A 56,158-nucleotide genomic window follows, 5' to 3' on the forward strand; every position below is an offset into this window, starting at 1 on the left:
ACCGCATGGCTGATGCCGATGGCGAATATCAGGAAAGGGATCAGGATCGAGTAGGGGTCCAGACCATAGCCGAGCAGATCAAGTATGCCCAGTTGGCCCACGACGGTCAGCAGGCAGGTCGCTACGGTCACCGCCGTACTGCGCCAGCAACGACAATAGGCGAAGAGCAGCACGCTGATCAGCACTACGGTGATAACGAAGAACAGCGCGATGTTTGCCGTCGCCGCGAGCAGATCGCCAATGATCTGGGCAAAGCCGATCACTCGTATGGTCACGCCACGATCCGCAAAGTGAGCGCGTATCTGCGTGTCCAGCGCTTGGCTGAACGCGCCGTAGTCCAGAGGCTGGCCCGTTTGTGGGTCGGTATCGAGCAATGGCACGCGGATAATGGTGGAGCGCAAGTCATTGGCCACCAGGCTGCCAAGCATGTTGGCCCGCAGAATGTTCTGCCGCACCTGGGCCAGGGACTGCGCGCTGCCATCGTAACCATCGGGGATCACCCGGCCGCTGCGCACGCCGTCGGTGGTGACTTCTGACCATACCGCGTTCGGCGTCCACAGTGATTTGAGTTTGCCCCGGTCGACCCCGGCGATGTAGAAGATCCGGTCGTTGACTTCACGCAGGGTATCGAGAAACCCTGGTGTCAGGATGTCGCCCTGTGGATTCTCTACAATGATGCGCAGCACGTTGCTTTGCGGGCGAAGCACTTCCTCGAATCGCAAGTAGTTCTTGATGTAGGGGTGGCTGGTGGGAATCATCCGGGTGAAGCTGGCATCCGCTTTCAGCGCCAGGGCTTTGTAGCCCAGCAGCAACGAGACCAGTACGAACAGGGTCAGCACGGCCACCCGATGTTGGAACAGCAGATGTTCCAGTGCGGTCATCCATCGCGACTCAGGGCTGGCCGAGCGTGCTTGTGTCGGCAGTCGTCGGCTGGCGGGGGCATTCATTGCAAGTACTCCTTGATCTCATTCGGTTCGAGCAGGCGCAACCCACGGTTACTTACCAGCGCCAGCGTCCCGTCAGGCAGCGCGGCCGCTCCCAGCCAGACGGATTTGTCGCGTACCTGCAAGACGCGCAATTGCTGCATGTCATGGCTGTAGATCAGACCGGCCTGGCCGGTGATCAACACACTGTCGTCCGGCAGTTGTTCGGCGCCGTACAGGTGGGACCCGTTCGACAGGCGACTGGCTTGCCACTGCTGGCCATCGTCCTTGCTGATAAACAGCGCGCCGCCGAAACCCATGGCCAGTACATGGCCGTCGCGCAGCTGCGTCAATTTGTAAAGCGATGCCGGCGTCAGCACCTGCGCTGGTTGCCACCGACCGGCAGACTGCCGATAAAGGCGTCCGCCTTCCCCGGCGATCATCAGGTCGCCATTGGCCAGCCCCAGCACCGTGTTCAAGTGCAGGCGATCAGGGTTGTCCAGCTCGGGTACATAGGCCCAGCTAATGCCGCCATCGGTAGTATGCAAGACGATCCCGTAGGCACCGACGACCCAGCCTTCGCGGGCGTCGCGAAACCAGACGTCCAGTAAGGGACGAGACGGCCCGGCGTCCATACCGGCGCTGATGTCGTCCAGGGCAAAACGAGCGTTCTCCTGCGCCGGCTCGGTTGCCGTCGTGTCGGCTTCCAGGCGTTCGACCTCACGTTGCGCCCACTCAAGCATCAACGCATTGATGGCCTTGCCATCGAGCTGTCGGGTCCAGTTGACGCCAGCATCGGCGCTATGAAGTACCACACCGTCGTGGCCTACCGCCCAACCCTGGCGGTCATCGACGAAGTGCACGGCTGTCAGTAGGAGGTCTACGGGTACATGAGCCTGTTCAATTCGGCCATCATTCGAGCGCAGCAAGATGTGGCCATCGGCACCGACCATAACCAGGTGATCGCCCACACGTTGCAGGTCGGTCAGGAGCGCGTTCTGTGCCCTGGCACTGAGAGGTGAGGAACGTTCGAGCCGATCGGTCAGTGGCGCTGCGCACGCTGTCGTGGACAGCATGCCGAGGCTCAGGCTCAAGAGAACAGCCCGGCAGGCAAGGTTAGGCTTATTCATCGCGTGACTCTCAAAATCGCGGGAGGATGGCCGCAAGGCCATCCCGGGGCAGGGGTCAGCGACCCGAGCGGCGCAGGGCCGAAGGGCTGAAGTCTGTCAACTTGGCGGTAATGCCGAATTGCGCACTGCGTTCTTCGTTCTCCAGGCCGTAAACCGCATAACGCCGTGCCTGCAGGTCGTAGACCACTTCGCTGATGTGCATGGCCGAGAGCACGTCGTAGCGTTGCAGCGAGTGGGCTTCCTGGACGCGCCACAACTCGCCGCGACCGTCATAGAGATCAGCAGCCAGGATGCTCCAGCTATCTTCATCAACGTAGAACACCCGTTTGGCGTAGATGTGCCGCTCGCCCGGCTTCAGGGTCGCTTCGACCACCCAGACGCGGTGCATCTCGTAACGCAGCAAATCCTGATTCAAGTGGTTGGGCTGGATGATGTCCTTGTACTTAAGCGAGCGGTTGGCCAGCTTGTAGGTGTTGTAGGGCACCAGCATTTCTTTCTTGCCGAGCAACTTCCACTGGTACTTGTCGGTGGCACCGTTGTACACGTCGATAGTGTCGTAGGTGCGCAGACCATCGGAGGTGCCCAGTGGTGAGTCATAGGCGGCTTCCGGTGCACGCAATACGCGACGCTGGCCGGGGTTGTAGGTCCAGGCCAGACGGGCTTCCCGGGTTTGGTCGATGGGCTCGTGAATCAGGGTCTGGCCGCCGGCCACGCTTTCCGGCGAGGTCACCTTGCCGAAGTAGTAATAGAGACGATTCGGTTCAGGGTTGCCCATGGACGAGGCCATGATGGCTTTGACTTCACGACGGATCGGCGTGAAGTTGCCATTGCTCTGCACCACCATTTCAGTGGGGTAGAACAGGTAACCACCGGTGCGATAGCGCACGAAATGGTTGAACAGTACCTCCACGCCCGTCTTGGGAATCGGGAAGGGCACGCTGCTTTTCTCATAGCCAACCAGGCCATTGCCGCCATCGGCAAGGCTGACGCTGGTCGCTTCCTTACGGATCTGCGCGTAGGCCTCCTGCGGCAGGGCTGCGGTCCGATGGCTGGGATAAACCGCCATCGAGAAGTCCGGGTATTTGGCCAGCATGGCCTGGTAACCCGGCGTCAGGTGCGCGGCGTATTGCTTCAGGTTGGCGGCATTGACGGTATACAGCGGCTGTTCGTTGGCGAACGGATCGACATAGCCCTGGCCCGGCGTAAAACCGCCCGGAGGCTGGGTCAGGCCGCCGGTCCAGGCCGGAATGCCGCCATCGGCGTTACCGGCTTTTTCGGCGCCGGTGGGGGTCAGGTCCTGGCCCAGTCGATTGACTTGGCTGGCCTCCAGCCCGGCCATCGCCAATGTGCTGATCAGGCTGAGCATGCTGCCCAGAGCGGCAGTGCGGAGCATTGTTGTTTTCATGGTAAACCTCAGGTTCAGAAGCCCACGCGCAGGCTGAGGGAAACAAAATCCTTGTCGGTGGCGGCGAAGGGGCTATTGCCGCTACCGGACCAGGACAGCTCTGCAGAATATTTCTGCAGGTAATCGAACTTGGTACCTACCGAACCGAGCAAACGGTCTTCGGAGAAAACGCCGTCATACGACCAGCCTTTGATGTCCTGGCCGAACGCGATGTAGGGCGAAACGTTGATCCCGGCCAGCAGGCCGGGGTAGTTCAGTTGCGCACGCATGCGGTAGCCCCAGGCGAACTTGCTGGTGTAGCCATCGCTGGAGCAGCCGAGCTTGCGGTAGCCGACCTCGGGCACACCGAGCAGGCAGCCTCTTGCATTGCCATTGGCAAGGTCCGACCCGAAGGTGTCGGCCTTGGCATAACGTCGGTCGTCGAGGCTCGGCAAGTCGTGCATGTACTTCATGCCCACCTCGCCGACGAGGTTGAGGCTGTCGGCACCCATGACCTGGGGAAAGGACTTGAGTGCGCCTAGGGACAGCTGCGAGATTTTGCGGCGGTCGTAACCGTTGTACGTCGAGCCTGGTGTGGCGTTGAGTGCATCCTGGCCCAAGGTAATGTCCTGCCCGATCAGCTGCCCGAGCTGGGTGGGGTTGCCGGCGAAGGCAGGGATCAGGTCACCGGTAGCCAGTTGCACAGGCTGGTTGGGGCGAAAGCTGTATTCGCCGAACACCGAAGTGCCCCACAGATTGGTCGAGAAGCTCAGGCCATAAATGCGGATGTCCTCGGGGAAGTCGGCAAAGTAGCGGCCATTGGTGGCTTGTTGATTGGGCAGCCAGCCAGCGCCAGTGTCCGGGCGCAGGTCGGTGATCAGGCTAGAGTAGGGCGTGCGTGCGTGAATGTTCATGGCATAGGCACCGAACTCGGTGTCGATGCTGTCGGCGAAATAGCGCAGGGCCGCGCCGAACTGGCCGGCGTCGGAGGGGTCGTTGTCGTCGGCACGCCGGATGATCTGGTCGTTGGCAAAACTGGCCGGGTCATTGGCGCCTCCTCGCGGTACCCCGTAGCAGCCTTCGGGAATGAAGTCGTTGGTGGAGAAATAGGTTCCGCAACCTTCCAGCACGGTTTTGCGCCATTGCAATTGATAAAAAGCTTCGAGGTTGAGGTTGTCGGTCACACCGAAATTGCCGTAGAGCATGGGCACCGGCAATAACGCTTCCTTGACCTGTGATCCCGGACGGCGCAAGGCAGCGACGTCGATCGGATTGATGGCGTTGATCCCGTTCTGAAAGTACAGGCCTTCGCCCCAGTTGATCACCTGATTACCGACCCGTGCGTTGAGCGGGTGATCAGCGATAGTGAAGTCACCGAATACATAGGCGTCCAGCAAGGCCAGGCCTTGAAACCTGGCCAGTTCGTCGAAGTGGCTGTCGTCCAGCTTGCTGTCGGACTTGTAGCCGTTGGATGAGTGACCAAAGTCCACTTCACGATTGTTCAGGGTGTAGTCGTACCAGGCCTTGCCCCGAACGAAGGCGCCGTAATTGCGCCAGTTCAGTTCCATTTCTGCCAGCAGGGTGATCGGTGACGACACAAGGTTGCGCTTGCGAAAGTTCAGGCGCCCGTCATCGCCGGTACGACCCCCACTGGCGTTGAAGTCACCCGGCTTGCCATAACCGATGGCGTTGGCATTGCCTCGGAAGATATTGTCGGCACTGGGTTTCTCCGCGCTCCACACGCCACCGACGCTGAGGCTGCCGTTGTAGCGGCCGCTGACTTCACCCCAATTGAATTCGGCGGCACTGGCGTAGTTGCAAAGCGCGCAGGCCAGGGGCGTGAGCAAAAAGCTCACCAGTGTTCGTTGTTGTGCTGCTGATTTACGACGGGCTCGTTGGGAGCTCATGGTGGCTGCCTCTTAATTATTTTTATAGGAAGACGCGCAGCACTCGGCGCAGCATCAGCCAGGTGCTGTTGAATCAACTGGGGTTGCAACCACCGGCCCGGAGGACCGGTCAAGGGATTCGCTAGCGCAAGGCCGGAATCAGAGCGCTGACCATGCTGTTGAACGCGGCGGTGCTGTCCGCCGCCTGACGCGGCACTGCCGGCGCCGTGCCAGCGCTGGTTGGCCGGGGGGCGAGATCCGGCGCCGAGGACATCTTGACGATGACCAGTTCACGTTTGGGGTTGATGTAGATGCGCTGGCCGAAGCGCCCGGCGGCTTCGATCGACCCGTCGCCATCGTTCTTCTGGTACCAGTAGTCATGGTAGGAGTAGCCGGTACGATCCCGAGCCTTGGCGCTCTGGGCGATCAGGGCCTGATTGTCCTTGGGGCTGAGAGCCAGTTGCACACCCTGGACGAAGGGCGATTTGCCGTCGGTTCTGGCCTGGGCAAGGCGAATGGCTTCGGCAAATCGCGCAGCATCGCGCAGGGTGCTGCTCATGCCGCCGCTGGCCATCTCGGTGCCCAATGCGTCGATCTGGGTGTAGGCATCCTCCTCGGCGAACTGCGACCAGATGCGCTCAGACACCAGTTGCGCCCAAGTCTTGCCGGTGATCTTACGAATGGCCCACGCCACGGCCTCCGGCGAGCCATTCTGGTAGTACCAGATCGGTGTGGCGCTGGCCGTCGCAGGCAAGGTGGCGGCTTGAAGGAAACTGTAGATGCTGTCGGGCATGCCTGGCTTGCGCGGCACGATCCCGGCTGCGGCAAACAGGCCGATGTCCGGTGGCACCTTGTCGGGGTAGACGGCCTCTACCTGCATATCGAGGTTTTGTTGCACGGTAGCCTCGCCAAAGGGTGTACCGACCAGTTCCGGCACATAGCTGGCCAGTTTTGCCTCGGGCGACATCTTGCCTTCGGCAATCAGGCTGGCGGCGAGTACGCCGGTGACCGATTTGGTCATCGACGCCCAGATATGCAACTGACCGGGACCGAAGGAATCGAGATAACGCTCGTACACCACCTTGCCGCCTTGCAGAACGATAAAACCATCGGTGCAGGTGTCGTGCAGATATTGCGCCAAGGTCAGCGACTGCTCACCGACACTGAACTGCAACGGGTCGAGCGCTGAATCGTCGCCAGCCTTGAGCATCAACGGGCTGGGTGCGCGCCGAATGCCCGTGGTCGCGGACAACGCCCTGGCGTTGCGCAAGGCCCAGCGCAGGTTGGGCATTTCGAAGGCATTCTGTCTGGTCACGCGCTTGTCCATAGCGGGAGGAAAACCTTGCATCACCCCCAAGCGGATGGGGTCGGTGCTGTCACTGGCGGCCTGGCTGTGGGCGCTGATGAGCGCCAGCAGCAGCGCTGGCAGCACGCGCTTGCAACCGGTGAGCGAGGTTGGGATTACGGGCGTTATACAACTCATTCTTGTTATCTCCTGACATTACAGCGTGAGGGGAGCGCCGATCCCCTGCGTTGCAGCTCGGTGGTGAGCCGACATTGATTCCAGTCTGAGAGCGGGATATATCTATGCGCAATGCATCAGCAGCTATAGATACATAGCCAAAAGGAATGCCATGGACGTTCGTGACCTTGAATACATCATTGCCGTTCAGCAGTACGGGACGGTCGGCAAGGCCGCGGATCAACTGGGTATTACCCAGCCGTCCTTGACCAAGGCCGTGCGTCGGGTCGAGACGCAGTTGGGCGTCATGCTGTTCGAGCGTACCTCGACCGGCATGCGCATGACCCAGGCCGGGGAGCTGTTCCTGGAGCGTGCCCGGCGCCTGAGCCGTGACTATGACGATGCCCTCGCAGAGATGCGCAGCATCCGCAACGGCGAACAGGGCGGTGTGCGAATTGGCTATACGCCGTCGCTGCCCGATGCGCTGGTGGTCGCCGTTTGCCGTCGGCTGTTGCGCGAGCGCCCGGCGGCGCGCTTGCGCATGCGCCGGCGCCTGGCCCGGGAGCTGCTTGACCTGCTGCGCGACGGCGAGATCGATTTGGCGGTCATGCCGATTTCGGCAGCCACCGATGAATTCGACACCAACGTTTTGTACGAAGATTGCCTGGCAGTGGTTGCCGATGCCGGGCACCCGCTGGTTGCCAGGGGGAGGGTGCGACTCAGTGACTTGCAGGACCAGCAGTGGTTGCTGCCCGAGGGGCATATCACCGTGCGCCAGGCGCTGGACAACGCCTTTATCAAGCAGGGTTTGCCGCCGCCAACGTTGCGTATCGAAGCCGATTTCAGCAGCGAAGCGCTGTTCGCTCTGATCGTCGGCACCCCCACCCTGACGCTGTCACGTTGTGGGCGAATGACCCACGCCGCAGGACTTGCGCCATTGGATCTGGACCTTGGAGGACTCGATCTGCGCCGGCGCATCGGCCTGATCACCCGCCCGGGCGGGCACCTGTCGCCGGTCAGTAACCGGCTCATCGAGCTGTTCCAGGACGAGTCCTGCGAGCGCAACATTCAGGAGTGGTTGTAGGCAGGCCATCCCATTTTGTTATGGGGGGGCGTGCAAGAGTTGTATTGGCGAGCTTTTTTTCTCCGCTTGTAAGATCGCCCACCACGTCCTGCTTCGGAGAATAAGAAGTGAACCTCGGAAAGTTACTGAGCCGAAGTGCGCGTTACTGGCCCGTCCATGAGGCTGTCGTCGACAGCCGCCAGCGCATTACCTACGCACAACTTGAAGCGCGCACCAATCGCCTGGCTTCGGGCTTGTTGAACCTTGGGCTCGAGCCCGGCGCCCATGTGGCGATCCTGGCGATGAACCGCGTCGAACTGGTCGAGGCGGAAGTGGCCTTCTACAAGGCGGCCATGGTCAAGGTGCCGATCAATGCCCGGTTGTCGCCGGAAGAAATCGTCAGCGTCCTCAACGACTCGCGCAGCGTCGCGGTAATCACCGGCAGTGCGGCGGCCAAAGCCCTGGGCGCCAATCGCGGGGCATTGCCGCACCTGAAGTGGATCATCGTCCTGGCTGAAGAGGGCGGTGACATTCCCTACCGTGAAGTCCTCGACATGGGGGAGGAGCGCGAGCTGAACAGTGATCCTCACGATGATCAACTGGCCGTGCTGCACTACACCTCGGGCAGTTCCGGTGTACTGAAAGCGGCGATGCTGACCTTCGGCAACCGCAAGGCGCTGGTACGCAAGAGCCTGGTCAGCCCGGTTCGCGGCGCCGGACCTGATGATGTCATGGCCCATGTCGGTCCCATTACCCACGCCAGTGGCATGCAGATCATGCCGCTGCTGGCGGTGGGCGCTTGCAACCTTTTGATTGAACGCTACGACGACGAACTGCTGTTGCGCACCATCGAACAGGAACGAGTCACGCGCTTGTTCCTGGTGCCGGCGATGGTCAATCGCCTGGTCAATGTTCAGGGGGTGGAGCGTTTCGACCTCAGCAGCCTGCGCCTGGTGATGTATGGCGCGGCGCCCATGGCTCCGACGCTGGTTACCCGCGCCATCGAAGTGTTCGGGCCGATCCTGGCTCAAGGCTACGGTGCCGGTGAAACCTGTTCGCTGGTGACGGTGCTGACCGAACTGGACCATCTGGAAAAAGACGGCCGCTTGCTGGCCTCCTGTGGCCGCTGCTATTTCGAAACCGATCTGCGCGTGGTCAACGAGCAGTTCGAGGATATTCAGCCTGGCGAGATCGGCGAGATCGTGGTCAAGGGTGACGACATCATGACCGGTTACTGGCAGGCACCGGAGCTGACCGCCGAAGTCATGAAGGACGGTTACTACCTCACCGGCGACCTGGCCACGGTGGATGAGCGCGGTTACGTGTTCATCGTCGACCGCAAGAAGGAAATGATCATTTCCGGCGGCTTCAACATTTACCCCACTGAAGTCGAGCAGGTGTTGTACAGCCTGCCGCAGGTGTTCGAAGCCGCGGTGGTCGGCGTACCGGATGAGCAGTGGGGGGAGGCGATCAAAGCGGTGGTGGTGCTCAAGCCGGGTGCCAGCCTCGACGAGGCACAAGTCATCGAGTACTGCGGCCAGCACCTGGCGGGCTTCAAGAAACCACGCAGTGTCGATTTCATCGATGAGCTGCCGAAAAACCCCAACGGTAAAATCGTGCGCCGCCTGGTTCGTGATGGTTACTGGAAAAACAGTCAGCGCAAGATCTGAAGCTGCAGGAGCAAAATCGAAATGATCGAACCAAGCGAAAAAGCCAAACGCATCATCAGCGACATGCAAGCGTTCATCCGTGATGAAATCATCCCGCTAGAAAAGAAAGAGCAGCTGCAATGGGGCGAAGCCCATCCCAAGGCGATTCTTGCCGACGTCTGGAAGCGCTCTTGCGAACTGGGCTTTTACAACGTCATGCTGCCAGAGGCCCTGGGTGGCGCGGGGCTGAGTGTCGTCGATCTGTGTTCGGTGAAGGAAGCAGCGATCCTTACCGGCTCGATGCTGGCGCCCCATGTGTTGGGTGAGCTTAGCGGTCCACCTCGTATCGGCCATCTGTTCAAGGTGGCCAGCGAAGTGCAGGTCGAGAAGTTCCTGCAGCCGGTGTGCCGTGCAGAGAAGGCGGTCTGTTTCGCTCTGACGGAAGCCGAGGCGGGGTCCGATGCCAGTGCGATCAAGACCAGCGCCCTGCGCGAGGGTGACCACTACGTACTCAATGGCGCCAAGCGCTACATCTCTGGCGCCCCCTATGCGGACTTCGCCGTATTGCTGGCGGTGACCGGGCCGGGGCAGGGCGCGGGTGGTATCTCGGCGTTCTTCGTTGACCTCAAGGGCCCAGACGTGCAAATCGACGCGGATTACCAGGTAATGTCCGGCGGCGGCAGCCACGGCAATATCCAGCTCGACAATGTCCGCGTACCGGCAGAAAATCGCATCGGCGAAGAGGGCGCGGGTTTCAAACTGGCGATGGGACGCATCACCCTGAACCGCTTGCTGCATTGCCCGACCATGCTGGGCATGGCTGGTCTGTCCTTGAACCTGTCGCTCGACTACGCCCGCACTCGCACCCAGTTCGGCAAGCCGATTGCCATGTTCCAGGCGGTCAATCACATGCTTGCCGACATGGCCACGGAGCTGCTGGCCGCGCGTAGCATGATGTACGCCACGGCGGCGTTGAACGATGCCGGTGGTGATATCCGGACCCAGGCACCGATGTGCAAGTTGTATGCGTCCGAGGCGGCGTTCCGCATCGTCGACCGCGCCGTGCAGGTCCATGGCGGCGCCGGGTTGATTCGCGGCAATCCGGTGGAGTGGATGTTCCGCGCCACGCGCATGATGCGAATCCTCACCGGTACCAGCGAGATTCAACGAAACACCATTGCCAAGGGTATCCTGATGCCTGCCTGAGCCCTCGCGTTTGCGCCCGCCTGATTGGCGGGCGTTTTCTTTCCATAACAATAATCAGAGGTATCCCATGCTCGGCAGCGAATCCACTTACCGCCCGAAAGCCGCCTGGACCATTGCGGCGTTGCTGGCGGTGATGATGTTGGTGAACTTCCTCGACAAGGTTGTCATTGGCCTGGTCGCCGTGCCCATGATGCAGGAGCTGGCATTGACTCCCGCCGAATTCGGCCTGATTGGCGGTGCCTTGCACTGGCTGTTTTCCATTTCGGCTGTGGTTGGCGGCTTTATGGCCAATCGCAAACCGACCCGCTTCCTGTTGCTCGGCATGGGCTTGTTCTGGGCCCTGATACAGTTGCCCATGCTGTTTGCCACATCGCTATGGACCATCGTTGCCTGTCGCGTGTTGCTGGGCATCGGCGAAGGTCCGGCGTCACCCGTGGCCACCCACGCCTTGTACAAATGGTTTCCGGACAATAAGCGCAGCCTGCCGGTGGCGATGTTGCATTCCGGCAGTGCGATGGGGTTGTTGGTCGCCGGCATGCTGATTCCCTGGATGAGCCTGCATTACGGCTGGCGCAGCAATTTCGCGGTGCTCGCGGTGATTGGCTTGATCTGGTGTGCGGCATGGTATCGCTTTGGCGAGGAAGGGAAACTGGACGGTATCCCAGCGGTCGATGCCCGTATACGCGTGGACCAGTCCCGGATCCCTTACCGTCGACTGTTGTGCGACCCTACAGTGATCGGTAACTACCTCGGTCATTTTGCCGCGAACTGGTCGTTGGCATTGACGTTGACGTGGGTGCCGGCCTACCTGGAAAAAGGCCTGGGCATGGCTTCGATGAGTGCCGGGCGCATGTTTGTGGTGTTCGTGCTCGTGACCACGCCACTCAGCCTGATCATGGCCTGGTGGTCGCAACGCCTGTTGCGCCGGGGGCTGCCTTCGCATGTGGCGCGCGGGGTATTTGTCTCGCTCTGTCTTATTCTCAGCGGCGTGCTCTCAGCAGCGTTGATGCTGCCGGAACTGCCCTTTGTCGAGCGTATGGCCTGCCTGACACTCAGTGGTGGCCTGGCGCTCGTGATGTATTCGATTGGCCCGGCGATGTTGGCGGAAGTGGTGCCCAGCAGCCAACGCGGCAGCATGCTGGCGATCGGCAACGCCTGCGGTTCCCTGGCCGGCCTGGCAGCGCCGGTGGTCACTGGTTTCCTGGTACAAAATGCCGAGGGTCTCAGTGGTCAAGGCTATGCCCATGGTTTTGCGGTGTGCGGTGCGATCCTGATTGTTGTCGGTCTGATCGGCCTGCTGACCATGAACCCGCAGCGGTCACGCAACCAGCTACGGGAACAGGCGGCGGATCTCGCGATGCGCTGACGGGTTCAGTCGTTCATGGGTCCAGAACGGGCTTGATCAACTCGCCTTTCCAGCGTCCTGTCTGCACCACGTCGATCAATAGCGCGCGCACCAGGTCGCGCATGCACGAGGCCGCAAAGGTCAGGGGTCTATGGGTCGAGTGGGCTATGGATAATGTCCTTCGCACACTCGGTTCGACGATGCGCCGGGCGACATGCTGCGGGTTTTCCTCCACCGCCGGCCAGTTGCAGATGGTCGCGGCCAGACCGCTGCGTACCAGGCTGGCCAAGCCTTGGGCGGTCTGTTGTTCGTACCGGACTTTGAGCTCCAGCCCGGCCTCGATCGCGGCCTGCTCCACTCGCCGACGCAAATGTGAACTGGCCCGTGGCGCCATCACCAGCGTGCTGGCTACCGCTTTGGCCAGGGTGATGCTGTCATCAGGGCATGGCGCTGCCTGCACGCTCAACCAATAAAGCTCTTCGGTGAAAATTGGCTCGGCATGAACATGCTCAAGCTCTTCGGCGTTGGGCACGATGCCAAAGTCGACCTTGCCCAACTCGATTGCTTCGCCGCCTTCTTGGCTCAGGCCGTCGCGCACGACCAATTCAATCCCCGGAAATTTTTCGTTGGCGCGAATGATGATCATCGGCAGGAGCAGCGCTGAAGCGGTCACCGGTATGGCGATGGCCACCCGACCCTTGGGGTTGCCCTTGGTCGACTCAAGTTCATCCTTGACGGTGTCGATGGTCTGCACCACCGAGCGGGCGATTTCGTACAGGCGCCGCCCGGCATCGGTGAGGCTCACGCCATCGTGCAGACGCTCCAGCAATTGCATTTGCAGCTCGCTTTCCAGCAAGTTGATCTGACGGCTGAGCGCCGGCTGGGCAATGTAGGCTCGGCGGGCCGCCGAGGAAAAACTTCCGGCTTCGGCAATCGCAATCAGATAACGCAGTTGTTTGAGTGTCATGGGATTCCGCGGCCATGCCGGCGTGTTATGGGCTGTATCGAAAGACGATATTGGTGGATGTAGCAGCGGCTTACTAGGATGGCGCCATCGCTTTTATATGACCTGTTTATTGTCCTGCTTGCAACGCCAGTCTGGTTATTTTTCAACATGTTGTGCGCATGTCCAAGGAGTTCTCCGCATGAAGCCCGATATAACTTCATCTGCCCTGAATCGGTTTTTACTGGGGAATGGGCAGGATCCTGACCCGCGTTTTACCTTAGCCAACGAGCGTACTTTCCTCGCCTGGATCCGCACGGCCCTCGCTTTGTTGGCCAGCGGTGTCGCGGTTGAAGCCTTTTCTCAAGGTGTGTTCGTAGCAGGTGCGAAACGCCCGCTGGTAGTCGGTTTACTGAGTATGAGTCTGCTTGTGAGCCTCGGCGCGTTCTGGCGCTGGTTGAGCGTGGAGCGCGCCCTGCGGCGTGAGTCGGCGCTGTTGATTTCACCGCTCACACCCTTGCTGTCGTTGGGCTGCGCCGTACTCGTCGGTGGAGTGATGATCGCCCTGTGGGGGCAGGGATGAGCGACACAGGATTGCAGCCGGAACGCACACTTCTGGCTTGGCGGCGAACGCAGATGTTGTTGGTGCTGGTGGCTTGCCTGGCGCTTCGCTGCCTGCAACATCACCGATGGCTGATGACTGGCGTCGTTGCCATAGCGACGTTAGAAGCGTCGCTGATAATGCTCGAACAGGGTCGCAGCTATGGTCGGGCAAGAAATGGCATCACCGGCCATGGGTTGGCCTGTAATACGTTGCCGCTGTTGGTCCTTAGCCTCTGTTCAGCGCTGTTGGCCACCTTGGTTCTGTATGCGGTAGTGGCGCAAAACTAAGTGTAGTTGGCGTTTTTCATGGGAGCCACAATATGAAGTCGGACTGGTCCTGCCTCAACGATGTAAAGATCATCGATGTCAGCCAATTGTTGCCTGGGCCACATGCTACTTCGCTGCTGTTGCAGCTGGGCGCTGACGTCATCAAGGTCGAGCAACCCGGAACAGGAGACAGTTCGCGAATGCTGGGCCACGCCGTGTTTGCCCAGTTCAATCGAGGAAAGCGTTCGATTGCACTCAACCTCAAAGACCCTGCTGACAAAGCCACCTTTCTTGAGCTGGTGCGAGAATGCGATGCGGTAGTGGAGGGCTTCCGGCCCGGTGTCATGCAGCGCCTTGGTCTGGGCTATGAGGACTTGGCCAGAATCAATCCCGCCATCGTTCTGTGCTCGATTTCGGGATTTGGCCAAAGCGGCCCATATGCCGACCATGCCGGTCATGACCTCAACTATCTGGCCATGGCCGGCTATTGGTCGATTCCGGTGCAAGTCGAAGACAAGATTGCCCGTCCGAAAGTACGCCTGTCGGACTACGCCGCCTCCGCCTATGCAGCGTTGTCACTGTCGGTGGCGATCATGAGCGCGCGAAAAGACGGCACTGGCCAGCATCTGGATGTGTCGGTGCATGATGCGATCCTATCTTGGACCGCTCACATGGCGTGGATGTCCCGAGACTACGAAGCCAATCCACTGGACTCGCCAACGGTAATGCCCGAAAACGATATCTTCGAGACTCGGGACGGCCGTCATTTGGCGATGGGCATTTTGGAGAACAAGTTCTGGATTACGCTGTGCCAGGTGTTAGGCGATGAATTTCCGCAACTGCGCAGCGAGTGTTTTGCCGAACGGCTGGGTCGGTTTGGCCGCAAGCAAGAGGTCAACAGCTTGCTCAAAGATATGTTCTCGACCCATTCACTAGCGCATTGGAGCGCAGTGTTTCGTGAACATGATCTACCGTTTTCACCGCTGATCACCGCCAACGAACTGTTCGACGACCCGCATGTCCAGGCACGCGCGACAGTGCAAACGCTGCCACAGGAACAGGCGATCGCTGTGCGTTTTCCAGTAAAGTTCTCCCGTGGCCTACCTGACAGCGATGTCGCGGTTCCAGTCCTCGGCAAGTACGGGTTCAAGGCGAGTAATTGAACCTATGCGTCAACTGACCGAAGTGTTTAGCCGCCTTGTCGATCATATTGTCGCTGTTTTTGTTGGTCGGTGGCTGCCCGCAGAAAGTTATCACCCGAATTGGACCTCATTCAGCATCCGCTTCTGGCCGATTGCCGCCTGTCACGAAGGGTAACCATCGGGCAATACGAGCACTATTTCCGCATCTTCAATCCTTTTACTGATCTGGCTCGTTATCCGTCCAAACTGTTGTAGTAGGTGTTTTGCGTTGTACTAAGGTTGTTTTGACGCAGATCGGCTTGGAGATCTTTCATGTCGCGAAGCGGCGCGTCGAACGTCGCAGCTGTATGGCGTAACCAATGTAGCGAGGCAGAGCGGAGTTGGTCGATTTCATCCTCACTCCAACCTTCACTTTGCATACGTTGCAAGGCGCGATCAAACACAACTTGAAGAAGCAACCGTACATGTCGGTCAGATAGACCACCGCGGCCTTTCAGTGTGGTAATAAGTGGCGTTTGTTCCTGTGGTGAGGGCAGGGGAGAGGGCTTTAGGAAATGGCGATATCTCACGAGATAACGCTCGATGTACTCGTCTCTCACACTGATCTTGGCCGCTTTATTACCTTACGTGGAACCACCAATTGCCCGTCGTATCCCTTCGCAAATCTCCCTTTGTTGGCCGCCAGTTGTCACGACCGATCAAGTCAGATAAGCGGAGGTACATGGCAAAAAGCGTCGCTACGACAAACAGTGTGCGCTCATGGGCTGGGTCTTCGTCTGCCATCTGTTCCGCGGTATCAATCACGAAGCTCCATTGCAGTTCCGTCAAGGATCGAGACGATACGTCCAGTGTGTTTCGCTGCTTATAGATCGACATCTGTTTGATGGCACGGAACGGATTTGCTTCCGTAAGCCCTTCATCCATCGCGTGTTGAAAAAAGCTGCCGCAGACAGCGAAGACCTGAGCCACAGATCCCTGGGCCATATGGTAAGCACGCGAGGAGAGATCACTCATCGTTTCAGCTGCCAGCTTGCGCTCACGTTTAGAAACGGTGGAGCTGAATGGGCGCCAATCAGGATTCACGATGTACTCATCTGATTCAAGCCGCTTGCGACCACCGATGCGTTTGAACCGAGATTTGATTACAGGGCCGACACAGTCCGCGGACGGGTTAAGACAGAACTCCATGAATCGCTCCGCATCGGAGCGACGCGGCTCCAGAAGAGGTTTACGAACCACAATCAGTGCCCAGAGCAGCAATCGTTCGACGTGCGTTCTGAAAGATTTGAAGGTTGACTGGTTGCTGGCGTAGGACTTCGAGAAACTCCGCACAACTAGATAGCTGTCAATGGCCCGGCAACTCTCATCGAAACCTTTGAGATATTGTTTGACAGTACAACGCTCGTTGCTGAGCTGGAGAAAATTGAGTTCCTGGAAGCACTCAAAGGTGTCGAACAGCGGCTGTAGGAGTTGGGTCATGCAATGGGCCAATGCGGTACAGGAATGACGCTAGCTTGCGTGTACCAGGCATGTTATGCAATATCCGGGTCTGACAGTTATCGGATGTTACACTTGGCTCATCCAATGAGAAGGGCTATGAAATACCTTAACTTATAACTCAACTAAATAGATGTTTAGTTGAGTTGGCTGTGTTCTCCATGCGGCAGGTGGTACATAGACTATGCTCAAAAGGCACAAATCACTCGTCAGACATGACGTGTCATGACGTGTCATGACGTTCTGATGAGCTCCAACCTAATCTACCGGGGTGTAAAAATTGGAGAAGTCCGCTGTATTTTCTACGTTTGAGCTCGACGTTTTATTGGTAGATAAGAAAAGGAAACACCTACCGAATTCGATGATTACGGTCGCTGCTGACAGTGCAACGCGAGCAATAACAAGTGTAAACATTTCGCCTGGCAAACCCCGGAGCTCGAACAGAGTTACGGAGCTTTGAATCCCGGGCGCGCCAGGCGAATCAAAGGCTAACTCGCAAGTTCAGTACTACTCTGTAAATTTATTTTTTGACTTGTTAATCACCGCAGTTAACAGGTCAAAATTGAAGATAACAAAGATGCCGGACTAGCGTTTTACTGAGCTTCTCATGTAGCTAGGTTGTGGTGAGCTTCCAGGGTATTTGGTGGGAGGAAAGTTTCACAACCTTCAAGCCTAAGCTATGCACCGCTAAACCGTCAGATTTTCCACGTAGGTCGAGGGCGAAATCTGGTGATGTCCAGTAAAATTTGCTAGACATCACTAGATTTCGCTAGATCTTCCTATATTTTGTTACTAGATATCGAGTCTGTCGCATGCAGCCATTAACACCGCACTAGGCCAAGAAGCCAATAGATTTCGGTTTTCGAGTCCATCTGGTCTCTAACTACGTGCCCCCTAATTCAGTTTCGCGTCGTATCCGTTCAAAGAGCAAGTTCAGATCAGCATCTGGATCCAAAAGTAGAAAGCACTCAACCAGGAGAGTCAACGGATGAATGTCCATCCTTCGTGCGAGCTCTGAAGCCTTCTCTAGCGTCACATTTTTGAGGCCGCGCTCGAGTGTGCTGAGATAGGTCCGGCTGCTCACGATCTCGAAGTCCTCTTGGGTCAAACCGTGTCGAACCCGGGTATTGCGTAACGCAATTGCGAACGCTTCCTTCAGCTCCATTTTGCTTTATCCACAAAAGGAACGATGAAGCCTTTTTGAACTCTATAGAGCTACAATCTATAGTGTTCATTTTTTGGAAAGCTATATGCCCGTACATCAGAATCGCGGCCACTCGTCATCGTCAGAGGGCAACGCGCCATCAACGATAGTGTTCGTAGCCGTAGCCTTCCGCGCTCAACCACATGAGCGTGTCGGTATAGTTAGGCGTCACTCAGGCCAGGATCTGATCGACCTTTTTCACGAAATGGATCGACCTGATTCAGACGAAGCTATCATAGGCGTCCAGCTAGCAATCTCTCCTGAGCTAAACGGCACTTCACGATGGACCGCAGAAGCCATAGTGGATTTTGCGCGAGTCAAACTTCTTGGTGCTGATGCATGTGGCGTAGATACGTATGCGTACCGACTAGCGTCTGACGGATTGTTTATGGACGGCGCTAGAATTGAGCCCTCTAATGTTATTGAGTGGCGATCACTCTATCAGGTAGCTCGCGCAGAGGGTCCAGAGGACACTGAACTGGTAGCTCATCAGATATGGCTGTCGACCGTCATCAGTCGTATCGTGAATGAGATGAATCCGACGGAGGCTGCGGATGATCTCGGTTAACATCTGCCCTTGCTGCGTTTGATTTGGAGGAGAAGGCCCGTCGCAATAATTCCAGCGCAGGTGAAAACTGCATTGATGCAGCGCATGTGTACTAAAATTAGCGAGTTTATGTCCGAAGGATAATTTCCCTAATTTCGATACACATGAAAATTGTTAGATAAACAGGTAGTAGGCTTCCCGACGGTGGAAAAGTCATCCCACAGCGCACCTGGCATCCTCTCATGCCTTCCCCACAACCATCAGAAGCGCTCTGATAACGGAGGGAAGATACTTCGAAACCGCGAATGTCGAACTCATATTTCGTAAGACGAAGGACATCATTCACGTGACGTTGCCAGCCGCCTTAGGCTTGGAGTGTAGGCGGTCACTCTAGTCGCCGTACCAGGTTGCGAAAGGGCTCACCTGGAGTAATAGTCATGGAGAAACCGCGGTTATGAATCCTCTTTTTCACGGATTTCTATTCCGGAGGAAGCCTAATGATAAGGGCTGAAATTGGAAATGGTGATCTTTTCTCCCCATCTCGACTAGCAAATGGGGCAGGGCTAGCATGGAAGTAGAGTTTTGGACATAAAAAAGACCCACTATCAAGGTGAGCCTGTCATATGTCTCTAGGGGGAGGCTTTTGGCCCGCGAGTCCCAGAGCAAGTTAGCATAACTTATTGCTAGAAATTCGCTGCGTCAACCGAGATGCTTGAAGGGGATTGCGATGAAAATAACTGAAAGCGTCGAAGTCGAGCCCGTGACAGATGTCCTATGCGATGTTTGTCGTTGCTCCACTTGCTTGGTTGGCGGGCCTCAGTTCGGCACACTGCATGCTCACTGGGGCTATGGCACTAGCCATGCTGGGGAGCGCTATGAACTGCGCCTGTGTGAGGAATGTTTCTTCCAGACTCTGGCCCACCTCAAACAGGAGCGGAGAACTCAAAATCTGTTCAATGAGGATGGTCACGATCTCACAGGTAATCTCGGTTTGGTTACGAAGGACTAGCCGATAGATGTTTACACTGACAGAAGGGATTCAATTTCTAACCGCGTGAGGTTCGTTGTTCTCAATTCAGATGAAATCGCTCTCATTTTTATTGAACAGTGAGGAAGTGTTGATGCAGGAGGCGCGTAGCGTAATACACGATTTAACATAATATACATTACACGTAACAAGATATTTCGCGATCAGCCCGGTTGCACGCCAGATTTCAATCCAGAGCCTTGCTCGTGAGCCTCGCTTTTCCCAAGCCTCAATCATCATCCCGCGTCAGTTTTTCAATCAGCGTTCGATGCTGCGAAAATTGCGCTGTGAGTTTCTTGCGGTCACCCATTTGCATGTCCGCAAAATCAAATCCTGGCGATACCGCTTCGCTGATCAATCCAAATCCATGTTCACCGTCGAGTAGCCGCGAAGCTTTCCAGATTCCACCAGGCACGTGCATTTGCAAATGCTGACCTGCCAGAACGTCGTTGCCCATTATCAGCGTCTGCAGCGAGCCGTCAGCGTGGATCATGTTGTACTCGATGGGATCTCCCAGATGAAAAAAATGCAGGATGTCCGACTGATTGAAATGAAACTGGCCCACCGGCGAATCCTCGGTCAGCAAGTAATAAATCGCAGTCATCAGGTAACGGGGTCCATTGGTGGTTTGCAGCATGGCGCGCTCATCAGCTTGAAACGTCCTGCGAAAATAGCCACCCTCGACGTGAGGCTGCACATCCAGCGCCGCAATCATCTCCTTAACGCCTGATTTCCCTGGATTCATGGTCTGCTCCGTTGATTTGAAGGTGGATCTCCGATAGCTCAACTAAACGGCTATTTAGTGTAGTTAACCGACGATAGCAGCACGTTTGCCGATTTTATGCGCACACACCATAAGGGGCGATCGATCAACAACGCTTGAGCGTCTCACTTGGCAACTCATTGAACAGCGCCCGATAGCTGCTGGAAAACCGCCCCAGATGCCAAAACGACCAGTTCATCGCCACTTCGGCCACTGTAGTTTCCGTCGGCGCGCGCATGAGCAGCTCACGATGCGCGCTGTTCAATCGCCGCAGGCGCAACCAGTGGCTTGGCGTCATGCCGGTGAAGTCCTTGAACGCATGCTGCAACTGCCGTAGCGAGACGCCCGCCACCTGTGCCAGTTCCAGCAGATTGACCGTCTCTTCCGGCGAATCGGCAGCCCATTCCCCTACTCGCTTCATGATCGTCCGTTCCTCGCTACGGCGCTGCAGGCCGTCGCGATCAAGACGCGCACGGGCGTTGTCGAGGATGAACAGACAGTCTTCCAGCAACTGTTGAGTCAGGGCTTCTTTGCTTGGTTGATCAAGGGTTTGCGACAACTTCGTGAGTGTCGAGCTTAACCAGCGACTGAACAAGGCGTTCTGCCCGCAATTCAGCGGCGCCATGAACAGGCCTTCAAGTCGGGACACGTCCAGACCGTGTTGCCGGACGAATTCCGGGCCAAAGACCACGGCAATTTCCTGGTAGTTCTCCGGAGTGATCCAGATGTTGCGGCTCTCTTCGTTGAGCAGATACAGCGCGTTGTCGCTGCGATCGAAACAAAACGCCAAGGCACCCGCTGGCGCGCTGAAATTCTGTTCGACGCGGGTGTTCATCTGTTCTTCGTAAACCTGCACGCCCTGCAAATCCAGATAGCGAATCTGCCCGGCGAAATGTCCGGGAGACATCTGCTGGTAATGCTGGACCCAACCCGGCGTGGCGCGGATTTGCTCGGTGACATCAGCGGTATTGAAAGCCTGAACCTGTAGCGGATTGCACGTTGTCATGGGAGACCTTGCGCACTCTTTTGGTGCGCTTTGGTGCTGCTTAAAGTGGATAGATGGAACTGCAAGGCACGCCCAAGATAGTCGCCAACGCGCCACAGGGGAAGGGGGCGGAAGATGAAACCCGCCCTCCCCGGCGTCTATAAAACCAATAACGAGGTCTTTATGAATGCCCCTTTCGATCAGCTGTTCACTTGGCTGAAAGATCACAAGATTACCGAAGTTGAATGTGTGGTCAGTGACCTGACCGGCATCGCCCGCGGCAAGATCGCACCGACCAACAAGTTCCTGCATGAACGAGGCATGCGCCTGCCGGAAAGTGTGCTGCTGCAAACGGTAACCGGGGATTTTGTCGACGACGATATCTACTACGACCTGCTCGACCCTGCCGACATCGACATGGTCTGCAAGCCAGTAGCCGACGCCGTGTATGTGATTCCGTGGGCGATCGAGCCGACCGCCATCGTCATCCACGACACCTTTGACAAGTTCGGCAACCCGATCGAACTGTCGCCGCGCAACGTGCTGAAGAAAGTCCTGCAGCTGTACACCGACAAAGGCTGGAAGCCAATTGTGGCGCCGGAAATGGAGTTCTACCTGACCCAGCGCTGTGAAGATCCGGACTTGCCGCTCAAGGCGCCGCTCGGTCGTTCGGGCCGCGCGGAAAGTGGTCGTCAGTCGTTCTCGATCGACGCCGCCAACGAATTCGATCCGTTGTTCGAAGACGTCTACGACTGGTGCGAGCTGCAAGGTCTGGACCTGGACACGCTGATTCACGAAGACGGTCCGGCGCAGATGGAAATCAACTTCCGTCACGGCGACGCACTGGATCTGGCTGACCAGATCACCGTATTCAAACGCACCCTGCGCGAGGCGGCGCTCAAGCACAACGTCACCGCGACGTTCATGGCCAAACCGATTGGCGACGAACCCGGCAGCGCCATGCACCTGCACCAGAGCGTGGTGGAAATTGCCACCGGCAAGCCGATCTTCGCCAATGCCGACGGCACGATGAGCGAGCTGTTCCGTCATCACATCGGCGGGCTGCAGAAATACATCCCGAAAGTGCTGCCGATGTTCGCGCCCAACGTCAACTCGTTCCGCCGCTTCCTGCCGGACACTTCGGCACCGGTGAACGTCGAATGGGGCGAAGAAAACCGTACCGTCGGTCTGCGTGTGCCGACCTCCGGCCCGGAATCCATGCGCGTGGAAAACCGCTTGCCGGGCGCTGACGCCAACCCGTATCTGGCCATTGCCGCGAGCCTTTTGTGTGGCTACATCGGCATGGTCGAAGGCATCGAGCCGAGCGCCGCCGTTGAAGGTCGGGCCTACGAGCGCCGCAATTTACGCTTGCCGATCACTATCGAAGAAGCGCTGACGCAAATGGAAGAGTGCGACACCGTTGCCGAGTACCTGGGCAGCAAGTTCGTACGCGGCTACGTCGCCGTCAAACGCGCCGAGCACGAAAACTTCAAGCGCGTGATCAGTTCGTGGGAACGCGAGTTCCTGCTGCTCAGCGTCTAAGCCAATCCGCAAAGCCCCTTCGCCCCCTGTGGGAGGGGCTTTTGTGGGAGGGGTTTGTTCCCGAAAGCGGTGTATCAGTCAAGTAATGCTGAACGTGCCAGCCTCTTCGCGAGCAAGCCCCGCCCACAGAGGAACAATGAGCGACCTGAAAATCCAGAACCACCTGAAAAAATCCAATAACTTCAAGAGGTGTCGATATGCGTCTACTGAAATCCATGGTCCCTGCCGCTCTGGCGCTGGTGTGCAGCACTGCAGCGCTGGCTCAGCCACAGGTCAGCGTTTACAACTGGACCGACTACATCGGTGAAACCACCCTCGCCGACTTCCAGACCAAGACCGGGATCAAGGTGATCTACGACGTTTTCGATTCCAACGAAACCCTGGAGGGCAAGCTCCTCGCCGGTCGTACCGGTTACGACGTGGTGGTGCCGTCCAACCACTTTCTTGCCCGTCAGGTAAAGGCCGGTGCCTTCCTCAAACTGGATCGCGAGCAGTTGCCGAACTGGAAAAATCTCGACCCGAAACTGCTCGCGCTGCTGGAGAAAAACGACCCGCAAAACGCGCACTCGGTGCCGTACCTCTGGGGCACCAACGGCATCGGTTACAACGTCGATAAGGTCAAGCAAGTGCTGGGCATTGATCACATCGATTCCTGGGCCGTGCTGTTCGAACCGGAAAACATCAAGAAGCTCTCGCAGTGCGGCGTGTCGATGATGGACTCGGCCGACGAAGTGTTCCCGGCGATCCTCAACTACATGGGCATGGACCCACGCAGCGAGAACCCGGAAGACTTCAAAAAAGCTGAAGCCAAACTGCTGAGCATCCGCCCGTACATCACCTACTTCCACTCCTCCAAATACGTCTCGGACCTGGCCAACGGTGATATCTGCGTGGCCTTCGGTTATTCCGGCGACGTGTTCCAGGCCGCCAACCGCGCCAAGGAAGCCAAGAACGGCGTGAACATCGCGTACGCCATTCCCAAGGAAGGCGCCAACCTGTGGTTCGACCTGCTGGCAGTTCCGGCCGACGCCGCCAATCCTAAAGAAGCCCACGCCTTCATTAATTACCTGCTCGACCCGCAGGTGATCGCCAAGGTCAGTGCCTCGGTCGGTTATGCCAACCCGAATCCGCCCGCCAAACAGTACATGGACGTCGCGCTGGTGAATAACCCAGAGGTTTATCCGCCGCAGGAAGTCCTCGACAAACTGTACATTTCCACCACCCCGCCCCAGTCGATCATGCGTCTGATGACCCGTTCCTGGAGCAAAGTGAAGTCGAACAAATGAATCAGTACACCCAGGAACACGCCCGCTCCTATTACGCAGCCTCGGCGCGGGCAAGCACGCCATACCCCAAGCTGGACGGCGATCTGAACGTTGATGTCTGCGTCATCGGCGGTGGTTTCACCGGGGTCAACACCGCCATCGAACTCGCTCAGCGCGGCCTGTCGGTGGTGTTGCTCGAAGCCCGGCGCATCGGCTGGGGTGCCAGCGGGCGCAACGGCGGCCAGTTGATCCGCGGCATTGGCCATGAAGTCGAAGGCTTTGCCCGCTATGTCGGCAATGACGGCGTGCGTTACTTGCAACGCGCCGGGATCGATTCGGTGGAGCTGGTACGCCAGCGCATCACTGACAACCACATCGAGTGCGACTTGCATTGGGGCTTCTGTGAGTTGGCCAACACCCCCGCACAATTCGCGGCATTCAAGGACGAGCAAGTCAGCCTTGCCGAGCTTGGCTACAGCCATGAAACCCGGCTGGTAGGCCCCGAGCAGATCCGTCAGCAAGTGGTCAACGCCGAGGTCTACGCCGGTGGTCTGGTGGACATGGGCTCCGGCCACCTGCATCCGCTGGATCTGGTGCAAGGCGAGGCACGTCTGGCGGCGTCCCTCGGCGTGCGGATCTTCGAGCAGAGCCCGGTGCAGCAGATCATTCATGGCGAAACCGTCCAGGTGCGTTGCGCCCACGGCACGGTGCGTGCCGGCAGTCTGGTGCTCGGTTGCAACGCGCACCTGGACGAACTCGAACAGCAGCTCAGCGGCAAAGTGCTGCCGGCCGGCAGCTACATCATCGCCACCGAGCCGTTGTCCGAGGAGCGCGCCGCGCAATTGATCCCGCACAATCTTGCACTGTGCGACCAGAAAGTCGGCCTTGATTACTACCGGCTCTCGGCGGATCGACGCCTGTTGTTCGGCGGCGCCTGCCACTATTCCGGACGCGATCCTGCCGACATCGCGGCCTACATGCGACCGAAGATGCTCAAGGTCTTCCCGCAACTGGCAGACGTGCGCATCGATTATCAGTGGGGCGGCAAGATCGGCATCACCGCCAACCGCTTCCCCCAGGTTGGCCGACTCAAGCAGCAACCGAACGTGTACTACGCTCAGGGGTATTCCGGCCATGGCCTGAACGTCACGCACTGGTGCGCCAAACTGCTGGGCGAGGCGATTCATGCCGGGCACAGTCAGGGCATGGACGTGTTCAGCGCAGTGCCGCACATGACCTTTCCCGGCGGCCCGGCACTGCGTTCGCCACTGCTGGCCCTGGGCATGTTCTGGTATCGGCTGCGTGAGCTGGTGGGCTGACGGCGTTCGGGCAATTAATCCTTTCGGTTTGCTCTATCGCAAGGCACTTCTATATTGATGAAGTGCTTTTGCGTTCCTGACGCTCAGTGCCCAACAAACCGAGGAGGACATGGATGAAGTCGTCAGCCGCCGATGAGCCGCGAGCACCGGGGCAAGCCCCGATCAAGACCCGACGCTTCAGTATTTCACTGGTGTGGATCGTCCCGATCGTCGCGGTGCTGGTCGGCATTTCGCTGGTGGTGCACAACCTGATGCAGGAAGGCCCGACGATCATCGTCAACTTCAAGACCGGCAGCGGTCTGACCGCCAACAAGACCGAGGTCAAATACCGCAACGTGGTGATCGGTCAGGTGACTGACGTCGAGCTGAGCGGCGACCAGAAGAGCGTCGACGCCACCATCAAACTGTCCAAACAGGCCGAAACGTTCACTCGCGAAGACTCGCAATTCTGGGTCGTGCGCCCGCGCATCGGCGCCGGCGGTGTTTCGGGCATCGACACCCTGCTCTCCGGCGACTACATCGGCGCCGACATCGGCCAGGCCGATGGCCGTGCGAAACACTTCAAAGGCCTGGAAAACCCGCCGCCGATTACCTACGGCGAACCGGGCAAGCGTTTCATGCTGCACGCCTCCGATCTCGGCTCGCTGGACATCGGCTCACCGGTGTATTTCCGCAAGATACCGGTCGGCCAGGTCGTCACCTACACCCTCGACCCCGATGGCAAAGGGGTCGACATCGAAGTATTCATTCACTCGCCGAACGATGCGTTTGTCACCGAGAACACCCGGTTCTGGAATGCCAGCGGCATCGACGTCAACTTTGGCGCCAACGGGTTTGCGGTGAAGACCGAATCGCTTTCGACTTTGCTGGTGGGCGGCATCGCCTTCCGCGCTCCGGACTACAGCCCCAACGACGTGGCCGCAGGCGAAGACAAGGACTTCGAGCTGTTCGCCGACCAACAGACCGCTCTCGCCCCCCCCAACGGCAAGGCGCAATACATGGTGCTGCGTTTCGACCAGTCGCTGCGCGGACTCAAGGTCGATGCGCCGGTCGAGTTCCTCGGCATGGAGATCGGTCGGGTGGTGGGCATCAACCTGGATTTCGATGCGAAAAAGCGCACCTTCCCGCTTAATGTCGGGATCGTCATTTACCCGCAGCGTCTGGGTCAGGCCTACAAAAAGATGCTGACCGAATTCAAGCATGATCCCAACGACGAAGCCGCCGGCATTCGTCTGCTCGGCACCTTTGTCGATAATGGCCTGCGCGCCCAGGCCCGCAGCGGCAACCTGCTGACCGGGCAACTGTACATCGCGCTGGATTTCTTCCCGAAAGCCGAGAAGGTTGCGTTCGATCCGACCGTTCGGCCTGTGATCCTGCCGACCGTTCCCGGCAGCCTCGAACAGCTGCAGGAAAAGCTCGAAGCGATGGTCGACAAGCTCAACAAACTGCCGGTCGAACGGATTGCCGGCAACCTCGACAGCAATCTCGTCGAGCTGCGCAAAGGCCTGACCCAGTTCAACGCGAAAACCCTGCCGGGTGTGCAGGCCACCCTCGCCGACGTCAGCAAAACCTTGCAGTCCGCCAGCTCGACATTGGCCGAAGACTCGCCGCAGCGTGAAAAACTGACCCAGACCCTCGACGAGCTCGGGCGCATGTCGCGTTCGCTGCGTGAGCTGTCGGATTATCTGGGACGGCATCCGGAGTCGCTGATACGTGGCCGCCCGGACAACGCCGCGCCATTGGATCTGAAAGGACCGCCGCGTAATTGAGCACAGGAGCTACCTCATGGCTTTACCGCTGAAGATCACCCTGCTCGCTGCGTTCCTGCTCCTTGGGGCCTGCCGCAGCGACCCGATCAGCTTTCACACGCTGACGCCGGTGCAGTTGCCCAACACCCGGGCCGGGGCGCAGATTCCCATTGAGGGAATCACCGTGCCCCCGCAAGTCGACCGCCCGCAAATTGTCATCCGCCAAGGCAGCAGTGGCCTGGCGATTCTGGAAACCCAATGGTGGGGAGCGAGTCTGGCGGATGAGTTACGCAGTGCACTGAACGATCAACTGAGCAATACCGGCACTCGCGGCAATGTCTCTGTGCGCATCGACGTGCAGCGTTTTGATTCGATCCCCGGCCAGTACGGACTGATTGACGTCAAATGGCGTCTGCGCCCCAGTGGCGCGGCGGAAAACAGCTTGCTGACGTGCCGCTCCACGTTGCAAACGCCGTCAGGCCCGGGGATTGACGATCTGGTGGCCGCGCAACAGAACAACGTCAGGCGCCTGGCGGCATTGATCAGTCAGGCGGCGGGCAACCCGCGTGGCTGTCCATCGGCGTCCTGAGCCATCGGCTACAGCGTGACGGTGAAGCGACAACCGTTGGGTTCGCGCGTCACCAGTTGCACCTGCCACTGTTGATGGCTGCAGATTCGCTGCACCAGCGACAACCCCAGTCCAAGGCCCTCCCCGCGCTGTTCGTCCCCGCGCACGAACGGCTGAAACATGGCGTGGCGTTTCTCTTCAGGGATCCCGATGCCGCTGTCCTCGACCACAAAACTGTCATTGAGCAGGGTCAGACGCACAAAGCCCTGATCGGTGTAGTGCCAGGCATTGCGCAACAGGTTGCCCATGACCGACTGCAGGAAGGTCAGGTCATATCGCCCCGTGCCGGCCTGCTTCGACTCATAGATGAACGCCAGACCCTTTTCGCGAATCAATCGCCCCCAAACTTCGACCTGGGCATCGGCGACCTCTTCGAGCGTGCAGGTGGAGGTGGTTCCGAGCTCTTCGGGCTTGCGCGCGAGCAGCAAAAAAGTCTCGACCAGTTGGCGCATTTCACTGCTGGCCCGGGCTATCCGTCTGACGTGCTCGGTGGAGCGCGGTTCAAGCGAGGGGTTGGCCAGCAACAGCTCGCAGGAGCTGGCCAGAATCATCAACGGCGTGCGCAGCTCATGGCTCACGTCACTGGTGAAGAGCTTTTCCCGATTCAGGGTGTCTCGCAAGCGGCCAAGGGTCTGGTCAAAAGACAGTGCCAGGGCCCCGACTTCATCGTCAGCGTAGTCAGGGTGCAGTGCCGGCGCCAACGCGATCAATTGATCACGATGGCGAACCTGTCGTGCCAGGCGGATCACCGGTGCCATGACCTGCCGTGCCAACAGCCTGCCGAGCGTGACAGCCAAAATGACGCTGAGGATGAAACCGACGATCACCACGACGAATAGCAGATGCTCACGCTGTTCAAAGCTTTCCTGATTGCGCAGCAGCACATATTTGCGTCCGCCAACCGCGTCGACCATGGCGTAGAAGTCATCACCATTCAACGTTATCTCCTGGAAACCCAGGGGCAGGCTCGCCAGTGGTTCGGTCAGCGCCATGGGACCGGGACCGTTTTCGAAGAAAAACAATTCGCTTTTTTCCGGCTCATGCCGCCATTGGCTGATGTCGTCCATTGCCAGCAAGCGGCGCAAACCACCGTTCAGGGCGGTCATGGTCAACTTGTGCTCGACGACATGCACGGTGGCGACAATGCCCATCGCGAACACACCCGCAACCAGAGCGCTCATCAAGGCGAACACAATCACGATCCGATTGGCGAGGCTTTGCTTGAGGTCCATCCGGTTTCATGACTCCAGTGCTGATTTCAGAGCAACAGACAAGGTAGCACGCGATGCCACGGGCCCAAGGGGCGCAGCTTCGCCTCCACGGCCGTCGTTGTTAAGTAGCGCCGATAAACAAAACGAGTATTTGAGTTTGTTTATCAAATAGCCGTTTTAGTTAAAACAGGTTGGCCCCCGCAAATTTTTCACAAGTTCTTCACTGCTCCGACACGCGTCTGACCGTAGTGTTCAGCAGCCATTCAAGCAAACCACCGTAAAGTAACTAACCTTCTCGAGCTCACGTTGCACTGTGTGTGTACTGAATGGAACTCGGGAATGACAAGGGGCAACGTTTTGGTTGAATTAGTACAAGTACAATCAGCGTCCAAGCGATGGGATCTGTCTCGTCCGCGCACCTGGGCAATCATTGCTGTCGGTTTGCTGCTCATCGCACTGATTTGCGGCTTCGTCTGGATGCAACGCTCGCCCGCCAACCTGCGCTATGCCAGTGCATCTGCCACCCAGGAATGGGTGAGCGCCTGGCAGGCCGGCGAAGTCGTCGCACTGGTGCGGCATACCGAGCGTTGCGACCGCTCGACCAATACCTGCCTGGGGCCGGCGGACGGTATCACTCAGGTGGGCAGCATTGCTGCAGCCGGCGTCGGCCAAGGCTTCATGCAATTGGGCCTGCAGAAAACCCAGGTCTTCAGCAGCCCGCTGACGCGCACCATGCAGACTGCACATTACATGCTCGGTCACGATGCGGTGCCCCAGGAATGGCTGGAAACCTGTGGCCCGACACTGCGCAATGAGGTGGTGGCGCACAAGACGCCCGGGCAGAACATGATTCTGGTGACGCACAGCGGCTGCATCGCCGATTTTGAAAGGCAAACCGGTTACCCCCGGGCAGTCGCTGCCGAATATGGCAGCGCTGTTTTAGTGCGGATCGACGCGCAAGGCGAGCTTAAAGTCATTGGCCTCATGAACCCCGAAGGCTGGCAACGCATGAACAAATAACAGGCAGGCGTGTTGTACAACTTTTCGGTATTGCGCAAACACGTCTCTGGCCCGCGCGTTGCACCCGCCAATTTGTAATAAGAAATGTTTTTAAGTTTCGAAAACTGGACATATTCCGTTTTAAAGCTTGTCTTTCCAGAGAGAACTTAGAGCTGGAAGCACGCCAGTTCTCTGAATGCAGGAGACGTCCTCCGGACGTGCTCTCACCTGCACTCATCCAACCCGGTGTCACGCCTGCTACGGAAATCGCCAGGCGCGTCATTGAAACGCACACTTTGTACTGCACCAAGGTCCAGTCATGACGTCTGAGAACAAACCGCTGCACCATGCGGCTTTGAATTTGCCTCGCCTCCAACCGAGCACCGTGATCGAGCGTTTTGCGATCCCCGGTCTGGTACTGGCGTTCGTAGTGTTTTATCTGCTGCCACTGATGACACACGGCCTGTGGATTCCCGATGAAACCCGTTATGGCCAGATCAGCCAGGAAATGCTGCAGAGTGGCAATTGGGTAGCGCCGCACTTCATGGGCATTCGCTATTTTGAGAAACCGATTGCCGGCTACTGGATGATCGCCATCGGTCAGGCGATTTTCGGCGAGAACCTCTTCGGCGTGCGCATCGCCTCCGCGCTGAGCACCGGCGCAAGCGTATGGCTGGCCTATCTGCTGGCCCGCCGTCTGTGGAACAACCCGCGCATCAGCGCGGCTTGCGCCCTCCTTTATATGAGCTTCGGTCTGATCGCCGGCCAGGCTGGTTATGCCAACCTCGATCCGCAGTTCACCTTGTGGGTCAACCTGAGCCTGGTGGCGATCTGGTTTGCCATCGACAGCAATACCCCGCGCGGTCGGCTGGGTGGTTGGGCATTGTTGGGGCTCGCCTGCGGCATGGGCTTGATGACCAAAGGCTTTCTTGCCCTGATGCTGCCGGTACTGATCGCCCTGCCCTACATGATCTGGCAGCGTCGCTTTGGCGAACTGGTGCGTTATGGGCTGGTTGCCGTTGCGGTGGCCGCACTGGTCAGCGTGCCGTGGGCACTGGCCGTGCATGCGCGTGAACCGGACTTCTGGCGCTTCTTCTTCTGGCACGAACACATCCGCCGCTTTGCCGCCGGTGAAGATGCCCAGCATGCGCGCCCATGGTGGTTCTATCTGCCGCTGCTGTTTGCATCCACCTTGCCGTGGGCGCTGCTGTTGCCTTCGACATTGCTGCGCACCTGGCGCGAAAAACGCGACCCGAAAATCGGCTTCCTGGCCTTGTGGTTCGTGCTGCCGCTGGCATTTTTCAGCGCGAGCAGCGGCAAACTGCCGACTTACATCATGCCGTGCCTGCTGCCATTGGCGTTGCTGATGGGTTACACCGTGATGGGCTGGCTTGATCGCCAGGACGGTCGCGTGTTGCGTAGCAACGGCGTAGTCAACGTGGTGTTGGCCATTGCCGCGCTGGTCGCGCTGATCTATCTGCAAGCGACCCGCGAAATTTACGAACACACCGAAATGTTCAGCCTGTCGCTGGCCTATATCGTGCTGCTGGGCTGGCTCATCGCCGGCTCGCTGCAAACATTGCGACCGCTGACGTTGTGGGCGACACCGGCGCTGGGCATTGGCCTGCTCATCGCGTTGCTGCCGGCCGCCATGCCGGCAACCATCGTCAACAGCAAAATGCCGGATCAGTTCATTGCCGAACACCAGCAGGAACTGAGCGAAACCACATCGTTGCTGAGTAACGACCTGGGCGCAGCATCTGCGTTGTCCTGGCGTCTGCGTCGTCCGCAGGTGGATCTGTTCAACACCGTCGGCGAACTCAAGTACGGTCTCGATGACCCGGCCATGGCCTCGCGCAAAGTCAGTCTGGAAGATGTCGGCCAGTGGATGACCGAAGCCCGCAAAAAAGGCTCGGTCGGCGTGGTGATGCGGGTCAACAGCACATCGGACGCTCAGCAACTTGAGCTGCTGCCCATCGACGGCAAGCATTACCGCCGTGGCCAACTGGAAATCCTCATCTTCAACCAGAGCCAGCCATGACCAGGAATACGTCTGATCGGGGGCCACTGCTGCTCCTGCTGGCCGCGACTGCCCTGATGCTGCTGCTCGGCCTGGGCAGCCGCGAATTGTGGGGCGCGGAAACCCGCTGGGCCAATATCGCCCTGCAGATGCTGCAAAGTGGCGACTATTTTGACCCGTACCTCAAGGGCACGCCCTATTACGACAAACCGTTGCTGTCCTACTGGCTGATAACCGGCACCGCCTGGTTGACCGGTGGCCTGGGCCACTGGTCGCTGCGCCTGTCTTCGGTGATTTCCGCCTGGTTCAGCGTCTGGTTGGTGTATCTGCTGGGCGAGCAACTGTTTCGCAAAGGCACCGGACTGATCGCCGGCGGGATGCTGGCGACGACCTTCTATTTTGTGTTCTGGGCGCGGGTCGCCACGGCCGACATCCTCACCGTCTGCGGGATTCTGGCGGCGGTCTGGTGGTACTGGCGCGGACCGGAGGACACGCGATTTTCGCGTTATCTGGTGTTCTTCGGGCTGTTATCGCTGACCTCACTGTTCAAAGGCCTGATCGGTTTCATCCTGCCCGGGCTGGTGCTGTTGCCGCATCTGCTCGGCGAACACCGCTGGAAGCGCCACCTGAACCTGCGCCTGTGCGCCGCCCTGCTGATTGCCGGCGCCTTCTATATGGTGCCGTTCCTGCTGTCGCACCTCTACGGCGCGCCGAACTATGGCGAAAGCGGCCTGGGCCTGGTTCTGCGGGAAAACGTCGTGCGGTTTTTCCAGCCGTTCGATCAATTCGGGCCGATCTACACCTACCTGATCTATCTGCCGGTCTACACCCTGCCCTGGGCGCCGTGCTGGATCATTGCGTTGTGGGTGGCGATCCGCAACTGGCGTGACATCGAGCCAGACACCCGCTGGCTGATCCTCGGCCTCGGCTTGCTGATGCTGTTTTTCACCGCCAGCGGCAGCCGTCGCAGCTATTACGTGCTGCCACTGGTGCCGTTCGCGCAATTGCTCGGCGCCTGGTGGATCACCCGGCGCATGGCGCAGCGCAATTCCGAAGGCCGTGGCTGGAAAATCGGCTTCGGCGTTGCCACCGTCGCCCTGGTCGCCATTCTCGGCGTCCTCTATCCGTGGACCAACAGCGGCGGCGGCGCGATTCCGTTTGGCGACTCGGTACGTCAGCAGGCCAGCCAGCAGGCGCCGCTCAACCAGTGGCGCATGGTCATGGTCGAGGTCGACAACAAAGTGCCGATGTACCTGCAAACTGGCGGTGCGCCGTTCTATTACGTGCAAGAAGGTCAGGACTTTCCGCGCACGGGTGACACCGCAGCGCTGATGACCTGGCTGGAACGCACCAGCGGCCAGCACTGGGATCCGCAACGCACGATCGTTGTCGCCCAATACCGCACCGGCGATACACCGCCGCTGAATTATCTGAGCAGCGATCATCAAGTCATCACCACTACGCCTACTCGCGGCGAGCAGATGTTTCACGGTCGTGAAGACCAGAGCGTCGCTTACATTCCAAACCCTTCCTGAAAAAAACACGTCATCGGGCGCACAGCAATCGTGCGCCCGATGACGTCGTCGCCTAATCTGAATGACAATGACAAGTATTAACGGTTTGTTTGACGTTTTTTTCTCATTTGCCCCCCTAAATTGCCCTGCGACTTAACACTTGCAAATCATTCGCATTGCATCACGCTGCGAAGGCTTGCTCATAACGTCTTATAAACAGGAGCTCACTGGTCATGCACCCACGTATTGCATCGTTCTTCAAACCCGCTCTGCTGACGACCGCCCTGCTCGTTGCCGGCCACGCAGTGGCTGCCGACGCCGTTGGTATCGTGGTCTACAACGCGCAGCACGAAAGCCTGACCAAAGCCTGGGTTGACGGGTTCACCCAGGAAACCGGCATTCCGGTCACCATCCGCAATGGTGACGACACTGAGATGGGCAACCAGCTCGTACAGGAAGGCTCGGCCTCGCCGGCTGACGTGTTCCTCACGGAAAACTCTCCAGCCATGGTGCTGGTCGATAACGCCAAGCTGTTCGCCCCGGTAGCGCCGACGACGCTTGAGCAAGTGGATTCAGCTTACCGCCCGGCCCACGGCCAATGGGTCGGTATCGCTGCCCGCTCGACGGTGTTCGTCTACAACCCGGCCAAACTGACCGAGAAAGACCTGCCAAAATCCCTGCTCGATCTGGCCAAGCCTGACTGGAAAGGCCGCTGGGCCGCCTCGCCTGCCGGTGCCGACTTCCAGGCGATCGTCGCCGCCGTACTTGAGCAGAAAGGCGAAGCCGCCACGCTCGACTGGCTCAAAGGCATGAAGACCAACGCAACGATCTATCGCGGCAACAGCGCCGTGCTCAAAGCGGTGAATGCCGGCCAGATCGATAGCGGCGTGATCTACCACTATTACAGCTTCGTCGATCAGTCCAAGACCGGTGAAAACAGCAAGAACACCCAACTGCACTACTTCAAACATCAGGACCCGGGCGCATTCGTGAGCATTTCCGGTGCGGGCGTGCTGGCTTCCAGCAAGCATCAGGACGAAGCTCAACAATTCCTCAAATACATCACCGGCAAACAGGGCCAGGAAGTCCTGCACACCGGCAATTCGTTTGAGTACGCCGTCGGCAAGGGCGCTCAGTCCAACCCGAAACTGGTGCCACTCAAAGACCTCGATGCGCCGAAGGTCGATGCCTCGAAACTCGACAGTAAAAAAGCCGTCGAGCTGATGACTCAGGCCGGACTGCTGTAAGTGATGCCTGAAACCCTGCCGGCGGGGGTTGCTTCGGCATCCCTCGCCCAGCGCTCACGTGCCACCCGCGCCCTCACTGGTCGAGGGGGGTCGTGGGTGGTCGTTCTGGCGATTATCGTTTCCTTGCTGTCGCTGCTGCCGATCGGATTCGTGATCGGCGTGTCGTGGTACACCGGCTGGCCAACCATCGAAGCCATGGTGTTTCGCCCACGCGTGGCCGAATTACTGATCAACACCGTTCTGCTGGTGCTGATCACCCTGCCCATCTGCGTGGTGCTCGGCACGGCGCTGGCCTGGTTGACCGAACGCAGCAATCTGCCCGGGCGACGCCTCTGGTCATTGCTTGCGGTTGCGCCGCTGGCGGTCCCGGCGTTCGTCCACAGCTATGCGTGGGTCAGCCTGGTGCCTTCGATTCACGGATTGCCGGCCGGGGTGCTGGTGTCGGTGATTGCGTACTTTCCGTTTCTCTATCTGCCGGTGGCCGCGACGTTGCGTCGTCTCGATCCAGCCATTGAAGACGTTGCCGAATCACTCGGACTCAAACCCCGAGCGGTGTTCTTGCGCGTGGTATTGCCGCAACTGCGGCTGGCAATCTGCGGTGGTGCGTTGCTGGTCGGCCTGCACTTGCTGGCCGAATACGGCCTGTACGCGATGATCCGTTTCGACACCTTCACCACGGCCATCTTCGACCAGTTCAAATCGACCTTCAACGGCCCGGCCGCGAACATGCTCGCCGGGGTCTTGGCACTTTGCTGCCTGGCAATGCTGAGCGCCGAGTCCGCTGCCCGTGGCAAGGCGCGCTACGCCCGGGTCGGTTCGGGCAGCGCCCGCGAGCAGCGCACGGTGCGCTTGAGTCGCGGTGCGATGGTCTTTGGCCTCGGCTTGCAAATCGTCACCTGCCTGCTGGCCCTCGGCGTGCCGTTGCTGACGCTGGGCCGCTGGCTGATTGCCGGTGGCGTAGAGGTCTGGGAAGGTGGCGAGTGGCTGCCGGCGCTGCTTCAAACGTTGGCATTGGGTGTCGCTGGCGCGCTATTGACCACTGTGGCGGCGATCCCGATAGCCTGGCTGTCGATCCGTGCTCCCGGCCGATTGCAGCGCTTGCTCGAAGGCTGCAATTACATCACCAGTTCGCTGCCCGGCATTGTTGTGGCGCTGGCTTTGGTGACGGTCACCATTCACTTTGCGCGGCCGATCTACCAGACCACCCTTACCGTGCTGCTGGCGTACTTGCTGATGTTCCTGCCGCGCGCGCTGGTCAGCCTGCGCGCCGGTTTCGCACAGGCACCGGTAGAGCTGGAAAACATCGCCCAAAGCCTCGGCCGATCCCCCGTGCGCGCCCTGTGGCTGATCACCCTGCGCCTGGCTGCGCCGGGGGCGGCTGCCGGCGCGGCACTGGTGTTTCTGGCGATCACCAATGAATTGACCGCCACCCTGCTGCTCGCGCCTAACGGCACGCGCACCCTGGCCACCGGTTTCTGGGCCATGACCAGCGAAATCGACTACGCCGCCGCAGCGCCTTACGCCCTGCTGATGATCGTGCTCTCGCTGCCGTTGACGGCCATTCTCTATCACCAATCAAGACGTACGGCTGGCCGATGAACGCTCTCGAAATCACTTCCCTCAGCAAAGCCTTCGGCGCGCAGACCGCGCTGGATGATATCTGCCTCTCAGTGCCTTCGGGCAGCCGTACGGTCATCGTCGGGCCGTCCGGGTCCGGCAAAACCACCTTGTTGCGGATGATTGCCGGGTTCGAGTTTCCCGATGCCGGCAGCCTGTCGCTCAACGGCGAAATGCTGGTCGACAGCACTCACGCGGTGCCGGCCTATCAACGCCAGATTGGCTATGTGCCGCAGGACGGCGCGCTGTTCCCGCACATGACCGTTGCCGCCAACATCGGCTTCGGCCTGATCCAGACCGGCACCGCGAGAAACCAGCGCATCCTTGAGTTGATGGACAGCGTAGCGCTGGACGCCAACATGGCGACGCGCTGGCCTCACGAATTGTCCGGCGGCCAGCAGCAACGTGTTTCGCTGGCGCGGGCCTTGGCCCAACAACCTCGCCTGATGCTGCTCGACGAGCCGTTTTCAGCGCTCGACACCGGTTTGCGCGGGGCCATGCGCAAAATGGTGGCACGGCTGCTGGAGAACGCCGGGGTGACCACCATTCTGGTTACCCATGATCAAAGCGAAGCGTTGTCGTTCGCCGACCAGTTGGCGGTGATGCGCGGCGGTCGCCTGGTGCAGTCCGGGCATCCGATGGACCTTTATCGCTATCCGAGCGACGAGCAGACGGCGCACTTCCTCGGCGAAGCCGTGGTCATGCCAGCGCGGATCGAGTCCGGCTGGGCGCATTGCGATCTCGGGCGTGTGGCCGTCAACACCAACGGTTTTGCCGGCAGCGCGCAGATCATGCTGCGGCCCGAGCAACTGCAGATTTGCGAGGTTCCTGCCGAGACCCAAGGCTGCCATGCGGTCGTGACCGAGCGGGATTTCGGGGGCAACACCTGCACCCTGACCGTCGAACTGCGCCCGCAGGCCGCTCAGGACACCGGGCGTTCGCTGTTGGTGCGCAGCACCGGCATGCATGCGCCACCGGCCGGTAGCGCCGTGCAGTTGTCGATTCTCGGTGCAGCGCACGTTTTTGACATGCGCTGATCAGAGGTCGAAGCGGTCCACCGCCCGCCGCCGTTCGTTGTCATCACGGACGTCGTAGTTGGCGGTCGTTTGAATGTTGCTGTGGTGAGCAAGTTTCTGCGCGATCGACAGATCGTGCTCCTCGATCACCCGGGTGATGAACGAGCGACGGAAGTCGTGAGGCATGATCTTCACCCCCACCTGCGTGCCGCGCTGACGGGCGATGTAATAGATCGCGTGTTTGGTGATGCGCTCGCGGGTGATGTGGCTGCCACGGCGAATGCGGTTGAACAGGAAAGCATCGTCGCTCTCGCCTTCCTTGAGCTGCGAACGGCGCAACTCAAGCCAGGCATCGAGTTTGGCGAAGGCCCAGGCCGGGGCGTACTTGATCAACTGCTTGTTGCCCTTGGCGGTGACGCACAGGCTGCGCTCGCTGAAATCGACCTGGTTCAGGTCCAGATCCACTGACTCCGACTTGCGCATGCCGGTGCCGTACAGCAGTGCAATCACTGCGGCATCGCGCAGGCCCTGCGGGCGCGGGTCGGCGGCGCAGACTTCCATCAGTTCGTGAATCAGCGTGCGTTTCAGATTACGCCCCTGCGACAACCGGGTGCCGGCGATGCCTTTTACCGAACGCATCTTCAGCAGGTGTTCCTGAGTAATCAGGCTCATGCGCCACGCTTCGTTCATTACCCCACGCACCGCATTTACATACAGTGATGAGGTATTGGGCGCGTAGTTGTCTTCGCGCAAAGCCGCGACTAACGCCACGACATCTTCCGGTTGCAACGCGTGCCACGGGATCTCTTCGACATTCATGTCTTCGAACCCCAGACGGTCGGCAGCGTCTTGTAAAACGTAACGCATGGTGAGTTGGCTGGAAGGGGCCAAACGCGCCAGATACAAGGACATAGGGTTGGTTTTCGGGGTAACGGCAGGTAAAGCGGGTAAGTCAATCAAACGAAAGGCCTTGATTAAAAACTGTTCAACACAACAACTAACAACTGCAATCTACTTAATATAAAACACGCGTGATTCTGTCGGACTTAGCAAAAAAGCGCCGCGATAAACGCTGCAAGCCTGAACAGTGGCTGTATGAAGGGGAGATAAATGATTCACCGACCGGTTTTTCATATTCCTTTCACAAAATCGGGAATAACCTTGGGCCCGACTGATCCTCAGCCGATATCGCCCAACCTGCCGGGCAACGCCTGAAAAGTCAACCAGCTCCCGACGTCCTGTCTTTTAGGCAAACGCTTGATGCAAAACCTTTTTTTGCGTCTACTCTGGAATTGGATCCGATGAAAATCAGAGGGATCTGTCCATCATTATCCGTTACGAGGTGCCCATGTCTCAGGCGTTTCTCCCCTTCTCCCGCCCTAGTATCGGCGAAGAAGAAATTGCAGCTGTCGAGCAGGTTTTACGCTCAGGCTGGATCACGACCGGGCCAAAAAATCAGGCACTCGAAGAACAATTCGCGCAATACGTAGGCTGCAAACATGCCGTGGCACTGTCTTCGGCCACTGGCGGGATGCACATTACCCTGCTGGCGTTGGGCATCGGCCCGGGCGATGAAGTCATCACCCCGTCGCAGACCTGGGTGTCGACCGCCAACATGATTTCCCTGCTGGGCGCCAAACCGGTGTTCGTCGATGTCGACCGCGATACGCTGATGACCGACGCTGCGCGCATCGAAGCGGCCATCACCCCGCGCACCAAGGCGATCATCCCGGTGCACTACGCCGGCGCCGCATTCGATCTCGATCCGCTGTATGCCCTGGCCGACAAGCATGGCATCCCGGTCATCGAAGATGCCGCTCATGCCGCGGGCACCCGCTACAAGGGGCGTCACGTCGGCTCGCAAGGCACCGCGATCTTCTCGTTCCACGCGATCAAGAACATGACCTGCGCCGAAGGCGCGATGTTCGTCACCGACGACGAAGCGCTGGCCAGCCGCGTGCGCATGCTCAAATTCCACGGCCTGGGCGTCGATGCCTACGACCGTCTGACCGGTGGCCGCAAGCCGCAGGCGCAAGTGATGGAGCCGGGGTTCAAATACAACCTGGCCGACATCAACGCCGCGATTGCCCTGGTGCAGCTGCAACGCCTGGACGAAATCAACGCCCGTCGCACCGAACTGGCCACCCACTACCTGCAAAGGTTCGAAGGCCTGCCGGTGCAACCGCTGGCCCTGCCCGCCTACGCCCAGCAACACGCCTGGCACCTGTTCATCCTGCGCATCGATAGCGAGCGCTGTGGCATGGACCGCGAAGCCTTCATGAAAGCTTTGCAGGATCAGGGCATTGGCACCGGTATCCATTTCATTGCCACCCACCTGCACACCTGGTATCGCCAGCGTGACCCAGACCTGTACCTGCCCAATACCGAATGGAACTCGGCGCGGCTGTGCTCGATCCCGCTGTTCCCCGACATGACCGGTCAAGACCTTGACCGCGTGGTCGGTGCCATCGAACAAATCATGGAAAAACGCCTGTGAAACCTTATCCAATCCGCAGTGTGTCGATCGTCATCCCGGTCTACAACGAACAGGAAAGCCTGCCGGAACTGCTGCGCCGTACCGAAGCGGCCTGCCGTCAGCTGAATCACGATTTTGAAATCGTGCTGGTCGACGACGGTAGCCGTGACGAATCGGCGAACATGCTCGAAGAAGCCGCCGGCCGTGAAAACAGCCCGTTCGTGGCGGTCATTCTCAACCGCAACTATGGTCAGCACGCGGCGATCATGGCCGGTTTCGAACAGTGCAAGGGCGACGTGGTGATTACCCTCGACGCCGACCTGCAGAACCCGCCAGAAGAAATTCCACGACTGGTGGCCGAGGCCGAAAAAGGTTACGACGTGGTCGGCACCGTGCGTGGCAACCGTCAGGATTCGGCCCTGCGCCGTTACCCCTCGAAGCTCATCAACCTTGCCGTGCAACGCTCCACCGGCGTGGCCATGAGCGACTACGGCTGCATGCTGCGCGCCTACCGCCGCACCATCATCGACGCGATGCTCGCCTGCCGCGAACGCAGCACGTTCATCCCGATCCTGGCCAACAGCTTCGCCCGTCACACCACCGAAATCGTCGTGGCCCACGCCGAGCGTGAACACGGCGACTCGAAATACAGCCCGATGCGCCTGATCAACCTGATGTTCGATCTGGTCACCTGCATGACCACCACCCCGCTGCGCCTGCTGAGCATCGTCGGCTTTGCCATGGCCGGCCTGGGTGTGTTGTTCGCCGTTGCACTGATCATTCTGCGTCTGGCCTTCGGTGCCGGTTGGGCCGGCGACGGTACCTTCGTGCTGTTCGCCGTGCTGTTCGTGTTTACCGGTGGCCAGTTCATCGGCATGGGGCTTTTGGGTGAATACCTGGGCCGTATGTACAGCGATGTGCGTGCCCGCCCACGTTTCTTCATCGAAAAGGTGTTGCGCAGCCAGCCGGCCGATCCGGCCCCTGCCGTCACCGTTGATGGTCTTTCTTCTACCGCTACTTCTTCCACTTCCGATCAGGTTCTCTCATGAGTGCAAAAACTGTTGTCTTCGCCTACCACGATATTGGCTGCGCCGGCATTGAAGCCCTGCTCAACAGCGGCTATGACATTGCAGCAGTGTTCACTCACGCCGATGATCCGAAAGAAAACGCTTTCTATGCATCGGTTGCACAACTGTGCGCCAGCAAAGGCATCCCGGTGCACGCGCCGGAAGACGCCAACCACCCACTGTGGATCGAGCGCATCGCCAAGCTGGACCCGGAGTACATTTTCTCCTTCTACTATCGCAACCTGCTGAGCGAGCCACTGCTGGCCCTGGCCAAAAAAGGCGCGTTCAACCTGCACGGCTCGCTGCTGCCACGCTACCGTGGCCGCGCTCCGGCGAACTGGGTGCTGGTCAACGGCGAAACCGAAACCGGCGTCACCCTGCACCGCATGGTCAAACGTGCTGATGCCGGCGCCATCGTTGCCCAGCAGCGCGTTGCCATCGAGCGCAGCGACACCGGCCTGACCCTGCACGCCAAACTGCGCACGGCCGCCAGCGACCTGCTGCGCGACACCCTGCCGAACATGCTGCAAGGCAAGATCACCGAAACCCCGCAGGACGAATCCAAGGCCACCGTATTTGGCCGTCGTACCCCGGCAGACGGCAAACTGGTCTGGGCCAAACCGGCCGAAGAACTGTTCAACCTGGTGCGCGCCGTCACCCGTCCATACCCGGGCGCCTTCTGCGCCGTGGGCGAGCACAAGCTGATCGTCTGGAGCGCCGAAGTCGTCAAGGGCAACGAAGGTCAGGCACCTGGCCGCGTGATCAGCGTCGATCCGCTGCGCATCGCTTGTGGTCAAGACTCGCTGGTGATCAACGCCGGTCAGCGCAACGACAACGGTCTGTACCTCAGCGGCCCGCAACTGGCCAACGAACTGGGTCTGGTTGACGGTTCGCTGCTGCGCGGTGCCGAGTCCGGTCGTGCACCACGTCGCACCCGCGTGCTGATCCTCGGTGTCAACGGCTTCATCGGTAACCACCTGTCCGAGCGTCTGCTGCGTGACGACCGCTACGAAGTCTATGGTCTGGACATCGGTTCCGACGCTATCGAGCGTCTGCGCAGCCACCCCAACTTCCACTTCGTTGAAGGCGACATCAGCATTCACTCCGAGTGGATCGAGTACCACATCAAGAAATGCGACGTGGTCCTGCCGCTGGTGGCCATCGCCACCCCGATCGAATACACCCGCAACCCGCTGCGCGTATTCGAACTGGACTTCGAAGAAAACCTGAAACTGGTTCGCTACTGCGTCAAGTACAACAAGCGCGTGATCTTCCCGTCGACTTCCGAAGTCTATGGCATGTGCCAGGACAAGAACTTCGACGAAGACAGCTCGAACCTGATCGTCGGTCCGATCAACAAGCAACGCTGGATCTACTCGGTCTCCAAGCAACTGCTGGACCGCGTGATCTGGGCTTACGGCGCCAAAGGCCTGAATTTCACCCTGTTCCGTCCGTTCAACTGGATGGGCCCGCGCCTGGACCGTCTGGACTCGGCCCGTATCGGCAGCTCCCGCGCCATCACCCAGTTGATCCTCAACCTGGTCGAAGGTACGCCAATCCGTCTGTTCGACGGTGGCGAGCAGAAGCGCTGCTTCACCGACATCGCTGATGGCGTCGAGGCACTGGCCCGCATCATCGATAACGACAACGATGTCTGCAACGGCCAGATCATCAACATCGGCAACCCGGACAACGAAGCCAGCATCCGCCAGTTGGGCGAAGAGCTGCTGCGTCAGTTCGAAGCGCACCCACTGCGTCACAACTTCCCTCCGTTCGCCGGTTTCCGCGACGTGGAAAGCAAGGCGTTCTACGGTGCCGGTTACCAGGACGTGGAACACCGCAAGCCAAGCATTGCCAACGCCAAGCGCCTGCTGAACTGGGAGCCGACCGTGGAAATGCGCGAGACCATCGGCAATACCCTGGACTTCTTCCTGCGTGAAGCCATGCTCGAAATCGCGGACAAGAAGTAATGCAGGCAGGTCTTCGTATCGATGTCGACACCTACCGTGGCACCCGTGAAGGTGTGCCGCGACTGTTGGAGATGCTCGACGAGGCTCAGGTCAAGGCAACGTTTTTCTTCAGTGTCGGCCCGGACAACATGGGCCGGCATCTGTGGCGCCTGATCCGCCCGCAGTTCCTCTGGAAAATGCTCCGTTCCAACGCTGCCGGCCTGTACGGCTGGGACATTCTGCTGGCCGGCACTGCCTGGCCAGGCAAACCGATTGGTCGCGATCTCGGGCACCTGATGCGTCAGGCCCGGGACGCCGGTCACGAAGTCGGCCTGCACGCCTGGGATCACCATGGCTGGCAGGCCAACGCCGGGCGCTGGAGCGAGGCGCAACTGATCGAACAGATCCGTCGGGGTGTCGACACCCTCAGCGATATTCTCGGGGAAAAGATCCAGTGTTCGGCCTCCGCCGGTTGGCGTGCGGACGAACGCGTGATCCAGGCCAAGCAAACCTTCGGCTTTCGCTACAACAGCGATTGCCGCGGGCAGAGCCTGTTCCGTCCGCTGCTGGCTGATGGCACTCCGGGCGCGCCGCAAATCCCGGTGGACATGCCGACCTTCGATGAAGTCGTCGGTCCGACCGTGGCTGCCAAGGATTTCAACGCCTTCATCCTCGACCGGTTCCGTCAGCAAGCACTCAACGTCTACACCATTCATGCCGAAGTAGAAGGGATTCTGATGGCTCAGGACTTTCGTCAATTGCTGGCCGCTGCACGCCAGCGCAGTATTGACTTCAAACCACTGGGCGACTTGTTGCCCGAGTTTTTCAACACCTTGCCCGTGGGCCACGTACAACGCGGCGCACTTGAAGGCCGTGAAGGCTGGCTGGGAGTGCAAGGCGCATGAGTAAACGCTGGGCATTGCCGTTGCTGGTAGTACTTTGCCTGCTGGCCTATCTGCTGCCGCTGGGCACCCATGGTTTGTGGATTCCCGATGAAACCCGTTACGCGCAAATCAGCCAGAGCATGCTGCTGAGCGGGGACTGGGTTTCGCCACACTTCATGGGGCTGCGTTACTTCGAAAAACCGATTGCCGGCTACTGGATGATCGCCATCGGTCAGGAACTGTTCGGACAGAACCTGTTCGGCGTGCGTTTCGCTTCGGCGCTGAGCACCGGTTTGAGTGTTTTGCTGGGTTACCTGATCGCTCGCCGGTTATGGAACGACCCACGCAAGAGCTTTGTCTGCGCCCTGCTCTACATGAGCTTCACCATTGTTGCCGGCCAGGCCGGTTACGCCAACCTCGATCCGCAATTCACCTTCTGGGTCAACCTGAGCCTCGTCGCGCTGTGGTTTGCGCTGGACAGCCGCTCTGGCGGGCAACGCTTCGCAGCGTGGGCGGTACTGGGCCTGGCGTGCGGCATGGGGTTCATGACCAAGGGTTTTCTCGCCTGGGCGCTGCCGGTACTGATCGCCCTGCCGTGGATGCTCTGGCAAAAGCGCTGGCGTGAGCTGCTGGTCTTCGGTCCGGTGGCGATCGTCGTGGCGATTGCGGTCAGCCTGCCGTGGGCACTGGCGGTTCATTCCCATGAACCGGACTACTGGCGATTCTTCTTCTGGCATGAACACATTCGCCGTTTTGCCGGCGACGATGCCCAGCATGATTCGCCGTGGTGGTTCTATCTGCCGTTGCTGGTGGCGTTCAGCCTGCCGTGGGTCGGTCTGTTGCCGACCAGCTTCAAGCAAGCCTGGCAAACCCGCGCTCAACCGGCCATTGCGTTCCTGCTGTTGTGGTTGCTGATGCCACTGCTGTTTTTCAGCCTGAGCAACGGCAAGCTGCCGACCTACATCCTGCCTTGCCTGCTGCCGATGGCGTTGCTGCTGGGCAATGCGCTGGCGGACCGGTTGCGCCTTGAACAGGGCCGTGCCTTGAGCATCAACGGCCTGCTCAATCTGCTGCTGGGCATTGTGCTGCTGATTGCGCTGGTTTATCTGCAACTGAAAAAGCCCGTGTATGACCACGAACTGCACAGCATGGTGCTGGTGTTCATTGCACTGATCGGCTGGATCATCGCCAACCTGGCGCAAGCGTTCCTGCCGTTGCAATGCTGGGCGGCACCGGCGCTGGGCAGCCTGTTGCTGATCGGTGTCCTGCCGGCGGCATTGCCCAAGTCCGTGGTGTCCAACAAGACTCCGGACCAGTTCATCCTGCATCACCTGGACGAGTTGTCCGGCACCACTCACTTGTTGAGCAACGACCTGGGCGCGGCCTCGGCGCTGGCCTGGCGTCTGCAGCGGCCAAACGTCGCGTTGTACAACACCGTGGGCGAGTTGAAGTACGGCTTGTCCTACCCGGAAGGCGCCGAACAGCGGATCACCACCGACAAGGTGCAAGCCTGGATGCGTGATGCCCGTCGTACCGGTTCGGTCGGCGTGGTCATGCGGGTCAAGGGCGATGACGAGCTGCACGAAGTCGACCTGTTGCCCAAGGACGGCACCCGCTACGAGCAAGGCAATCTGGTGATCATGGTTCTGCCCAAGGACCCGTCATGAGCTGGATCTTGCTGCTGACGGCATGCCTGCTGACCTGCCTGGGTCAGGTTGCGCAGAAATACGCGGTTGAGAGCTGGCGCGGGGTCGACTCATCCTGGGCGGACAAACTGCGTTCGCCCTGGCTGTGGCTGGCACTTGTGGCGCTGGGCAGCGGCTTGCTGGTCTGGCTGCTGGTCCTGCAACGGCTGGAAGTCGGCATCGCTTACCCGATGCTCAGCCTCAACTTTGTACTGATCACGCTGATCGCACGGTTTGTCTTCCGTGAACCGGTCGACCGCCGCCATTGGCTGGGCGTCGCCCTGGTGATCGGCGGTGTGGTGCTGTTGGGGCAACACTCATGAGTCAGGGACGTGGAATCGCTTTTGCTCTGGGCAGCGTGCTGTTGGTCAGCGGTGCCCAGTTGGGCATGCGCTGGAGCATGACGCGCCTGCCGCAGCCGGAACAATGGTGGTCGGCGCTCACTGCCGGCAGCGTCGACCTTGTCGCGCTGGGCGTGGTGTTCGTGGCCATTCTGGCTTACGCGCTGTCGATGCTCTGCTGGCTCGCCGCCCTGCGCGATCTGCCGCTGGGTCGGGCTTATTCGCTGCTGAGCATCAGTTACGCGCTGGTTTATCTGCTGGCGGCCAGTCTGCCGCTGTTCAACGAATCATTCAGTCTCACTAAATCACTGGGCGTGGCACTGGTCATGCTCGGGGTCATCACTATTAACACTCGTCCGTCTCGTGCGCCCGAATTCAGGAGTGCTCCATGAAAATCACAGTATTTGGTAGCGGTTATGTCGGTCTGGTGCAGGCCGCCGTGTTGGCCGAAGTCGGTCACGACGTCGTGTGCATGGACATCGACCAGAAGAAAGTCGAACTGCTGCGCCAGGGTCACGTCAGCATCTTTGAACCGGGGCTTTCGAGCCTGGTACGTGAAGGCCTGGACTCCAGCCGCCTGCATTTCACCTCCGATGAAAAACTGGCTGTGCAACACGGTCGCGTTGCGTTCATTGCGGTCGGTACGCCGTCCAGCGAAGACGGCTCGGCCGATCTGAAGTACGTGCTGTCGGTGGGTGACGCCGTGTCGCGTCATCGTGAGCAGCCGCTGATTCTGGTGGAAAAATCCACCGTACCGGTCGGCACCGGCGACACCCTGCGCGCGCACATTCAGGCCGCACTGGACAAGGCTGGCCGTCAACTGCAGTTCGATATCGTCTCCAACCCGGAATTCCTCAAGGAAGGTTCGGCGGTGTCCGACTGCCGTCGTCCGGACCGCATCGTCATCGGCTGTGAAGGTGACGAAGTGCGCGACGTGATGCGCGACCTGTACTCGCCGTTCAACCGCAACCATGACCGCATCATGTTCATGGACCTGCGCAGCGCCGAACTGACCAAATACGCCGCCAACTGCATGCTGGCGACCAAGATCAGCTTCATCAACCAGATCGCCGAACTGGCCGAACACCTGGGCGCCGACATCGAGTCGGTCCGTCAGGGCATCGGTGCCGACACCCGCATCGGTTATCACTTCATCTACCCGGGCTGCGGTTACGGCGGCTCGTGCTTCCCCAAAGACATGCGCGCCCTGATCCACAGCGCCGAGCAGGCCCATTGCTCCAGCGACCTGCTGCAAGCAGTCGAGGCGATCAACGAGCGGCAGAAGCACAAGCTGTTCGACCGCATCAACGCGTTCTACAAGGGCGACCTGCGCGGCAAGACCTTCGCCCTGTGGGGCCTGGCGTTCAAGCCGAACACCGATGACATGCGCGATGCGCCAAGCCGTGTATTGCTCGACTCGCTGTTCGCCGCCGGCGCCAGCGTGCGCGCGTTCGACCCGGAAGCGATGCAGGAAACCCAGCATCTGTACCCGAACGAAGAAAAACTGATGCTGATGGGCACCCCGGAATCGGTGCTGTCGGGCTCTGATGCGCTGATCATCTGCACCGAATGGCAGCAGTTCAAGGCGCCGGATTTCGACCTGATCGAGCAACGCCTGAAAGCCCCGGTGATCTTCGACGGCCGCAACCTGTACGACGCCGAACGTCTGGCGCGTAACGGCTTCAAGTACTTCCCGATCGGCCGTGGTGATTCGCGCAAATTGCCGATCCCGCTGCAACAGTGGCCTAACTCCGTGGACGTCGCTTGATCACGTTGTCGCCTGTCATCCGCCGGCAGTCCCTGATCGCAGGGCTGCTGGCGCTGTTGCTGTTTATAGCCGGGGTTTACGGACAGGCTCCCATTGGCTTCGATTCACGCTTCGTACTGTTTGCCCAAGAGATGTTGAGACACGGGCCTACGGTATTCCCGACCACCTACGGCCAGCCATACGCCGATTATTCGGCGGTTTCGACGCTGTTCATCTGGTTGTTGTCGCTGCCCTTCGGCGCGGTCAACACGTTGACAGCATGGCTGCCCAGCGCGATTGCCGGCGCGGTGATCGTGACTTTGATGTACCGCTTGCTGGCGGTGCATTCGCAGCGTTGGGCGTTGATCAGCATTGCGCTGTTGATGCTCACCAGCACCTTCATCACCGAAGTGCGCGCCGTATCGCAGGACCTGATGCTCGCCGCCGTGGCCCTGTCGGTGTTTTACCTGGGCTACGCGCACGACCATTTCGGCTCCCGCCGCCGCTGGCCGCTGATCTTTGTTCTGCTGTTGCTGGGTTTTGGTATTCGCGGGCCAATCGGCCTCGTGGTGCCGACCGGCATGCTCTGCAGCTACTTTCTGCTCAACCGTGAGTGGAAACGCCTGTTGGTGTTCGGTGTGCTCGCCTCGATCCTGCTCGCCGCGTGCGTCGGCCTGCTGTTGTGGCTGGCAAAGCTCAGCGGTGGCGAAGCCTTCTTGCAGGACGTGATTCGCATGCAGTTCATGGGGCGCATGGATGGCAGTGAAGGCGTCAGCGGCTCGCTGTATTACTTCACCAGTTCCATGGGCAACTACGCGCTGGCGTATCCGTTGGCGATCCTCGCGTTGGCCGCGACCTGGCTGAGCAAACCGCATCAACGTGGTCCGGCGTTGCGCCTGGTTCAATACTGCGCGGCCGCCGGGCTGATCGTGATGGTCGGCCTGTCGATTCCGCAGGCGAAGAAGGCGCGTTACCTGCTGCCGATGCTGCCAATGGCAGCGATCATCGCAGCCTACCCGTTCCAGGTACTGCACGGGCGGGTGTTCCGGGTATTGCGCGGCTTGATTCAGGGGCTGTGGCTGCTGACGCCGGGTTTGCTGATGGTGGTTCTGCTGGTGGCCAAGCGGCGGTTTCCCGAGCAACTGAACGGCCTCACCCTGATACTGGTCGTGCTGGGCGTCCTGCAATTGCTCGCGCTTTCGCGTTTGCTGTTCCCGCGCTGGCGTGCAGAAGTGTTGGCACTGTGCTCGGTTCTCGCGTTGTGGACGGTGTATGCCGCGGTGTTCGAGCCGGTGGAGCGGCGTCTGTATGACACGCAGTCGTTCAGTCGCGCCGCGTTCGCTCAAGTCCAGGCCAATCCGGCACCGCTGGTGCTGCACGGCATGGGCAAAGACGCCAAGGCGATCAAGTTCATGGTCAACGTCGAGCACGACCTGCAGCCGCAGTTCACCGAGACGGTACAGCAACTCGAAACCATCAAGGGCCCGGCGTGGCTGATGATGGACAGCAAGGACCTGCAAACACTGCAAGGCACCGCGCTGGCCGGCCTGCAACCGGTGGTGACGGGTAGCTTCGACAAGAACGATTACGTGCTGTTGTACATCAAACCCTTGTAGCGGTTGGCGAAGGCTGCGATCTTCTGGTCTTTTTCAAGATCAAACGATCGCAGCCATCGGCACCGCTTACATGACCCTCACGATTCGCCCCGCACGGGCTACTGACGCATCCGCCCTCCCCGCCATCGAACGCTCGGCCGCCGAGCTGTTTCGCGTCGACCCGACCCTTGCCTGGCTCGCCGACAGTGACGTGGCAAGCGCCGCACAACACCGCCAGGCCATCGAGCAGGCCCACGTCTGGGTTGCCGAAAGCGCCACTGCGCAACTCGCAGGATTTATCCGCGCGCTGGACGTCGGCGACCAACTGCACATTGAAGAACTGTCGGTCAGCCTGGCGTTTCAGGGACAAGGCGCGGGTCGTCAACTGGTGATGGCCGCGATTGAGCATGCGCGCCACCGGCAGATGCGTGCCCTGACCTTGACGACCTTTCGCGATGTGCCGTGGAATGCGCCTTTTTATCAGCGGATGGGCTTTGTCATCGCCACGCCGGATGAGCTTGAGGCGCACTTGATCGAGGCGCTGCACAAGGAAGTCGAACATGGCTTTGCCGCCGAGCGACGCTGCGCCATGCACCTGATATTGCCCTGAGCCGACAAATCCCTTGTCGGCGTGAGCCTGCTCGCGATAGCGTCCTCTCAATCAACTGTGTTGGCGCCTGAAACCCGGCATTCGCGAGCAGGCTCGCTCCCACAGGGTTTCGCGTCATAAAAATAAGGACATTTGCACTGCCGTGGCCACTTACTCCCGCCTGATCCGCCGCCTGATGGTCACCTCGTTGACCATCGTCATCAGCCGTGCGCTGATCAGTCCGCTACTGACCCTGTTTCTCAGCAACAAACTGGGCCTCAACCCGCAGGACGTCGGCTTGTTGCTGGGCATCGCGGTGTTCAGCGCCACGCTGTTCTCGCTGTACGGCGGTTACATCATCGATCGGCTCGACAAGCGCCGGCTGTTGATCCTGACCATGCTCTCCAGCGGCATTGGCCTGATCCTGCTGACCTTCGCGCAAAATCTGTATCTGGTCACGCTGGTGCTGATCATCAGTGAAACGGCTTCAGCGCTGTTCCTGATCTGCTCCAAGGCGATCCTCAGTGAAAATCTGCCGGTGGGCCAACGGGTCAAGGCGTTTTCGCTGAACTACACACTGACCAATATTGGTTACGCCATCGGCCCGATGATTGGCGTAGTGATTGCCGGGATCTGGCCCTCGGCGCCGTTTATTGTCGCGGGCCTGATTGCCTGTGGCAGCATTCTCCTGTTGCTGGGCGTCTCCCGTGAGGTGAACCCTCTGGCGTCGGCCAGCCAACCGCAAAGCTTCGTGAAAACCCTGATCATCCTGAAAAACGACCGCACGATGATCCTGTTTACCCTCGGTTGCCTGCTCAGTACGCTGGTGCACGGGCGCTTCACCCTGTACCTGTCGCAATACCTGCTGGCGACCCACACCCAACAACAGACGCTCGACACCATGGCCGCCCTGCTCGCCTGCAACGCGATCACAGTGATCCTGCTGCAATACCAGATCGGCCGTTTTCTCAAGCGCGAGCACCTGCGCTTCTGGATTGCCGGCGGCACCGCGTTGTTCATCGTCGGTCTGATCGGCTTCAGCCTGGCGGACAGCCTCGTTGGCTGGTGCGTGGCGATGTTCATCTTCACCCTCGGCGAGATGATCATCTACCCGGCGGATTTCCTTTTTGTCGACACTCTCGCTCCAGAAGAACTGCGCGGCAGTTACTACGGTGCACAGAACCTCGCCGCGCTGGGCGGCGCGGTGAGCCCGGTGATGTGCGGGTTCCTGCTGATGCACACGCCGGCGCCAAGCATGTTCTACGCTTTGAGCGCTCTGGCAGCGCTGGGTGGGTATTTGTGTTTTGTCAGTGGGCGGCGTGTGGCGACAATTCAAAAATAATGCACTGAAGCAGCATTTATATGAATTTGTCAGCATCGAGTTTGCACGGCACACTGTGCGCGTTCCTCCCCCAATAGTTGGAACGCTTCGAGGACTTTCCGAAACGGACAAGTCCTTTTTTTTGCCCCGAATTTAGCGCAAGGACCCGATTCACATGCTCGCTCGCTGGTTGCCTGCCGCCATCAACACCCGCCCCACCGAATGGAGCCGCGCCGCCATTGGCATGGCGTTGGGCACGCTGTTCAGCGTCTGGGCGTGCGGTCAGGTGTTCGGCCATGAAGTCGCCTATCACCTGATCGGGCCACTGGGCGCATCGGCGGTGTTGCTGTTCGCTGTGTCTTCCGGTGCGCTCGCGCAACCGTGGTCGATCATCGGCGGCTACCTGTGCGCCAGTGTTGTCGCGCTGCTGGTGGCCCACGTGCTGGGTCGAACCTTGGGCAGCGCGTGTCTGGCGGCAGGCATGGCGCTGATCCTGATGTGCTGGCTGCGCTGCCTGCACCCACCGGCCGGTGCGCTCGCGCTGACGCTGGTACTGGCCGATCCGGCAACCGTCGCCCTGGACTGGAAAGCCATGGAGCCGGTGATGCTGGCCGCTGCGTGCATGCTGCTCAGCGCTCTGGTCTACAACAACCTGACGCGCATCCGCTACCCGAAACGCCCGACCGAGCCCGCGCCATTGATGACGCCGATCGACAACCAGGCCATCACCGCCGCTGACTTGAAACTGGCACTGGCGGATATGCAAGCGTTTATCGACGTCACGCCCGAGGATCTCGAACAACTGATTCACGCCAGCGAGCTGCACGCCAAACGCCGCAGCATTGGCGAAGTTTTCACCCGATAAACACCTGAATCAGTGTGGCGAGGGAGCAAGCTCCCTCGCCACAATGACTAGCCGTGCACTGCTGCAAAAACGCAAACTCCCCCTGCACATATCCCCGTTGTACACGGCAAATTTGCACTGTTACGATCCGTTAACGCTCGCGCGCGAGCTTCTCGAATAAAGACAATAAAAGCAGGGAGTTAGTGATGACTGCTCAGGCTTCATCCCCGCGGACCCCGTCCATGGATGCCACGCAAAAAGAAGTGCTGGCCGAGGTTCGCAATCACATCGGTCACCTGACCCTCAACCGCCCCGCCGGTCTCAACGCCATCACCCTCGACATGGTTCGCCAGTTGCAGCAGCAACTCGACGTTTGGGCCACTGACCCCAGTGTGCTTGCCGTAGTGTTGCGCGGTGCCGGGGAAAAGGCTTTCTGCGCCGGTGGCGATATCCGTTCCCTGTACGACAGTTTCAAAAGCGGCGACACGCTGCACGAAGATTTCTTCGTCGAGGAATACGCCCTCGACCTGACGATTCATCACTACCGCAAACCGGTGCTGGCCCTGATGGACGGCTTTGTCCTCGGCGGCGGCATGGGCCTGGTACAAGGTGCGGATTTGCGGGTGGTTACCGAAAAGAGCCGCCTGGCGATGCCGGAAGTGGCCATCGGTTATTTTCCGGATGTCGGCGGCAGCTATTTCCTCTCGCGGATTCCCGGTGAACTGGGTGTCTATCTGGGCGTCAGCGGCGTGCAGATTCGCGCGGCCGATGCGCTGTATTGCGGGCTGGCCGACTGGTACGTCGACAGCAGCAAACTGCCGAGCCTGGACGAGCAACTCGATCACCTGGAATGGCACGACACGCCGCTCAAGGACCTGCAAAGCCTGCTCGCCAAAAATGGCGTGCAGACCCTGGCCGATGCACCGTTGCAACAGCTGCGCCCGGCCATCGACCACTTCTTCGCCCTGCCGGACGTGCCGAGCATCGTCGAGCAGCTGCGTGCGGTGACGGTCGCCGACAGTCACGCGTGGGCCACCGCCACTGCTGACCTGCTGGAGACCCGCTCACCGCTGGCAATGGCCGTGACCCTGGAGATGCTTCGCCGTGGCCGCCAACTGAGCCTGGAACACTGCTTCGCCCTCGAACTGCATCTGGATCGCCAGTGGTTCGAACGCGGCGACCTGATCGAAGGCGTGCGCGCCCTGCTGATCGACAAAGACAAGACACCACGCTGGAACCCGCCGACCCTCGCTGCGCTGGACGCCGGGCACGTCGCGAGTTTTTTCCACGGGTTTACTGAGAGCGGGAGCTGAGCCATGCACGATCTCGAACTGACTGAAGAACAAGTGATGATCCGCGACATGGCCCGGGACTTTGCCCGTGGCGAAATCGCGCCCCATGCGCAAGCCTGGGAAAAGGCCGGCTGGATCGACGACGCGCTGGTGGCGAAGATGGGCGAACTGGGCCTGCTGGGCATGGTGGTGCCCGAGGAATGGGGCGGCACTTACGTCGATTACGTGGCATACGCCTTGGCCGTGGAAGAAATCTCTGCCGGCGACGGCGCGACCGGCGCGTTCATGAGCATCCACAACTCGGTGGGCTGTGGGCCGGTCATGAATTACGGCAGCGAAGAGCAGAAACAGACCTGGCTGGCCGACCTCGCCAGTGGTCAGACCATCGGCTGCTTCTGCCTGACTGAACCGCAAGCCGGCTCCGAGGCGCACAACCTGCGCACCCGCGCCGAACTGCGTGACGGCCAGTGGGTGATCAACGGCGCCAAGCAATTCGTCAGCAACGGCAAACGGGCGAAACTGGCAATCGTATTTGCGGTGACTGATCCGGATCTGGGCAAGAAAGGCATCTCCGCGTTTCTGGTGCCCACCGATACCCCGGGCTTCATCGTCGACCGCACCGAACACAAGATGGGCATCCGCGCCTCCGACACCTGCGCCGTGACGCTCAACAACTGCAGCATTCCCCAGGCTAACCTGCTCGGCGAGCGTGGCAAGGGCCTGGCGATTGCCCTGTCCAACCTCGAAGGCGGACGCATCGGCATCGCCGCACAAGCCCTGGGCATTGCCCGGGCCGCGTTTGAAGCAGCGCTGGTTTACTCGCGTGAACGCATCCAGTTCGGCAAGCCGATCAACGAACACCAGAGCATCGCCAACCTGCTGGCCGACATGCACATGCAAATCAACGCGGCACGCTTGATGATCCTGCACGCGGCGCGTCTGCGCACGGCGGGTAAACCGTGCCTGTCGGAAGCTTCACAGGCCAAGCTGTTCGCGTCCGAAATGGCCGAAAAGGTCTGTTCTTCGGCGATTCAGATTCATGGCGGGTATGGGTACCTGGAGGATTATCCGGTCGAGAAATACTACCGCGACGCGCGGATTACCCAGATCTACGAAGGCTCGAGCGAGATTCAGCGCATGGTGATTGCGCGTGAACTGAAGAACTACCAGCTCTAAAAGCATCGCGAGCAGGCTCACGCCTACAGGGACTTTGCGTACGACGCAGATCCACTGTGAGAGCGGGCTTGCTCGCGAAGGCGTCAGTCAGGTCAACCCATTATTTGCCCTGAAATTCCGGCGCCCGTTTGGCCACAAACGCCGCCATGCCTTCCTTCTGATCCTGGGTGGCAAACGCCGCATGGAACACCCGGCGCTCGAAGCGCACGCCTTCGGTCAGGTTGACCTCAAAAGCACGGTTGACGCTTTCCTTGACCATCATTGCAATCGGCAGCGATTTGCTGGCGATCACTGCAGCGACTTTCAGCGCTTCGTCCAGCAACTCATCGCTCGGCACGATACGCGCGACAATGCCGCAACGCTCGGCTTCGACTGCATCGATCAAACGTCCGCTCAGGCACATTTCCATGGCCTTGGCCTTGCCCACGGCACGGGTCAGGCGCTGGGTGCCGCCCATGCCCGGGAGCACGCCGAGGTTGATTTCCGGCTGGCCGAACTTTGCATTGTCGCCGGCCAGAATGAAGTCGCACATCAGCGCCAGTTCGCAGCCGCCCCCGAGGGCGAAGCCGTTGACTGCCGCGATGATCGGCTTGCGTCGGTTGGCCACGCGGTCGCTGTCGCTGAACAGATCATCCATGTAGATCTGCGGGTAGGTCAGCTCGGCCATTTCCTTGATATCGGCACCAGCAGCAAAAGCTTTTTTCGAGCCGGTGATGACGATACAGCCGATGTTCGCATCCGCTTCGAGGCCATCGAGGGCGTGGTTCACTTCGCTGACCAGTTGCGCATTCAGGGCGTTGAGCGCCTGCGGGCGATTCAGGGTGATCAGACCGACGCGGCCGTGGTTTTCCAGCAGAATTGTTTCGTAAGTCATGGGCAAGATTCCTTGTCAGAGATTGCGCGAAATAACCATGCGCTGAATGTCGCTGGTGCCTTCGTAGATCTGGCAGACACGCACATCGCGGTAGATGCGTTCCAGCGGGAAGTCGTTGAGGTAACCGTAACCGCCCAGCGTCTGCAGTGCCATCGAGCAGACCTTCTCGGCCATTTCCGAGGCGAACAGTTTCGCCATCGAGGCTTCGACCAGGGCTGGCTGACCACTGTCACGCAGGGCAGCAGCGTAATGCACCATTTGCCGGGCGACAGCGATCTGCGTGGCCATGTCGGCGAGGCGGAAGGCCACGGCCTGGTGTTCGATGATCGGTTTGCCAAAGGTGTCGCGCTCACGGGCGTAATCGCGAGCCGCTTCGAACGCAGCGCGGGCCATGCCCACCGATTGCGAGGCAATGCCGACGCGTCCGCCTTCAAGGTTGGCCAGGGCAATCTTGTAGCCTTCGCCCTCTTCGCCCAAGCGGTTGGCAACCGGCACTTTCACGTCTTCAAAGAGAATCTGGCAGGTGTCCGAGGCGTGCTGGCCGAGCTTGTCTTCGACCCGGGCGACTTTGTAGCCAGGCGAATCAGTGGGCACGATGAACGCACTGATGCCCCGTTTACCGGCGCTCGGGTCGGTCACGGCAAACACGATCACGATCCCGGCGTTCTGCCCGGAGGTGATGAATTGTTTGCAGCCGTTGAGTACGTAGTGATCGCCTTCAAGGCGTGCGCGGGTTTTCAGGCTGCTGGCATCGGAACCGGCTTGTGGTTCAGTCAGCGCGAAGGCACCAAGCATGGCGCCGCTGGCCAGCGGTTTGAGGAAACGTTCGCGCTGGTCGTCGTTGCCGAACTTGAGGATCGGCACGCAGCCCACCGAGTTGTGCACGCTCATGATGGTCGAGCAGGCACCGTCGCCAGCGGCGATTTCTTCCAGGGCCATGGCGTAAGCCAGATAGCCCGTGTCACAGCCACCCCACTGCTCCGGCACCAGCATGCCGAAAAAGCCCAGTTCGGCCATCTCGCCGATGGCTTCCTTGGGGAAACGGTGCTCGCGATCCCACTCGGCGGCGAACGGTTTCAGCCGTTCCTCGGCGAACTGCCGGGCCATGTCGCGGATCTGGGTCTGGTCTTCGTTGGGAATCATGGTGAGTCCTTAATTCTAGTCAA

At 59.5% G+C, this 56,158-nt stretch carries 45 protein-coding genes and 1 pseudogene (1 of these 46 running past the window's edge); 32 read left to right on the forward strand and 14 right to left on the reverse strand.

From position 1 onward, the window contains the following. The 5 genes from U862_RS0107265 to U862_RS0107285 form a co-directional block, all read right to left on the reverse strand. Window positions 1–947 carry the 5' end (the start) of an RND family transporter gene (locus U862_RS0107265; protein WP_025109771.1) on the reverse strand. Its footprint begins 1,438 nt before the window's first position, so 947 of the gene's 2,385 nt are visible here — the first part of the coding sequence; the start codon lies at window positions 945–947; the stop codon falls past the left edge of the window. Then, window positions 944–2,053: a hypothetical protein gene (locus U862_RS0107270; RefSeq protein WP_025109772.1), complete on the reverse strand. Its 1,110-nt coding sequence runs from the start codon at window positions 2,051–2,053 to the stop codon at window positions 944–946. The genes U862_RS0107265 and U862_RS0107270 overlap by 4 nt, the downstream gene beginning before the upstream one ends. Before the next feature lie 55 nt (window positions 2,054–2,108). Next, a complete protein-coding gene (locus U862_RS0107275) occupies window positions 2,109–3,458 on the reverse strand; it encodes a DUF1329 domain-containing protein (RefSeq protein ID WP_025109773.1) in 1,350 nt (449 codons plus the stop codon). Window positions 3,459–3,472: 14 nt separating this feature from the next. Beyond that, window positions 3,473–5,293 (reverse strand): DUF1302 domain-containing protein, encoded by a 1,821-nt coding sequence (locus U862_RS0107280; protein ID WP_256214637.1) that lies wholly within the window; start codon window positions 5,291–5,293, stop codon window positions 3,473–3,475. A 172-nt stretch (window positions 5,294–5,465) separates the two neighbouring features. Continuing rightward, complete coding sequence (locus U862_RS0107285; RefSeq protein WP_025109775.1) at window positions 5,466–6,806, reverse strand: serine hydrolase; 1,341 nt, start codon at window positions 6,804–6,806, stop codon at window positions 5,466–5,468. 151 nt (window positions 6,807–6,957) lie between these two features. Between U862_RS0107285 and U862_RS0107290 the strand changes: the two genes are divergently transcribed. The 4 genes from U862_RS0107290 to U862_RS0107305 all read left to right on the forward strand — a co-directional run bounded on the left by U862_RS0107290 (window position 6,958) and on the right by U862_RS0107305 (window position 12,069). Further along, window positions 6,958–7,869, forward strand: coding sequence for a LysR family transcriptional regulator (locus tag U862_RS0107290; RefSeq protein ID WP_025109776.1), 912 nt, complete (start codon window positions 6,958–6,960; stop codon window positions 7,867–7,869). A 107-nt stretch (window positions 7,870–7,976) separates the two neighbouring features. Continuing rightward, window positions 7,977–9,518, forward strand: a complete 1,542-nt coding sequence (locus U862_RS0107295; protein WP_025109777.1) for an AMP-binding protein — start codon at window positions 7,977–7,979, stop codon at window positions 9,516–9,518. Window positions 9,519–9,539: 21 nt separating this feature from the next. After that, window positions 9,540–10,703, forward strand: coding sequence for an acyl-CoA dehydrogenase family protein (locus U862_RS0107300; RefSeq protein WP_025109778.1), 1,164 nt, complete (start codon window positions 9,540–9,542; stop codon window positions 10,701–10,703). A 67-nt stretch (window positions 10,704–10,770) separates the two neighbouring features. Continuing rightward, on the forward strand, window positions 10,771–12,069 hold the full coding sequence (locus tag U862_RS0107305) for an MFS transporter (protein ID WP_025109779.1): 1,299 nt from the start codon (window positions 10,771–10,773) through the stop codon (window positions 12,067–12,069). Window positions 12,070–12,082: 13 nt separating this feature from the next. On the opposite strand, the gene U862_RS0107310 is transcribed toward U862_RS0107305, so the two are convergent. Then, a complete protein-coding gene (locus U862_RS0107310) occupies window positions 12,083–13,015 on the reverse strand; it encodes a LysR family transcriptional regulator (RefSeq protein WP_025109780.1) in 933 nt (310 codons plus the stop codon). A gap of 178 nt (window positions 13,016–13,193) precedes the next feature. On the opposite strand from U862_RS0107310, the gene U862_RS0107315 reads away from it, so the two are divergent. From U862_RS0107315 to U862_RS0107325, 3 genes are read left to right on the forward strand one after another with little or no spacing between them, the layout of a single operon-like run. Beyond that, window positions 13,194–13,574, forward strand: coding sequence for a YidH family protein (locus tag U862_RS0107315; protein WP_025109781.1), 381 nt, complete (start codon window positions 13,194–13,196; stop codon window positions 13,572–13,574). Then, entirely contained in the window at window positions 13,571–13,882 is a 312-nt protein-coding gene (locus tag U862_RS29145) for a DUF202 domain-containing protein (RefSeq protein WP_025109782.1), read from the forward strand. The genes U862_RS0107315 and U862_RS29145 overlap by 4 nt, the downstream gene beginning before the upstream one ends. 32 nt (window positions 13,883–13,914) lie before the next feature. After that, window positions 13,915–15,024, forward strand: coding sequence for a CaiB/BaiF CoA-transferase family protein (locus U862_RS0107325; RefSeq protein ID WP_025109783.1), 1,110 nt, complete (start codon window positions 13,915–13,917; stop codon window positions 15,022–15,024). A gap of 212 nt (window positions 15,025–15,236) precedes the next feature. On the opposite strand, the pseudogene U862_RS0107330 reads toward U862_RS0107325, so the two are convergent. From U862_RS0107330 to U862_RS0107350, 4 genes and pseudogenes are all read right to left on the reverse strand, one after another. After that, window positions 15,237–16,482 (reverse strand): annotated as a pseudogene (locus U862_RS0107330) (site-specific integrase). A gap of 901 nt (window positions 16,483–17,383) precedes the next feature. Continuing rightward, window positions 17,384–17,665 carry a helix-turn-helix domain-containing protein gene (locus U862_RS0107335; RefSeq protein WP_025109784.1) on the reverse strand — a complete coding sequence of 94 codons (282 nt, stop codon included), beginning with the start codon at window positions 17,663–17,665 and terminating at the stop codon, window positions 17,384–17,386. A gap of 1,842 nt (window positions 17,666–19,507) precedes the next feature. Next, the gene (locus U862_RS0107345) at window positions 19,508–20,023 is read right to left on the reverse strand and encodes a cupin domain-containing protein (protein ID WP_025109786.1); all 516 of its coding nucleotides are present in this window, start codon (window positions 20,021–20,023) and stop codon (window positions 19,508–19,510) included. Window positions 20,024–20,147: 124 nt separating this feature from the next. Then, entirely contained in the window at window positions 20,148–21,047 is a 900-nt protein-coding gene (locus tag U862_RS0107350) for a helix-turn-helix domain-containing protein (protein WP_025109787.1), read from the reverse strand. A gap of 162 nt (window positions 21,048–21,209) precedes the next feature. On the opposite strand from U862_RS0107350, the gene U862_RS0107355 reads away from it, so the two are divergent. The 5 genes from U862_RS0107355 (at window position 21,210) to U862_RS0107375 (ending at window position 27,489) form a co-directional block, all read left to right on the forward strand. Next, window positions 21,210–22,568 (forward strand): glutamine synthetase family protein, encoded by a 1,359-nt coding sequence (locus U862_RS0107355; protein WP_025109788.1) that lies wholly within the window; start codon window positions 21,210–21,212, stop codon window positions 22,566–22,568. Between the two features lie 197 nt (window positions 22,569–22,765). Beyond that, window positions 22,766–23,854 (forward strand): polyamine ABC transporter substrate-binding protein, encoded by a 1,089-nt coding sequence (locus U862_RS0107360; RefSeq protein WP_025109789.1) that lies wholly within the window; start codon window positions 22,766–22,768, stop codon window positions 23,852–23,854. Next, window positions 23,851–25,152, forward strand: coding sequence for an FAD-binding oxidoreductase (locus U862_RS0107365; RefSeq protein WP_025109790.1), 1,302 nt, complete (start codon window positions 23,851–23,853; stop codon window positions 25,150–25,152). Before U862_RS0107360 ends, U862_RS0107365 begins: the two co-directional genes overlap by 4 nt. Window positions 25,153–25,265: 113 nt before the next feature. Next, window positions 25,266–26,921 carry an intermembrane transport protein PqiB gene (locus U862_RS0107370; RefSeq protein WP_025109791.1) on the forward strand — a complete coding sequence of 552 codons (1,656 nt, stop codon included), beginning with the start codon at window positions 25,266–25,268 and terminating at the stop codon, window positions 26,919–26,921. 16 nt (window positions 26,922–26,937) lie between these two features. Continuing rightward, window positions 26,938–27,489 carry a membrane integrity-associated transporter subunit PqiC gene (locus tag U862_RS0107375; RefSeq protein ID WP_025109792.1) on the forward strand — a complete coding sequence of 184 codons (552 nt, stop codon included), beginning with the start codon at window positions 26,938–26,940 and terminating at the stop codon, window positions 27,487–27,489. Between the two features lie 8 nt (window positions 27,490–27,497). Here U862_RS0107375 and U862_RS0107380 read toward each other — a convergent pair whose 3' ends face one another. Continuing rightward, window positions 27,498–28,760, reverse strand: a complete 1,263-nt coding sequence (locus tag U862_RS0107380; RefSeq protein ID WP_029977508.1) for a HAMP domain-containing sensor histidine kinase — start codon at window positions 28,758–28,760, stop codon at window positions 27,498–27,500. A gap of 456 nt (window positions 28,761–29,216) precedes the next feature. Between U862_RS0107380 and U862_RS0107385 the strand changes: the two genes are divergently transcribed. The 6 genes from U862_RS0107385 (at window position 29,217) to U862_RS0107410 (ending at window position 37,173) form a co-directional block, all read left to right on the forward strand. Beyond that, entirely contained in the window at window positions 29,217–29,759 is a 543-nt protein-coding gene (locus U862_RS0107385; protein WP_371262558.1) for a histidine phosphatase family protein, read from the forward strand. A 298-nt stretch (window positions 29,760–30,057) separates the two neighbouring features. Further along, a complete protein-coding gene (gene arnT, locus U862_RS0107390; RefSeq protein WP_025109794.1) occupies window positions 30,058–31,779 on the forward strand; it encodes a lipid IV(A) 4-amino-4-deoxy-L-arabinosyltransferase in 1,722 nt (573 codons plus the stop codon). Further along, complete coding sequence (locus tag U862_RS0107395; protein ID WP_025109795.1) at window positions 31,776–33,293, forward strand: glycosyltransferase family 39 protein; 1,518 nt, start codon at window positions 31,776–31,778, stop codon at window positions 33,291–33,293. Before arnT (U862_RS0107390) ends, U862_RS0107395 begins: the two co-directional genes overlap by 4 nt. Window positions 33,294–33,505: 212 nt before the next feature. Beyond that, window positions 33,506–34,519 (forward strand): iron ABC transporter substrate-binding protein, encoded by a 1,014-nt coding sequence (locus U862_RS0107400; protein ID WP_025109796.1) that lies wholly within the window; start codon window positions 33,506–33,508, stop codon window positions 34,517–34,519. A gap of 3 nt (window positions 34,520–34,522) precedes the next feature. Next, window positions 34,523–36,118 carry an iron ABC transporter permease gene (locus tag U862_RS0107405; RefSeq protein ID WP_029977510.1) on the forward strand — a complete coding sequence of 532 codons (1,596 nt, stop codon included), beginning with the start codon at window positions 34,523–34,525 and terminating at the stop codon, window positions 36,116–36,118. After that, complete coding sequence (locus tag U862_RS0107410) at window positions 36,115–37,173, forward strand: ABC transporter ATP-binding protein (RefSeq protein WP_025109798.1); 1,059 nt, start codon at window positions 36,115–36,117, stop codon at window positions 37,171–37,173. The genes U862_RS0107405 and U862_RS0107410 overlap by 4 nt, the downstream gene beginning before the upstream one ends. On the opposite strand, the gene xerC is transcribed toward U862_RS0107410, so the two are convergent. After that, on the reverse strand, window positions 37,174–38,064 hold the full coding sequence (xerC, locus tag U862_RS0107415; RefSeq protein WP_029977511.1) for a tyrosine recombinase XerC: 891 nt from the start codon (window positions 38,062–38,064) through the stop codon (window positions 37,174–37,176). 436 nt (window positions 38,065–38,500) lie between these two features. Here xerC and arnB point away from each other — a divergent pair, with 436 nt between their 5' ends. The 14 genes from arnB (at window position 38,501) to U862_RS0107485 (ending at window position 54,118) form a co-directional block, all read left to right on the forward strand. Beyond that, entirely contained in the window at window positions 38,501–39,649 is a 1,149-nt protein-coding gene (gene arnB, locus U862_RS0107420; RefSeq protein WP_025109800.1) for a UDP-4-amino-4-deoxy-L-arabinose aminotransferase, read from the forward strand. Continuing rightward, window positions 39,646–40,677 (forward strand): undecaprenyl-phosphate 4-deoxy-4-formamido-L-arabinose transferase, encoded by a 1,032-nt coding sequence (gene arnC, locus U862_RS0107425; protein ID WP_025109801.1) that lies wholly within the window; start codon window positions 39,646–39,648, stop codon window positions 40,675–40,677. The genes arnB and arnC overlap by 4 nt, the downstream gene beginning before the upstream one ends. Further along, window positions 40,674–42,665 (forward strand): bifunctional UDP-4-amino-4-deoxy-L-arabinose formyltransferase/UDP-glucuronic acid oxidase ArnA, encoded by a 1,992-nt coding sequence (gene arnA / locus U862_RS0107430; protein ID WP_025109802.1) that lies wholly within the window; start codon window positions 40,674–40,676, stop codon window positions 42,663–42,665. Before arnC ends, arnA begins: the two co-directional genes overlap by 4 nt. After that, on the forward strand, window positions 42,665–43,549 hold the full coding sequence (gene arnD / locus U862_RS0107435; protein ID WP_025109803.1) for a 4-deoxy-4-formamido-L-arabinose-phosphoundecaprenol deformylase: 885 nt from the start codon (window positions 42,665–42,667) through the stop codon (window positions 43,547–43,549). Before arnA ends, arnD begins: the two co-directional genes overlap by 1 nt. Then, complete coding sequence (gene arnT / locus U862_RS0107440; protein ID WP_025109804.1) at window positions 43,546–45,195, forward strand: lipid IV(A) 4-amino-4-deoxy-L-arabinosyltransferase; 1,650 nt, start codon at window positions 43,546–43,548, stop codon at window positions 45,193–45,195. Before arnD ends, arnT (U862_RS0107440) begins: the two co-directional genes overlap by 4 nt. Beyond that, window positions 45,192–45,536, forward strand: a complete 345-nt coding sequence (arnE, locus tag U862_RS0107445; protein ID WP_025109805.1) for a 4-amino-4-deoxy-L-arabinose-phosphoundecaprenol flippase subunit ArnE — start codon at window positions 45,192–45,194, stop codon at window positions 45,534–45,536. Before arnT (U862_RS0107440) ends, arnE begins: the two co-directional genes overlap by 4 nt. Continuing rightward, window positions 45,533–45,946 (forward strand): 4-amino-4-deoxy-L-arabinose-phosphoundecaprenol flippase subunit ArnF, encoded by a 414-nt coding sequence (gene arnF, locus U862_RS0107450; RefSeq protein ID WP_025109806.1) that lies wholly within the window; start codon window positions 45,533–45,535, stop codon window positions 45,944–45,946. The genes arnE and arnF overlap by 4 nt, the downstream gene beginning before the upstream one ends. Then, the gene (locus U862_RS0107455; RefSeq protein ID WP_025109807.1) at window positions 45,943–47,322 is read left to right on the forward strand and encodes a UDP-glucose/GDP-mannose dehydrogenase family protein; all 1,380 of its coding nucleotides are present in this window, start codon (window positions 45,943–45,945) and stop codon (window positions 47,320–47,322) included. The genes arnF and U862_RS0107455 overlap by 4 nt, the downstream gene beginning before the upstream one ends. Then, window positions 47,319–48,917, forward strand: a complete 1,599-nt coding sequence (locus U862_RS0107460; protein WP_025109808.1) for a glycosyltransferase family 39 protein — start codon at window positions 47,319–47,321, stop codon at window positions 48,915–48,917. Before U862_RS0107455 ends, U862_RS0107460 begins: the two co-directional genes overlap by 4 nt. Before the next feature lie 70 nt (window positions 48,918–48,987). Next, entirely contained in the window at window positions 48,988–49,506 is a 519-nt protein-coding gene (locus tag U862_RS0107465) for a GNAT family N-acetyltransferase (protein ID WP_025109809.1), read from the forward strand. Between the two features lie 142 nt (window positions 49,507–49,648). Next, window positions 49,649–50,827, forward strand: a complete 1,179-nt coding sequence (locus tag U862_RS0107470) for an MFS transporter (protein WP_025109810.1) — start codon at window positions 49,649–49,651, stop codon at window positions 50,825–50,827. Window positions 50,828–50,981: 154 nt separating this feature from the next. Next, window positions 50,982–51,671, forward strand: coding sequence for an HPP family protein (locus tag U862_RS0107475; RefSeq protein WP_025109811.1), 690 nt, complete (start codon window positions 50,982–50,984; stop codon window positions 51,669–51,671). A 185-nt stretch (window positions 51,672–51,856) separates the two neighbouring features. Beyond that, window positions 51,857–52,963, forward strand: a complete 1,107-nt coding sequence (locus U862_RS0107480; RefSeq protein ID WP_025109812.1) for an enoyl-CoA hydratase/isomerase family protein — start codon at window positions 51,857–51,859, stop codon at window positions 52,961–52,963. 3 nt (window positions 52,964–52,966) lie between these two features. Then, the gene (locus U862_RS0107485; RefSeq protein WP_025109813.1) at window positions 52,967–54,118 is read left to right on the forward strand and encodes an acyl-CoA dehydrogenase family protein; all 1,152 of its coding nucleotides are present in this window, start codon (window positions 52,967–52,969) and stop codon (window positions 54,116–54,118) included. A 100-nt stretch (window positions 54,119–54,218) separates the two neighbouring features. Here the strand turns inward: U862_RS0107485 and U862_RS0107490 are convergent, their stop codons facing one another. Both U862_RS0107490 and U862_RS0107495 read right to left on the reverse strand, forming a co-directional pair. Beyond that, complete coding sequence (locus U862_RS0107490) at window positions 54,219–54,992, reverse strand: enoyl-CoA hydratase (RefSeq protein ID WP_025109814.1); 774 nt, start codon at window positions 54,990–54,992, stop codon at window positions 54,219–54,221. A gap of 15 nt (window positions 54,993–55,007) precedes the next feature. Next, a complete protein-coding gene (locus U862_RS0107495; RefSeq protein ID WP_025109815.1) occupies window positions 55,008–56,135 on the reverse strand; it encodes an acyl-CoA dehydrogenase in 1,128 nt (375 codons plus the stop codon). Window positions 56,136–56,158: the final 23 nt, after the last annotated feature.

This window comes from Pseudomonas sp. H1h, from assembly GCF_000633255.1.
Lineage (GTDB): Bacteria > Pseudomonadota > Gammaproteobacteria > Pseudomonadales > Pseudomonadaceae > Aquipseudomonas.

Bases quoted from the DNA above. Each gene is read 5' to 3' on its own strand.
- U862_RS0107350 (WP_025109787.1), bottom strand. From the start codon at position 21,047: ATGACAACGTGCAATCCGCTACAGGTTCAGGCTTTCAATACCGCTGAT.
- arnF (WP_025109806.1), top strand. From the start codon at position 45,533: ATGAGTCAGGGACGTGGAATCGCTTTTGCTCTGGGCAGCGTGCTGTTG.
- U862_RS0107485 (WP_025109813.1), top strand. From the start codon at position 52,967: ATGCACGATCTCGAACTGACTGAAGAACAAGTGATGATCCGCGACATG.
- U862_RS0107325 (WP_025109783.1), top strand. From the start codon at position 13,915: ATGAAGTCGGACTGGTCCTGCCTCAACGATGTAAAGATCATCGATGTC.
- U862_RS29145 (WP_025109782.1), top strand. From the start codon at position 13,571: ATGAGCGACACAGGATTGCAGCCGGAACGCACACTTCTGGCTTGGCGG.
- U862_RS0107385 (WP_371262558.1), top strand. From the start codon at position 29,217: ATGCAACGCTCGCCCGCCAACCTGCGCTATGCCAGTGCATCTGCCACC.
- arnA (WP_025109802.1), top strand. From the start codon at position 40,674: ATGAGTGCAAAAACTGTTGTCTTCGCCTACCACGATATTGGCTGCGCC.
- arnD (WP_025109803.1), top strand. From the start codon at position 42,665: ATGCAGGCAGGTCTTCGTATCGATGTCGACACCTACCGTGGCACCCGT.
- U862_RS0107345 (WP_025109786.1), bottom strand. From the start codon at position 20,023: ATGAATCCAGGGAAATCAGGCGTTAAGGAGATGATTGCGGCGCTGGAT.
- U862_RS0107300 (WP_025109778.1), top strand. From the start codon at position 9,540: ATGATCGAACCAAGCGAAAAAGCCAAACGCATCATCAGCGACATGCAA.
- U862_RS0107355 (WP_025109788.1), top strand. From the start codon at position 21,210: ATGAATGCCCCTTTCGATCAGCTGTTCACTTGGCTGAAAGATCACAAG.
- U862_RS0107285 (WP_025109775.1), bottom strand. From the start codon at position 6,806: ATGAGTTGTATAACGCCCGTAATCCCAACCTCGCTCACCGGTTGCAAG.
- U862_RS0107275 (WP_025109773.1), bottom strand. From the start codon at position 3,458: ATGAAAACAACAATGCTCCGCACTGCCGCTCTGGGCAGCATGCTCAGC.
- U862_RS0107375 (WP_025109792.1), top strand. From the start codon at position 26,938: ATGGCTTTACCGCTGAAGATCACCCTGCTCGCTGCGTTCCTGCTCCTT.
- U862_RS0107410 (WP_025109798.1), top strand. From the start codon at position 36,115: ATGAACGCTCTCGAAATCACTTCCCTCAGCAAAGCCTTCGGCGCGCAG.
- U862_RS0107395 (WP_025109795.1), top strand. From the start codon at position 31,776: ATGACCAGGAATACGTCTGATCGGGGGCCACTGCTGCTCCTGCTGGCC.
- arnB (WP_025109800.1), top strand. From the start codon at position 38,501: ATGTCTCAGGCGTTTCTCCCCTTCTCCCGCCCTAGTATCGGCGAAGAA.
- U862_RS0107405 (WP_029977510.1), top strand. From the start codon at position 34,523: ATGCCTGAAACCCTGCCGGCGGGGGTTGCTTCGGCATCCCTCGCCCAG.
- U862_RS0107455 (WP_025109807.1), top strand. From the start codon at position 45,943: ATGAAAATCACAGTATTTGGTAGCGGTTATGTCGGTCTGGTGCAGGCC.
- U862_RS0107465 (WP_025109809.1), top strand. From the start codon at position 48,988: ATGACCCTCACGATTCGCCCCGCACGGGCTACTGACGCATCCGCCCTC.
- U862_RS0107475 (WP_025109811.1), top strand. From the start codon at position 50,982: ATGCTCGCTCGCTGGTTGCCTGCCGCCATCAACACCCGCCCCACCGAA.
- U862_RS0107490 (WP_025109814.1), bottom strand. From the start codon at position 54,992: ATGACTTACGAAACAATTCTGCTGGAAAACCACGGCCGCGTCGGTCTG.
- U862_RS0107370 (WP_025109791.1), top strand. From the start codon at position 25,266: ATGAAGTCGTCAGCCGCCGATGAGCCGCGAGCACCGGGGCAAGCCCCG.
- xerC (WP_029977511.1), bottom strand. From the start codon at position 38,064: ATGTCCTTGTATCTGGCGCGTTTGGCCCCTTCCAGCCAACTCACCATG.
- U862_RS0107335 (WP_025109784.1), bottom strand. From the start codon at position 17,665: ATGGAGCTGAAGGAAGCGTTCGCAATTGCGTTACGCAATACCCGGGTT.
- U862_RS0107310 (WP_025109780.1), bottom strand. From the start codon at position 13,015: ATGACACTCAAACAACTGCGTTATCTGATTGCGATTGCCGAAGCCGGA.
- U862_RS0107315 (WP_025109781.1), top strand. From the start codon at position 13,194: ATGAAGCCCGATATAACTTCATCTGCCCTGAATCGGTTTTTACTGGGG.
- arnT (WP_025109804.1), top strand. From the start codon at position 43,546: ATGAGTAAACGCTGGGCATTGCCGTTGCTGGTAGTACTTTGCCTGCTG.
- U862_RS0107495 (WP_025109815.1), bottom strand. From the start codon at position 56,135: ATGATTCCCAACGAAGACCAGACCCAGATCCGCGACATGGCCCGGCAG.
- arnT (WP_025109794.1), top strand. From the start codon at position 30,058: ATGACGTCTGAGAACAAACCGCTGCACCATGCGGCTTTGAATTTGCCT.
- U862_RS0107270 (WP_025109772.1), bottom strand. From the start codon at position 2,053: ATGAATAAGCCTAACCTTGCCTGCCGGGCTGTTCTCTTGAGCCTGAGC.
- U862_RS0107380 (WP_029977508.1), bottom strand. From the start codon at position 28,760: ATGGACCTCAAGCAAAGCCTCGCCAATCGGATCGTGATTGTGTTCGCC.
- U862_RS0107400 (WP_025109796.1), top strand. From the start codon at position 33,506: ATGCACCCACGTATTGCATCGTTCTTCAAACCCGCTCTGCTGACGACC.
- U862_RS0107480 (WP_025109812.1), top strand. From the start codon at position 51,857: ATGACTGCTCAGGCTTCATCCCCGCGGACCCCGTCCATGGATGCCACG.
- arnE (WP_025109805.1), top strand. From the start codon at position 45,192: ATGAGCTGGATCTTGCTGCTGACGGCATGCCTGCTGACCTGCCTGGGT.
- U862_RS0107290 (WP_025109776.1), top strand. From the start codon at position 6,958: ATGGACGTTCGTGACCTTGAATACATCATTGCCGTTCAGCAGTACGGG.
- U862_RS0107365 (WP_025109790.1), top strand. From the start codon at position 23,851: ATGAATCAGTACACCCAGGAACACGCCCGCTCCTATTACGCAGCCTCG.
- U862_RS0107360 (WP_025109789.1), top strand. From the start codon at position 22,766: ATGCGTCTACTGAAATCCATGGTCCCTGCCGCTCTGGCGCTGGTGTGC.
- U862_RS0107305 (WP_025109779.1), top strand. From the start codon at position 10,771: ATGCTCGGCAGCGAATCCACTTACCGCCCGAAAGCCGCCTGGACCATT.